Here is a 52,078-nt window from a genome sequence, read left to right as displayed (position 1 = left end):
ACCGAAAACGTGTTGGACACGCTGCACATACCGATACCTACTTAGAAAGGAGCGAGGCAGCCTGGTGTCTTTATCATTTGATAGAACCATCACGTGTCAGTGACATTATCATTTGATTTTGCGCGAACTCCACCCTCATTCTATGCTTCACGTTTTCAGCCTTGCGTTTCTAGATCAAATGAAGCGCTGCAATCACCGGGGCGAACAACGAAGAAACCAGGGACATCACGGTGATCAGCGTGTTCATCGAAGGGCCGGCCGTGTCCTTGAAAGGATCGCCTACGGTGTCGCCGACGACGCTGGCTCGGTGTGCATCAGAGCCAGGACCACCGAACTCGCCTGATTCGATGAACTTTTTAGCATTGTCCCACAAGCCGCCGGCATTCGCCATGAGCAGGGCGAAAATCACACCAGTGAAGATGCTTCCACCTAAAAAGCCTCCCAGTGCCTCAGGGCCAAGGACAAAGCCCACTATCAGGGGCAGGACCACCGCTAGAAAAGCAGGCAAGACCAGAGAGCTCAGGGCCCCTTGTGCCGCCAGGCTGACACAGGATGTATAGTCCGGTTTTTCTGTGCCCATCAGGATGCCAGGTCTTTGGCGGAACTGGCGACGAATTTCCTCGATCATCTTGAAGGCATTGTTAGTCACCGCAAGCATGGTCAGTGCACTGAAGAGCGGCGGTGTCATTGCTCCCAGCAGGGTTCCAGCAACAACCACTGGGTCGCGCAGGCTCAGGTACAACTGTACTCCTCTTATGCCCACTACCTGAGCATAGGCAGCAAAGAGGGCCAAAACGGTAAGCGCGGCTGCGCTGATGGAGAAGCCTTTGGTAATCGCTTTGGCCGTGTTTCCCGCCGCATCGAGCACATCGGCAGTTTCGATCACATCGTGCGACATGCCGGACATCTGGGCAATGCCGCGCGCATTGTCCACGATAGGACCGTAGGCATCTGCGGAGACGATCATCCCGCTAATGGTTAACATGCCCACGGCGCTAATGCCCACGCCATAGATGCCATCTAACCCTGCACGGGCAGTCAGAAAATAGGCGACGAGAGTGGCAATGGCAATGCCTACGATGGGGGGTACAATGCTGATCAATCCGTAACTGAAGCCAGTGATGATATTGATCGCCGCTCCAGAGTCGGAAACCCGCGCCGTCTCCAATACCGGACGCCGATCAGGGGAGGTATAGTAATCAGTGGTGAAGCCAATCACCACACCTGCAATAAGCCCAGCTAATGTGGCCCACAACACGCCCAAATTATAATTGCCTATAACAGTTACCAACGCTGCTAGCAGGGCAAAGATCAGGGCGGTGAAAATGGTACCACGATTGAGTGCCTGGCCCGGCCTGCCGTCCTTGCCCACGCGGACAAACTGCAAGCCAACGAGCGATGCGATGATGCCTAACGTGCACAGGACGAGAGGAAATACCGTATAGCGTACCTGAAGCGCCGGACGGTCTGCAAAGAGCGCTGCGCCAAGCAGCATCACTGCTACGGTGCTAGCCACATAGCTATCGAAAATGTCCGCTCCCATGCCGGCCACGTCACCCACGTTATCACCAACGTTGTCCGCGATCACGGCTGGATTACGTGGGTCATCCTCTGGGATGCCTACTTCGACCTTGCCCACTAAATCGGCGGCGATATCCGCTGTTTTGGTGTAGATGCCGCCCCCTGCTTTGGCCAGCAGTGCCAATGTGGATGCGCCAAAGCTGAAGCCAAGGATCACCTCCGGATCACCGCTCAGCAGATAGGTAACGCTCATGCCGACGAGCCCTAGCCCTACGGTGGCTAATCCCATCACCGCGCCACCGTTGAAAGACACCCGAAAGGCACGGCTGAGGCTTTCTCCAGCAGCGGCTGCCGTGCGCACGTTCGCGGACACCGCCACGCGCATCCCCATGTACCCAGCGACTGCGGAGCAAAGCGCACCGGTGACAAAAGCCAAGGCCATGCTTGTGCCACGCAGTGGTTCGAACTGGATTGTCTTTAGCCCCAGGTGCTCAATGTCAAAGCTGAAGACAAGGGCAATGACAATACCCAGGCCAATTGCTAGTAAACCAAGCGCCAGGTACAAACGGCGCAGATAAGAAGTGGATCCTTCGCGGATCCAGGAGGCGATCTCCTGTGCCCGTGCCGGCCCGGGATCTTGTTGTTCCACCCAACGGTACAGCCAAATTGCTGTGCCGACAGAGACTGCTCCTGCCAGCGCGGCGGTGAATACCCATAATTGCATCACATCCACTCCTCCATACGTACACACTAAAGACTCGAAGCGCTGAAACGCTAAGAATCCTTCGTGTCTTTGTGGCACAAACACAGCCCCAAGCGTCAAAGCAGCATACTCCATGTCGCTCCGACTCGCTGCCCCGACGATGAGGCTGGATTAGTTGTCCGTTATCACTCACTGTTTGCGGATCAGCCTTGACTTCGGGCAGTAGCCTTCCATGGGTTGCAAACCAGCAGAAGCTGATGCTACTTCTACATTTGCATGGAACGCCACCAGAGATAGTGCTTTTGGCGCAATTCATCTGGCGAGGGCATGGGGAAGTAGATGAGTTGTTGCTCATTCCCCACGAACACCCCGTCCTTGATCATGCGATATGGAAAGCGAACGGGTTGAATGCGGTTGACCATCTTGGCGCGAACGGTCTTGGTCTTGAGTTCTATCAAGCATTGTCGCAGGTGCTCGATGTTGGAATAAGGCAAATCCTTTACCGCCCCATGCTCTGGGTCATAGGCCAAATCCCCTAGTTTCAGCTCGACGAAACACACTGCAGGGAGAGAGAGCAAGCTAATGGGTGTCTTGACAATGAGCTCGTAGAACTCGCGCGGGCCAAGAGCACTAGCCACAAGAGGATGCACTGGCGCGATCTCCTGATAGAGGTGCAGCCCGCTGTCCTCCTTCGGAAACTCCGTGGACGGCTCCAGAGCCAATGATCGTCCATCTTGTGTTACCAGATACAGTTTCTTCAGTGCATCCAAGGAGACATGCTCCAACACACGGTAAACGGAGATGTAAATGGAGCGTTTGGGGCTGCCATCTTCGTGCGGCACGCAACGACGCAATCCTTCGTCAATGCGGAAGTAGGGATGGCGAAAGGCGGGGTCAACCTCGAAGAAGATGGCTTGTTCGCGCGCTCTTTTCTGCGTGCCACAGGCATAATACGCTCCAAACTCCTCCGGTGGCAACATCGAAACAATGAGTGCCTCTGGTATCAAGGACAGGTATAGATAACACACAGCAACCTCTCCCTCCTTTGGGTTCGAGTTGGCGGCCAGTCCTGCTCTGCTCCTGGAACAAATTATACCATGGCTTATGTCCAGAACAAATCTGCCTAACACAGCGTTCACCCTGCGAGCTGTCGCAAAGAAGGCACTTTAAGGAAAACAAACACAGCGAAGGCTAGAGTGATGCCCGCCCCAATGGCCACACTCGCAACTACGCCAAAAGCCTGGGCAAGGGTTCCCGCCAGTAGGCTGGAGAAAGGCATTGTGCCAAAAAAAGAAAGCGTGAAAACTGCCATCACTCGCCCACGCAGCGAATCAGGGACGAGGGATTGAATCAGGGTGTTGATGGTGGCACTCTGGATGACAAAAGTCAGGCCAACTAATGCCAGACAAACCAAAGAGAAGGTGAAAGAGCGGGTAACTGCGAACAGCAGGATAAGCACAGGAAAAAGCAGACTGCCTGCTGTCAGCAGCCAGCCCTTGTGGTGGAACGAGCCTAGCGAAGCAACCAGTAGAGAAGCGACTAGCGCTCCCATACCCGTGGCCGCATTCAGCATGCCTAGGCCAGTTTCGCCCACACGAAGCACGTCAACGGCATAGACTGGCAGCAGGACAGAGTAAGCCAGGCCAAAAAGCGAGGCGACACCAATCAAAGCAATCATCGCCATTACCTCGATGTTGTTGCGGATATAGCCCAAACCGGCTTTGATCTGCATAAGGAGCGGCTCAGAGTGCCTTGCTTGTTCAACGTGAGGCAGGCGCATCAACCAGAGGGCCACAATCACGGCAAAGAAGGTAACCCCATTGAGAGCAAAACACCATGCCGCGCCCAAGCTAGCCAGGATGATACCACCTACCGCCGGCCCGACAATGCGCGCCATATTGAATATAGTGGAATTCAGCGCAATAGCATTCAACAAGTCGCGCCGATCATCTACCATGTCTACGCTCATTGCTTGGCGGGCAGGTGCATCGAAGGAGTTCGCCATACCCAGCACCATAGCCAGCAATGCGATGTGCCAAACATGCAGCGCTCCCGTTGCTGTCAGTGCAGCAAGCACAAAGGCTTGCATAGTCATGACGGTCTGGGTGGCCAGGAGCAGAGTACGTCGGGAAACACGGTCCGCTAGAGCGCCAGCAGGCAACATGAGGAACAGGGTAGGGAGGTTGCCGAAGAAGGAGATCGTGCCTAAGGTCAACTTGGACTCGGTTAGTTCATAGACCAGCCACCCCTGCGCCACCCATTGCATCCAGGTGCCCATGAGCGAGATGGTCTGGCCAAAGAACCACAGGCGGTAATTGCGATGTCTCAGCGCGGCAAAAGTAGCAGGCATTTGCCAGCGCCGGTTTGAAGTGGAATAAATTGTCCGTTGCGGCATCCGCGTTTTTTCTTGACAGCAAGACAGAAAGCGTCTATTCTAGCTACCCTACCACAATATAGAGCAGAATCGTCTCGTTGTCAATCGGAACGCGGTGGGGTTGGGACATTAGGGAAGAGAGCGGCTAAAAGAGCCACCCTACTGAAGAGTTGCTCCCATGGTCATCCCAAGCCTCCCTCCAATTACACCGATGCTGCATTCTGGTGTATCATACTTCTGCAAAAGGAGACGCACTCGCTACAAGGAGGGATTACTATGTTGCAGGAATTCAAAAAGTTCGCCATGCGCGGTAGTGTCATTGATTTGGCTGTTGGCTTTATCATGGGTGCTGCGTTCAACAAGATCGTCACTTCGCTGGTCAATGACGTCTTGATGCCACCCATTGGACTGCTGTTGGGCAAAGTAGACTTTTCCAACCTCTACATTAACTTGTCCGGACAGCACTATGACTCTCTGGCCGAAGCCCAAGCGGCCGGTGCTGCAACACTGAACTATGGCTTGTTCATCAACACAATCATCGAATTCGCAGTCGTGGCTTTCGCGCTTTTCCTGCTGGTGCGACAAATCAATCGGATGCAGCGCGCTGCTGAACCCACTACGCCAACGACGAAAGAGTGTCCCTATTGTTTCAGCAGCATTCCCATCAAGGCGACGCGCTGCCCGAATTGCACGTCTCAGTTGGAAGGATCTGCGTAGAACCTAACACAAACATGGTACGTAGAACGCAATGCGTAAAACGTAGTTGGTGTCTACGAGCCCTTCCCCATCCGGTATAGCTTGGAACCGCAAACCGGGCAGGTGCCCCTGACCGCGTGTCGGCCATTCTTCAAAACAACCTGTTCTGGATTCTTGATTTCCTGCTGCTTCTTGCACTTGAAACAATACGCTTTCATTTCAGTCCTCCCTCAAATTTTGAGGCAACAATCTGCCCGGTTGCCCAGATGCATTATACCGCAATGTAAAGTAAACCAAAAACAGAGCACACAACATGAAACTCATAAAAACGAAAGCCACCCAATTTGCCTACCGCCGCAGGCTCTCTATAATCCCAATTATGGCTTCCTCGGTTGCTACGGTGCTACAAGAACTGCGCTTAAACCCGCGCTTTGCAACACAGATCACTGCCTGGCAGCGTTTGCCGGCTCGGCCTGGGCGGTTTAGCCCTGTGCCCGATGGCCTGGAACCCCAGTTGCAGGAGGCTTTGCGCCGACAGGGCATTCAGCAGCTTTATGCGCATCAGAGCCAGGCCATTGCTGCTGCCTTGCGCGGAGAGGATGTGGCCGTCGTCACAGGCGCGGCTTCGGGCAAGACGCTGTGTTATAACGTGCCCGTGCTCAATGCCTTGCTGCGCGACCCTCAGGCACGGGCGCTGTACCTCTTCCCTACGAAAGCTCTGGCCCAGGATCAACTTGCCGCCTGGCAAGGGATGAGCCAGGATTTACTTCCGCCAACAACAGCCGCTACATACGATGGCGACACGCTGGCCTCTGTTCGGGCACGCCTCCGCGAGAACACCCGCGTGCTCATCACTAATCCTGATATGTTGCATGTGGGTATCCTGCCCCATCACACCCGCTGGGCAACCTTTTTTGCCGGCCTGAAGTACGTCGTCATAGATGAGATGCACGCCTACCGCGGCGTATTTGGCAGCCATGTGGCGAATCTCCTGCGTCGCCTGCGCCGCATCTGCCGCTTCTATGGTGCGCACCCCACCTTTATCTGCTGCTCGGCGACCATTGCCAATCCTCAGGAGCTGGCCACTCTGCTTGTGGGACGGCAGGTGTTGCTGGTAGATGACGATGGCTCGCCGCGCGGTGAACGCCATGTGATCCTCTATAACCCGCCGTTGGTGGATCAGGCGCAGGGAATACGCCGCAACCTGCTCCTCGAAACCGCTACCGTGGCTGACTTTTTCCTGAGCAAGGGATTGCCGACCATCGTCTTCAGCCAGGGGCGGCTGTCCACGGAACTGCTGCTCACCTACCTACGCCAGGCGGCGGAGAAGCGCGAGCAGCCTCCCGGCAGCATCCGTGGCTATCGCGGCGGCTATCTGCCGCGCGAGCGGCGCGCCATCGAACGCGGTTTGCGCGAGGGGAAGGTGCGTGGCGTGGTGAGCACCAATGCCCTAGAGCTAGGGATAGATATTGGCGAGTTAAGCATTTGCGTGCTGGCGGGCTATCCAGGCACCATTGCCAGTACCTGGCAGCAGGCAGGTCGGGCAGGACGGCGGCAGGATGTCTCGGCTGCTGTGCTCGTTGGTGGGCCGTCTGCGCTGGACCAGTACCTCCTGTCGCACCCATCCTTTTTCTTCGGGCGCACGCCTGAGGAGGCACGGTTATCGCCAGACAATCCCTTCCTGCTGCGCTCGCATCTCAAGTGTGCTGCTTTCGAGCTGCCCATTGCCGACGACGAACAGTGGGCTGGAGACGTAGATGTCCCTTCGCTCCTGAAAGAGCTGGCCGAAAGCGAAGGGGTGCTGCGCTACTCACGTCAACGCTGGTACTGGATGAGCAACTACTATCCGTCCCAAGAAGTGTCTTTGCGTACCGCCACGCAAGATCATTTTTCCATCGTCGAGAAGGGCAGCGGACAAGTCATCGGACAAGTGGACAGTCTCAGTGCACCCATGCTGATTCACCCCGGCGCCGTGTACCTCCATGAAGGGCAATCCTACCTGGTCGAAGAGCTGGACTGGGAGGAACGCCTCGCGCACGTGCGCGCTGCCAAGACTGATTACTTCACCACGGCAGACCTGTCCATGCAGGTGGAGGTACTGCGCGTGCTGGAGTCATCGTCAGAGCAGGCTACCTCGCGCGTGCATGGAGAAGTGCGCGTGCGCACCAAGGCCGCTCATTTCCAGCAAATCGCCTGGTACAACCACAAAAAACTAGCTACCCTGCCCCTTGACTTGCCGGAGCAAGAACTGCTAACGACCGCCTACTGGTTGAGCCTGGGCGAGGAGGTGGTGACGGCAATGCGCGATCTGGGTGATTGGACCATTGCGCCCATCGTGTCATATGGGCCCAACTGGGCAGCGCAACGCCGACGCGCACGGGAGAGGGACAGGTACCGTTGCGTTCACTGTGGAGCACCAGAACCACCCGACCGCGAACACGATGTGCATCACATTCGTCCCTTCCGCACCTTCGATTACCGCCCCGGGCAGAACGAGAACTATCTCGCTGCCAACGACCTGTCCAACCTGGTGACCCTATGCTCAGAGTGCCACCGCCGCCTGGAAACGGCACGCGCCATGCAAGGCACGCTGGACGGTTTGGCCAACCTGTTGCGCGCCCTGGCACCGCTTTATCTCATGTGCGAGCCGCGCGACTTGGGCGTAACGGCTGATCTGGATTTCCCCTTCACACGTGCGCCGACGGTGGTGATATACGATGCGGTACCCGGTGGCGTAGGCTTCAGCGCTGCGCTGTACCGCTTGCAAGATGATCTGCTGCGAGCTTGCCACGAATGGGTGCGTCAATGCCCCTGCGAGGAAGGCTGCCCGGCCTGCGTAGGCGCGCCGGTGGAGATAGGTATGGGGGCTAAGGAGCGGGTGAAACAGTTGCTGGAATGGGTACTTGAGTAGTCTTTTAACCGCAGAGGTGCACCCCTAATATCTGATGGATCTGGGAGACTCGTCAGGTCTAGAGGGCGGCTTTTTAGTCGCCTACCTAGTCAACTACAAGGGCCAGAGGCACGTTCTCACGCCATGCCATCAACGAATAGCTGTGCCAAAAACGAATGAACGAATCTCAGTCCATTCGTTCCCCCATTTGTTGACGACCGTTACCCCAACTGCTCTCAGCGGACCACAGTCTGCCGTCACTTTTGGCGCAGACTGTGGTCCACGCCAAGCGTCAGAATGAACTTCCTTCGTGCCTTTGTGTCTTTTTGGTGAACTATCAAAACTGATGCATCGTGCGGTTGATGATGTCGTCCTGAGTTGCCTTGTCCAGGGTAACGAAGAGTGCACTGTAGCCAGCGACACGTACCACGAGGTCACGATATTGTTCAGGATGCTTCTGCGCCGCCAGCAGCGTCTCCGTGGATACCGTGTTGAACTGCACATGCCAGCCTTTCAGCATCTGAAAGCCGCGCAGCAACTGCACCAGGCGCTGTAGCCCCTCCTCGGTACGCAAGCTCTCTGGCGACAGCCTCAGGTTCAGCAACTGTGCAATCATCTTGATCGTGGGAAGCTTGGCAACGGATTGCATCACCGCAGTTGGACCCTTTGTATCCGTGCCATGCACGGGCGAGACGCCCTCTGCAATCGGCTCACCGGCTCTCCGCCCATCCGGCGTGGCGCATACCGGCTGTCCCAGTGGAACATTGGCGGAGATGTTGGAGGTAGAGCCAACGTAAGTGCAGCCAATGGGTCCGCGCCCATAGCGTGTGGTGCGATAGGCTTTGATGTCTTCTAGATAATCGCTCAAGACCTTAACTGCCAGTTCATCCACTTCATCCAGATCATTGCCGTATTTCGGCGCGGACAGCAGCCGCTGCCGAACCCGCTCTCCCTCCACGCCAGCAAAGTTGGTTGCTAACGCTTTCATGATCTGCTGGGCGCTGAGCACTTTGTCCTCGAAAACGAGTTTCTTCAGCGCCATCAGCGCATTGGCCACATTCGCCAGGCCCGATTGCAGCCCACTGACCACGTCGTACACAGAACCGCCTTCCTTGATCGTCAAGCCGCGGGCGATGCAATCGTCCACCAATGCCGAGCAAAAGGCATCGGGCACCAACTCTTCCAGCGCGAGGTCGGCGGTGGTGTCCATCACGACATGGGCGTGAGTATAGAAGCGGAGCTGGTCGAGAAAAGCGTCATAGAGCTCATCAAAGGAGCGGAAAGTGAGCAAATTCCCACGCCCGGGGTGCAGGCAAACGCCTGTGTTGGGATCACGCCCATCGTTGTATGCCAGCTCCAGTACCTTCAGCAAGTTCAAGAAGCTCATGCCGGTGTTGCGATAGCCCCATTTGCCTGGGACAGCGGCTTCCACGCAGCCCACGATAGCATAGTCATAGGCGTCTTCTGGACGCACTCCCTTTTCCAACAAGGCCGGGATGATAATCTCGTCGTTCTTCATGGCAGGCATGCCAAAGCCAAGGCGGATGGTGCATGCACACTCCATAAGGAAACGCTCAGGCGTGCGCGCGTGATAGCGTGCGGAGACGTTGGGCTGTGTCAGACGGGTCTCCTGGATGGTGCGCAACACGGCATACGACAGCTCGTTCGTGGCATCCCGCCCATCGGGCGTTTGCCCACCAATGGTGACATTTTGGTAGGTGGGGTAGCCAATGCCAAAGCGCGTATGTGCCCAGGGACGGATCTTGTTCACCGAGAACAACTTGAGCCACAGACATTGCAGGACTTCCAACACCTCTTCTTCGGTGAGACGGCCTGCGGCGACATCTGCTTTGTAAAATGGGTAAGTGTATTGGTCGAGTCGGCCCATGGAAAAGGAATGGCCATTGCTCTCGATCTGCGTGATGAGATGCACAAACCAGGCGGACTGTATCGCCTCGTACCAGGTGCGTGGTGGATGAGCAGGAACCCAGCGGCAGGTTTGGGCGATGCGCTCTAGTTCCGCTCGACGTTGCGGGTTCAATTCATGCACCGCCTGGCGCTCCGCCTCTTCGGCATAGCGGGCAGCAAAGCGTATCGCTGCATCAATGGTGATGAGCACCGCTTCCAGGAAGAGACGCTTCTTTTGTTCAGCAGCGAGATAAGGATTCAACCGTTGCAGAGCGGCTTCCGCCTCTTGGCGCACGCCCAGCAAGCCCTTCTCCATTAGCTTGCGGTAGTTGACGATGATATGCCCATCGCCAGATGTAATATTGCCGCGCCCAGAGATGACGCCGATCTCCTGGGCTTGGCGCACCCAGTTAGGCAGGGTCGCCATGGCACGGTCGAAGAGGGTGCGCCCACGCCAGTAGGGCAGAATATCTTCCAACAGCTCGCGCCTGACCTCAGGATGAACGAGAAACAGGTCTGCCGCACGCGTAGCAAATTCGTCTATCTCGGTCTCGATCCAATCTACCGAATACTCCGGGAAGATGGGAGCGGCACGCGGTTTGCTGGCCTGGTTGCCGACGATGAGCTCTCCTTCGCCTATGTAGATGCTCATGTTATCCAACACGTGTGCCAGAGCCTTGGTCCGCCGCAACACTGGCGGGTCTGCCTCATGGGCACGGCAAGCTTCGGTAATATAGCGTGCCCGTTCCACGCATACTTCGGGCATAGTAGCCAGCAATGCTTCGCGCATGCGCTGGATGCGTTCCGTAGTGCCCGCCCGAGGACGAGCCATAACCAAATCTGCTCTTGCTTCGACTTCTGTCGCCATTGGAATCCCTCCCTTAACCACCCACTTTGACGATCAAGCCATGGCTGCGGATGATCTCCGCCAACGTCTCTGCCTCCCCTTCCTTCATGGGCGGTACTCCCGTCATCGAATAATTGCGTCCCAGTGCACCATACTTGGCTCTGCCCAGCGTATGATAGGGCAGGAGATGGATTTCTGCAATGCCGAGGCGGGAAGCAAAGTCAGCAAGCTGGTGCAAGTGTGTTTCATCCGTATTGAACCCCGGGATCAGTGGAAAACGCAAGATCACATTGGCTCCTGCTTCTACCAGCCGCTGTACATTCTCTAGAATGAGCTCGTTGCCTGACCCTGTGGCCTGAAGATGCCGTTTCGTATCCATGTGCTTGATGTCGTACAGCACCAGGTTCAGATAGGGCAGCAGCATTTCCAGCACCTCCCAGGAAGCCTGGCCGCAGGTCTCCAGCGCGGTATGCAAGTGCTCCGCCTTGGCGAGGCGCAGCAGCGCCAGGGCAAACTCCGGTTGGCTTGTGGGTTCGCCGCCCGTCAAGGTCAAGCCGCCCACCGCTTGGCCATAGAAGGCGGCATCGCGCAGGACCTCTTGGAGCACCTCGCCCGCGGTAACCACCCGCCCGATGAGCCGCAATGCTCCTGCAGCACAGACCGGCATACACTGGCCGCAATAGTCACAGCGCCACTCATCGCGGACTATTTTCCCCTCTTTCAACTGCAACGCTTCCTGGGGGCATACGTCCAGGCAATCGCCGCAACCAAAGCAATTGGCTGGGAACACAGCCACTTCTGGCGTGGGCCGCTGCGATTCTGGATTGCAGCACCAATCGCAGCGCAGGGAACAGCCTTTGAAAAAGACGTTGGTACGCAAGCCAGGCCCATCGTGGAGGGAGAAACGCTGCAAATCGAAGATGATGCCCGACGTCTGCTCAAGCGTGGCACGCAAGGCGGGATCTAACACTTCTGACACACAACTCATGTCGCTCAAACCTTGTGAACCACGCCTTCTACTTCGGCACCAGGGTTAGCAAGCCCTCCATGTTCGCCACGATGTCTTCCTTTTCGTACAGCATCGGGTGATGCCGCACGTCCTGCCAGGATGTGATCATGTCTCCGTAGTGTTTATGTAGAGGCTGGCCTGACTGGCCAGTGGTGTGCTGCGAGCGAGAGTTGTGCCATTCCCCAACATCAATGATCTGGCGGTACGAGGCGACCACGCGCACGGTAAAATCACCACGCTTGTAGCCTGCATTGTCGACCGTCTCTCCGCTGCCACAAGCTGGCACCGGGCCACGATTGAAAAGAAGATGGAGGGGCTTGACACTGCCCAGAGGGTGCTCAAAGAGAGCAACATGCACCTTGCCCCACGCCCATTGAGCTTCTTTGTTGCCTATGAGATCGCCAAACCTCCTGCCCCAGAACTCCATGGTCTCCGCCATGCTACGGCGCAGGACGTCATCGCGGGTTTCCACTTCAGGCGTGGATACGTCATCAAACCAGGAACTGCTCGCATTGGGGAATAGGTTCAGCAAAGCCGATGGGAAGCCAATGAACTCGCTCTCCTTGATGCCTGCTTCTTTCAATTCATCGCCAAAGCTGTTGACCAGAAGCCGCCACAACAGTACCTCCATGATACCTGCACTACCACTATCGCTCTCCAGACGTCCTTCCCATTCCTTCAAGAACTTGAATGCCCGCTCCTGCCGCCAATCCGCCGGCCCCAATTGCAACACATAAGGCAGCAATTTGCTCCCCGGGATGGAGTAAGTATCTGCCTGAATATCCCGGAAATCATCCAGTGTCAGCTTGTCTTTGGCTTGCAGAAGATCAATGATGCGTTGGGCACGGAATGGTTCAGCCCATTCGTCTGAAATGAAATAGGGGTAGTCATCTGGAACCACTTTGTGGTTAGCAGTAACGATATAATGGGTAGGCGGATTGAAAACGAAAGGCAATTCCTCAAAGGGTATATAGCTAGTCCATTCATACTCGTCCGTCCAGCCAGGAACTGGCAGCAGCCCCTTGCCCTTGCCTCGGATGGGAATATTGCCCGGCATCTGGTAGCCGATATTGCCTTCGATATCTGCATAGACAAAGTTCTGTGAAGGAGCTTGCCAGTAGCGCAATGCCTCACGAAATTCTTCCCAGTTGCGGGCGCGGTCTAGGAGGTAGACACTGTGCAAAAGTTGCCCACCTTCGAGCGCCGTCCAGCGCAGTGACAATACGTCTTTTGCCTCAGGCACGACTGGTGTCATGATCGGGCCATGACGCGTGAGGCGCACAGTCAGCTTCTCCGGCTCCGCGCGGCCCTTGACCCTGATTTCCTCTTCGATAACGGTCATATCTTCCCAAGCACCCATGTATTCGTATTGATTGGCGTTGTCAGGATTGACTTTCTCTACATAGAGGTCTTGTACATCGGGGCCGACATTGGTCACACCCCAGGCAATATAGCGGTTGTGACCGATGATTACGCCCGGTACGCCCGGAAAAGACGCACCCACGACATCCAAGCCATCACCTACCAGGTGGATTTCATACCAGATAGAGGGCATTTGAATGCCCAAATGGGGGTCATTGGCCAGCATGGGCCGACCGGTCACCGTCTTGGTGCCATCCACGACCCAATTATTGCTACCTAGATAGGGCCCGTGCATGCCGATCAATGCCTTGACCTGCTGATAGCCTTCGAGAAGCTCTTCATCGCAATAGGCATAGCTCTTCGCCTCTGGCGGGATGATAAAGGGACCCTCATCTGGGTAGGGAGGCACCAATTCACGCACCTTCTCTTCTCCCAGAGCTGAAAGGATCTTGGCCCGCAGCAATTCAGATTCCCAGTTGCCACCCAGATTCATGCACATCACTTTGCCCCAGGCCAGAGTGTCTGCGGGCGTCCATGGTTCTGGCTGGAAACCCAACAGGGCGAATTCCAGAGGGAGCCGGTCGAGGTGAGTCGTGATGAAAGCGTTTACGCCATCCGCGTAGGCCTGCAATATGGCGATTACTTCGGGGGGCAAAACCTGCAAATCCGCCTGTGCGGCACGGTACAGACCGATGGTGCGCAGGAAGCGATCGGATTTCAGCGTGGCCTCGCCGAGCACTTCGGAGAGACGCCCAGCTCCAATACGGCGGTTGAACTCCATCTGCCACAGGCGATCCTGCGCATGTACGTATCCTTGGGCGAAAAAGAGGTCATGCGCATTTTGGGCAAAGATGTGCGGCACCCCCCACTTATCACGGTACACTTCCACGCGGTCTTGCAAACCAGCAACCTGCAATGTGCCATGGGTCTGCGGAAAACTGCGGCGGACGAACAGGTAAGCCACGCTACTCACGAGCAAGACAAGCACCAATACCACTATTAGAACGCTCAGCAGGATCTTGCGCAGCAATCGCATCGTGCCCCTCCTTTATGTTGATGATTTCTACTTACCTTCCTCGTGCTTCTGGCAATCGGGACAAATGCCAAAGATAGCGATATGCTTCATAGCTGGTTCAAAACCATATTGCTTGCACACATTCTCGAACAGGGGGTCAAGGGACGAATCGGGAAGATCGAGCACCCGCTTGCAGTGGATACAAACGAGGTGATGGTGAGGATGATCCGCTATGTACTCGTAGACATGGCCCTCACCACCCAAATCCGTCTCAGCAACTAATCCGACCTGTTTCAACCATTGCAGGTTGCGGTATACCGTGGGAATAGTAAGGGTCGGGTATTGGGGTTTGAGGCGCTCCAGCACCTCATTTACCGTCATGTGGCCTGGACCGGTTTTGATGACCTCCAAAACTGCCAGGCGTTGCGGTGTCAGGCGATACCCTTTATGGCGCAGGCGGCGCGCCATTTCCCAGTGGTGGCTCACGATAGCGTCTCCGAGAATATCAGGTTGGTGATGCACCTGGAGCGCTGAGGCGCTCACGACAAGCCTCGTTGCAAGCAACGCCCCTGGGGCGACTCGAACGCCCGCACACGGCTCCGGAGGCCGCTGCTCTATCCTCTGAGCTACAGGGGCTGCAGCCCATTATAGTGTAGAAGCAGTCAGAACGCAAAATGCCGGATTGGCGTTGCGTTTTAACCAAGGGAAGGGCAACTGGAAAAGCCTCGGTTGGGCAATCACAAGCATTGTCCCTACAGATGCCAATGGGATGTAGGGGCGAATCTTGTACTCGCCCCCAATTGCAACCTTGCGTAGGTCTCATCGTCATTCTGAGGAGCGCAGCGACGAAGAATCTCTGCCTAATTGGGGCAGGGAAAGGGCAGCTGGAAAAGCCACCTTACGTAATCTCTCTTCCGCCCCTACATCGCTATCGCTGTTTCCATTTCCTTGGTATACTGACCGTAGCGCGCCGCACCATTGCACATGGCACGGTGGTAGAAGAGTTTTTGCGCCAGAGGGACGTTGGCAGCATCGCCCTTCCACGCTTTCAGCGGAGGATCCTGCAATGCTCGACCGTACGAGAAGCTCAACTCCCAAGGCGTATCGAACATGGCGTTCATGGCATTGAGATGCTCCGTGGCCTGCTCTGGGCTTTGCCCACCGGATAGGAAGACAATGCCCGGCACTGCCGCCGGTACCGTGCGCCGCAGGCAACGCACCGTTGCTTCTGCCACTTGTTCCACACTCGCTTGCTGGGGGCAATCCTTGCCCGAGAGGACCATGTTGGGTTTGAGCAGCGTGCCTTCCAACACGACGCGGTGCTCGTGCAAAGCGGAAAATACCGCCCACAGCGTAGCGGCAGTCGCTTCCTCGCAGCGCTCGATGGTGTGATCACCGTCCATTAGCACTTCCGGCTCGACAATAGGCACCAACCCCTGCTCCTGGCACAGTGCAGCATAGCGCGCCAGTGCATGCGCGTTCGCGGCAATACAGGCCATGGTGGGAATCCCAGGCCCAATGGTGATGACCGCACGCCACTTGGCGAACTTGGCGCCCATCCCACGGTATTCGATGAGCCGCTCGCGCAGTCCATCTAGGCCTTCGGTGATCTTTTCGCCTGGGAAACCCGCCATGTCTTTGGCACCCGTATCCACTTTGATGCCAGGAATGATGCCTTTTTGGGCTAATACCTGTGGAAACGGTGTGCCATCATCAGCCGACTGACGGATGGTTTCGTCGAACAGGATCACGCCACTGAGGTAGGCTTCAACGCCTGGCGTAGTGAACAGCATGTTGCGGTACGCACGACGGGTTTCTGGTGTGGAGGGGAGGTTCACACGCTGAAAGCGCTTGGTGATGGTGCCGGTGCTCTCATCAGCGGCCAGGATTCCTTTGCCCTTCGCCACAATGGCACGCGCCACTGCTTCCAATTCTTGGTATGCCATCTCTGCACCCCTTTCTCAGTATTCTTACCACAAAGGCACAAAGACACAAACGTTCTCATTTCCCCTGTGCCTTGGTGTCTTCGTGGCTCGCATTTACCGCAGAGAACGATGAGAAGAATTATGGTGTCCTCTGCAGTCTCAGCGTGCTCGGCGGTGACAGCCATATTTTACCACAAAGCCAAGAAAACGCAAGTTTTTCATATTCCTTGGTGTCTTTTGATACAGCCTCTGCGCTACCGCCTATTGCCAAAGCGGCTGGCTGTTGTCCAGCCAAAGTTATTGGAAACGCTCTGCGCGGACAACAGTCCGCACCAATGCTTACTTCCCTTTCTCTTCGGCTTGGATGTATTTCTCCGGGTCCTTGTCGAAGGCAACTTTGCAGCCCTTGGCACAGAAGTAGTAGGTCTTGCCCTTGTATTCCGATGTCGCGATTGCCTTCTCGGGATCGATCATCATCCCACAGACTAAGTCTTTGACTTTTTCCATGTTTTAATCCTCCTGTTTGAGTGATAAGTGACGAGTGATGAGTGATACGTATTGCGTGTCGCGTGATGTGCGGCAGGTTACCCCTTGTGCGATAGGCGCGTGGCAACGCCACCCAGAACGGCCAACAAGATAAGCGCCACGCCCAGCGTCAGGGCGATCAGGTAATTGCGCGCTATGATCGGCTCTATTTGGGGCAGGACGCCAGCCATCATATGGCCGAGCACTCCCGTCAGGCCACTTGCACCTCCAGGCAGGAGCAAGTTCTGCGCCTCTGTCGCGAGCGCCCCTAGCAAAAGGGAGAACACAGCACCCGGCAAGCTCGCCATAAACAGTACCACCCCTGGGCTGCCCAACCGCCCGAAACGGTAACTGAAGAAAATGAGCGGGATGAGCAGGAGCAGACAAATGCCTACCAATAGCAAAAGCGCACGACGTAGATTCTGATGGGTTTTTAACGTGAATAACTCCAGGATGCCAATTCCTCCAGCGAAGTTCTTCCGTATTTCAGGATCGCTTACCTGAGCGGTTAACCCAGTCACACCTTTGCGGTAAAGCGGCGTTGCCACCTGGCGAAAAGCATAAAGGCGTATCTGGCGTGGCGAAAGACCTGCTATGTCTTTTTCACGGATGACGATGGGCAAGCCCGGAATCGGCTGGAGCATTCCATCGGGGCTGGCGCGCAGCGCCTGGCGCATCTGAGCAATCTCGCTCTCGTCATCCAGGCCGCTGCGGCTGAACATGTTGGCAATCATGGTGGCCATGATGTCCGTAGCGGGACGCTCGGCAGTGATCTGGACGAGGTTGAACACTAGCAAGGCCAGGCTCAAGACGAAAACAAGGAGCAATCCTGTCACCCACTTGGCATCTACGTGCCAGTAGGGGCGCGTTTTACGCACATTTTCCTCTTTCATAGGTCCCTTCCTAGATAGAATTTTTACGGTGCGCTACAAGCCCAGCTCAGAGCGCACGCGGATGAAATTGAGCAAGTTATCGCGGGCGACCATGCCAAGCAGTTCATCCTCATCCAGGACAAGAAACTGATTGACGTCTTCCGTGGTCATGCGCTCCAGAATGACATCCAATTCGTCATCGGGATGGACAGTCTTGAGTTGAACACGTGGAATCATGACATCCTGCACGCGAGTGTGCCCCCAGGCTTGGCGAGGCACCTGGCTGATGCGGTGCAACGTCAGCAGACCGTAGAGCTGTCCCCCTTCCTGAACAGGGAAGCAGCGCCGTCCGCTGGGGAGAATGATCTCATCCACCAGCGTGTCCAGGGTCAAATGGGGAGGTATGAACTGGCACTCCGTGGTCATCACTTCGCGCGCTTTATGCCCAGCCAACATCTCGCGCAATGCCACGCGCTGATAGGAAGAAGTAGCCGCATGGTCCAGGAACCAGCCAATGAAGGCAATCCACAATCCGTTCACCCAATTGCCGCTGAAGAGTTGCACCACACCCACGAGGATAAAGCCATACGCCACCAAGCGCCCCAGGTTCGTGGCAATGCGCGTGGCCTGGCGTAGATTGCCGGTCACGGCCCAGACCAGGGCGCGGAAAATGCGTCCGCCATCCAATGGGAAGCCGGGGATGAGGTTGAACAACGCCAGCGAGAGATTGATTACAGCCAGCCAACTCGCCAACGCGTGGAGGTAGGGGCTGAAGGCACGACTCACCAGCCACACGAAGCCAGAGACCGCAGCAATCGCGAGGCTAGTCAATGGGCCAACCAGCGCCATCCAGAATTCTCCTCCGGCCGTTTGCGGCTCATCCGTGATGCGCGCAGCACCACCGAAGATGAACAAGGTAATATCTTTCACCGGCACCCCAGATGCCTCAGAGACTAGACTATGTGCCAGTTCATGGGCGAGAACCGAAGCGAAGAAAAGCACTGACGTCAGTGCTCCTATTACCCAATAGGCAGTCCTCGACCAGCCGGGATACGTGCCCGGGAAATACTGTCCAGCCAGCGACCAGGTTACCAGCACAAAAACAATGAACCAGGAATAGTCCACCCTGATTTCGATACCCAGGATACGACCGATGCGAACAGAACCACCAAACATCTTGTTATCCTCCTTGTGTAACTATCGTGGTGCATGATCACGTGACAAGTGAAGTTTTCACCACCTATACCGTTTCTGCTTTAATGTTTACTCGCCGCAAGAGGTTGGCGTTGCTGACTACAGTAACTGACGAAGTGGCCATCGCTATCTCGGCCAGCACGGGATGCATCCAACCCATCATCGCCAACGGGATCATGACCACGTTGTAGAAGAATGCCCAAAACAGGTTCTGCCTGATCTTGCGAAAGGTGGCTCGGCTGAGCTTCACAGCGCTCACAACGCCTGACAATTCACCCCGCACCAGTGTGACATCGCTGGCTTCGATGGCAATGTCGGTACCGGTGCCAATGGCGATGCCGACGTTGGCTTGCTTCAGCGCCGGCGCATCGTTGATGCCATCGCCGACCATCGCCACCAAGCCAAAGCGCTCCTGCAGCTTGCGAATCTCTGCCACCTTGCCGTCGGGCAGCACCTCGGCAAGCACGTGATCAATGCCCACCTGGCGCGCAATGGCCTCTGCCGTGCGGCGATTATCGCCGGTGATCATGGCAATCTGCACTCCCATCTGATGCAACTCGCGGATAGCCGCCACTGCGTCATCCTTAAGTGTATCGGCTACCGCAATAACGCCCATTGCCTCTAGCCGCTCATCACGGCTGACAGCCACGTACATGACGGTCTTGCCAGCTGCCTCTAGTTCCTCAGCTTTGGACAGCAATGCCGTAATGTCTGCCCCTTCCTCCTCCATCATGAGCCGCGATCCCACAAGCACACGCAGACCATCTACTCTGGCCATCACGCCTTTGCCACGCAACGCCTCGAATTCCTGTGGCGCACTAAAGGGCATTCCCTCGGCGTGAGCCCGTTCCACCACGGCGCGACCAAGGGGATGCTCACTGCCATATTCGGCGCTAGCCGCCAGGCGTAGCAACTCGCGGTTGTCGCCAACGACATCAGTAACTTCTGGTTTGCCCTTGGTGATGGTACCAGTTTTATCAAAAACGATAACCCTGACGTCTTTGAGCGTCTGGATTGCTTCGCCAGAGCGGATAAGGATGCCATTTTCGGCGCCTATGCCACTGCCCACCATCAAGGCAGTTGGTGTGGCTAAGCCTAAAGCACATGGGCAGGCAATGACTAGGACTGAAACGGTGGAGATAATGGCTAACGTGATCACGCCAAGGTCCGGGTTTACCCATGGCAAAAAGGCACCACGCACCAACAACGCGCGCATCACGCCTGGCACAATCATCCAAGCCAGCAACGTAGCAAGGGCGATGCTCATCACTACTGGCACGAAAATAGAGGTCACGCGGTCTGCAAAAGCCTGGATAGGGACTTTGGAGCCTTGTGCTTCGTCTACTAGGCGAATCACCTGTGCCAGGAAGGTATCCTTGCCCACGCGTGTCGCGCGTACCTTCAGCAAGCCCTCCTGGTTCACGGTCGCTCCGATGACTTCATCTCCAGGACGTTTGTTGACCGGCATGGACTCGCCCGTGGCCATGGATTCGTCCACAGCGCTTTCGCCTTCTACTACCACGCCATCGGTGGGTATCTTCTCTCCAGGGCGTACAACCATGATGTCGCCGACGACTACCTTTTCAATGGGCACTTCCACTTCTGCATCGTCTACCAGGACTCGTGCCGTCTTTGCTCCCAGCTCCAGCAACTTGCGGATAGCCTGCGAGGCGCGACCCTTGGCTGTCTCCTCTACATAGCGGCCAGTGAGATGGAAAGCCATGATCATTGCCGAGACCCCCGCATAGTTGGCGACTGGGATGAAGAAGGATGCCGGTCCGGTAAGGAGCGCTACGCCGGTGCCAAGGGTGATCAATGTGTCCATGTTGGCATAGCCATGCAACACGGCGCGGATGCCACTGCGGTAGGTACGCCGACCCACCCAAAACAGTACAGGCAACGCTAGCACTATCATTCCTAGATTAAAAAGCAAGTGGTTGGGCCACATAATCCCCCAGAACATCTCAGGCAACATCCATAGCAGCACGGGGATGGTGAACGCCCAGGCTACCAACATGCGGAAACGCGCTGCAGCCATTTTCTCTGCGACTTCATCCCGCTCTTCTTTCTGCTCCCCTTCCGTTGGCATCTCCAGCACTTCATAGCCCGCATCGGCTACTGCGCGGCGGAAATCCTCCATGCCGACCAAGCCCGGGATATACTCCACAGTCGCTCGTTCGGTAGCTAGGTTAACGTTTGCCTCCAGCACGCCATCGAGGCTGCGCAGCGCCTCTTCCACATGTGCTACACACGAAGCGCAAGTCATCCCGCCGATGGGCAAGATGACCTTTTCTGTCCCGACGTCGTAGCCAGCGTTGCGCACGGCCCTTACTATGTCTTCAGTTTTCGTCCGTTCAGGAGCAAAAGCTACTCTGGCCCGTTCGGTGGCCAGGTTCACGTTGGCTTCGCTTACTCCCTCTACTTCTTTCAAAGCCTCCTCGACATGCGCTGCGCAGGATGCGCAGGTCATGCCGCGGATGGGCAAAGTTGCTTGTTTGGGCACGATCGATCCTCCTTATATAAACAGCGTCACCGTTGATTCCCTTGCTTCCTGGATAAAACCTCCTACTCCGCCGCATTCGTCAATCCACTCCTGACGCAGGTCTTCGGGCTTGATGCCCATGATCTCCATGGTCATATCGCAGGCAATGACTTTGCCGCCTAGCTCTTTGAAATCGGCCATCAACTTTTCCAACGAAACCACGTTGGCTTTTTTCATGCGCTGCTTGATCATCCATTTTCCCAAGCCAAGGAGGTTCATCTTCGATAGCGGCCCTTTTTCCAGGCCGGCAGGAGGGAAGGCAAATGCCTTATCCTTGCGCAGGCGCTGCAAACCCCAGAAGGTGAAAAAGATGCTCGCTTCCATGCCCATGGCTAGAGCGCCATTAGCAATGATCAGTGCGCTATAGGCTTTATCCATGTCCCCACTGTGCAGGACAATGGTCAGTTTCTCATTGGTCTTCTTTTCTTCGTCCATTTTGCCTCCGTTCCCAGTAACTCGTTACATGCATGTAGAGCATGCCCTATCTCACCCGCGCACAGATTCTTCGCTGCCCCTTTGCAGTGCTCAGGGCAAAGCTCAGAATGACAATGGAGAAAAGTTCTTTGCTACGCTCAGAATAACAGCAGAAAGTTATGTAAGCATAGGGACCTCAGCAGCACCTATTGCTGCTAGCGCAGCAGGATGGTTGGTTAGATTCACAACATGATGACTGAGTAGATTCGCAACACGATGATTGGGCAGGTTCGCAGCACAAGGCTGCCCCCAGCCACTGCTTTCTCTTGCCCTTCAAGGCAGCATAGATCATTGCTGCAGCACAGCCTACGCCACTGTCCACCTTGATTGCGCCTGTTGGACAGTTGAGCTGACAGGCGCCGCATTCCATACAATCATCAGCGCGGAGCAACACGGCAACGCCGCTATCCAACCCAAATACGCCGTGCGGACAAACCTCGCTGCACAAGCCACAACCAATGCACAATTGCACATCATACTCCAAAGTATTCCATGCGGATGCGCGCATTATGCCCCTCCTAGTACCTGGAATAACTTGACTCCTAGGCTCAATGCAATACCCATGCCAAACATCCAAGCCATGAACGGGATATAGGTGAATATCTCACGCCTCACCCCACTCCGTGAAGTGATGGGAGTCGAGCCGGTGAAATTCAAAGCTAAGAAAGCGGTTACAGGCGGCAAGGCGAGCAAATAAGCTAAAGCAGCGCTCAGCCTGAGCCATGGCGATGTCGCTGTATGGCCATGGAATACGGCCAGCGCAAAGGGCAATGCCATTATCCCGCCTAGGATGAATCCCTTGCTGCTGAAATCGCTCGTTGGCAGCCAGGGCAGTAGGATCGGAAACAATACGACGCCGGCCAGAACTGCTGCCACAGCACTAGCCGCTGCCAGCCATCCGCTGAGGCCATACAACACAGCCACTACAATAAGCGTCGGCACAAACAAATGAACTACCTCCACCGGAATCAGCACCAAGCGGTCAACAAGCGTGAAGCGCACACGGCGCATTTCCTCTGTTGCCTGATGGTCCTTCAGGTACTGCGGCAGGTCTGCCGCCCTTACCGGGCCGTATTCGACTCTGAAGCCCGAACGCCTTCTTACCCCATGCGCCGAAACCCCCGCGGCACCTAACTGTGGCAAGATCAGAATGCGGTGTTTTACCACCCCCGACAAACGCACTGCCTCGATCCTCCGCACCAACTCATCTGTCCCGAAAGTGCCCTTACCTGCGGCACACCAGACATTGATGCCTTCTGTATCCAGTACCAGAATGTAGCCATCTGTGCCAGCCAATGCTGAACGCAAGGCATCGAAACTGAGCGTATAGTTGGCGGTAACAAAGACCGGCGAGTCCGGTGTAGGATGGCCAAGAGCATACAGCCCTGGCTCTACACGATGCCTACTGCGTTTCACGCCACAACGAGCCAAGAAGTGGTCCCAACGGTTCGCCCACGTGATCTCGCTGGTAACTGATCGTACAGGGATATCCGGGCTATTCTCTGGCATAGATTGACTCCAGGTATTCCAACAGCTTATGGAACTCCTCGTGCTTGCCAGGGCCAATGCGCTCGTGCTCGACTTGGGCAAATTGCTCTAACAGCTCTCTCTGTTTCTCTGCCGAGAGGTGCATGTCCGCCATACGGTAGAGGATATTGTCCTCCTTATTGATGTGTTGCCTGAGCAGGACAATGTAGCCCCGCGCATTGGTGACAAAATCAGACGCTGCTTTGCTCTCTCCCGCCTTATAGCGGGAAACAGCTCCGCTCATGCCTTTCACGTACTCACGCCCATGGGTATGCTCGATCAGCATGACGCCGATCGGCCCACCCTCTCTAGGGATGCCTGCCATTTCCATGGCTGGAAAGAGCAAATCTTCTTCCTTGCCATGGTGGCATTGGTCAGCAAAGACGCGAATGAACTCTAAGATGCGCTCCAAATGCTCCGCTTCTACCGCTTTTCCTGCCTCGAGCTTCTGACAGACTTCTTCTAAGATGTTCAGCGTTCTCTCGATGGCGCGATGCTCTTCCATCAACTGTTCAGTAGCTCTCATCGTCTCCTACCTAATGTCTAGCCCTGATTAGAACATGAACTGCACATACTGCATGATGAGCATTTCGTTCAGCGGGCCAAGATGTCGAGAACGAATCACGCCCTCGCGGTCAATGAAGAAACTTACCGGTATACCCTGCACACGGTATGCCCGCGTAACGTTTCCGTCCTCATCCAATAATATATGCATGGTCAACTTTCGTGCTTCTGCGAAAGCCTGTACCACTCCTTGTTTTTCTCCAATACTCACCGATAAGATGACCACATCCTGATTCCGATACTGTTCATGTGCCTTCTGCAGAGCGGCCCGCTCCGCGCGGCAATGCGGTCACCAAGTGGCCCAGAAATTCAGCAGGACTAGCTTTCCGCGCAGGTCGCTCAGCCTCACTTCTGCGCCGCCTAGCTCGCGAAGAGTGAAATCGGGAGCCCGTGCACCCTCGCGCGGCGCCACAGGCGGGTTCGAAGCCAAAGGCGTAGGCGTAGCTGCCCCCCCGCAGCCGGCCAGGACAAGAATCAGCACGGGGCCTATAATCAACAAACGCCAAGCTATCTGCATCGTTTTAGCCCTCAAAGTAGCTTTGCTGTAATGCTTTCAGTATTTCCTTCATCTTCCTTTTTCCCAGCATTCTGAATGATTATTAGCTCCCCATGATAAGTGTCATCGTTAGGCGGTTGCTCTTTGCAGAAAATAGCCCTGTGTTTTTCTCAGTATTTGGGTAGCAGTTACCATTACAGGCACTTCGATCAACGACCCCACAACCATAGCCAATGAAGCTCCAGAACCCAAGCCAAACACAACCATCGCCGTACCGATAGCAACTTCGAACTGTGTACTGGACCCTATCAGAGCAACCATCACTGCATCTTCGTAGCGATAGCGCAGCAGCCTAGCAACCAGATATGTGCTGCCAATCATAAGTACAAAATGCAGGAAGATAGGCACGACGATCTGTACAACAATTAAAGGATACTCCAGGTGCATCTGCCCCTCCGATGAAAACATGAGCACTAACATTCCCAAGAGGGCTGCTTCAGACAATTTGTTCGCCACGGGCAGAAACTGAACAGTAAACCACGATTCACCTTTTAATCATCAGGCGTCGTGACCCTTGTCCAACGGCTAAAGGCAAGCCAACGAACAAAAGCACGCTGAGGGTCACTAAAGAGAATGGCACAGGCACGCCTCCTACCCCTAGATAAAATGTGGCAAGAGGAGCGTATAACAGCAGGGTGGATACTGCATTGATGGCAGTAATCTCAATGCCCTGAACCACGTTACCCTGTGCAAAGGCTATCCAGAATAGCACCATCCCTGTGCAGGGCGCAAGGCCTAACAAGATTGTCCCGGCCCTAAAGTCAGGATTGTGCAAAAAGAGCCGCGCCAAAAGCACCATTAAAGGTGGTGCGACGATCCAGTTGGCGATCAGAGTCAGCAGTGTCGGGCCAACATTGCGCACAGCATGAGTTAGCTCCTCTAACCTAACCTTAGTCATCGTTGGATACATCAGGAAGAACATCAGCACAGCAATAGGAACGGATACCTCTCTAATACGCAGCGAATTGAGGCTGACCACTGCTTCGGGGAAAAGCTTTCCCAAAGCCAGCCCAACAACTCCACAAAGAACGATCCAGACATAAATGTACTTTTCAAAACGGCCAAGTGCTACCTGAGTTCCTCTATTCATCGGTGATTCCTCATTGTTAAATTAAACGCATAGAACTAGTCCTATGCTGATACCTGCTCTAAGAGCGATTACCTTCTCCGCCATCAACGTCGAATGCGGATGGTCCAATCGGTGTCCGAGCCCTGAACGCTCAGCAATTCTGCCTGCAGCGCCTTAACAGCCATGGGGATCTCTTTTTTCGATGCCGGGTGCGTGCCCAGCACTTCGATGATGTCACCTGGTGCAGCTTTTCGCAAAGCTTTGCGCACTTCCACCAAAGGCACCGGGCATGTCTGCCCACGGCAATCCACCACGATGTTGGCCACAGGATACTCGGGGCTTTGTGTGTCAACTCCAGTCTCGGTCATGTTCATCCTTTCACTACTAGCCGACGAATTCCACTTCGACCTGTTTGACATCCCACAGGTGCTGGATCTTTTCCAAAATCTCTTCACGGATGTTGGCAGCGAACTGATGGTCCGATGGCAAGTCTATAGCAATACGGACTACTCCGTCTTGGACTTGGATGTCCTTGACCACCTTTGTACGCACCAAATCCAACCCAACCACGGGGTTCATCACATGCTTCAGGCGTTTTTGCACCACCTCGATAGTAGTTGGCTGCCGTTCTTTGACCAGGCCGTGCTTTTCCTCATAATTCTCGATGGCTGCCAGCAATCCATCCACGGCCAGGATAGAGCAATGGGTTTTGATGGGTGGCAAGCCGCCCAAAGCCTCTGAAGCCTGTTGCCACGTAATCTGCTTGGCTTCATCCAACGTTTTGCCCTTGGCCAATTCTGTGATGATGGAGCCCGTCGCGATGTTCGAAGCGCAGCCATAGGATTCAAACTTGATGTCCTCGATGCGCTTAGTCTCTGGGTTCACTTTCAGGTAGACTGCCACCATATCACCGCAGGCGGGACTGCCCTCGATCGCCTTGGCATCCGGGTCTTCTATTCGCCCCACATTCTTGGGGTTACGAAAATGTTCCATTACTTTCTCACTATATGGTAAAGGCATAGTACCTCCTTACTTACGCCTTACGTTTTGCATGTTACGTAAAGTATCAGGCGAAGAGTGGGGAGCAGGTTGGACGCTTCCCGCTCTCAGCATTCTACTCCTTGCCACGCTCACCCAATTGATGGTCAAGCATGAGCAGGGCCTGACCTTTTTCTCCAGCCATCTTGAGCGTTTCAACGATCTGCGAGGCGTTCTTCTCCTCCTCGACTTGCTCATTGATGAACCACTGCAACATAACCTGAGCAGGATAGTCCTTCTCAGCGATGGCTAGCTCATAGAGTTTGTTGATCAGAGCGGTCACTTTCTGCTCGTGTTCCAACGTGTTTTCGAACACAGCAAGCGGCGATTTGAACTCCACTGGTGGTTGGTCAATAGTTTGAAGCACTACGCGGCCACCACGGTCAACAATGAAATCGAAGAACTTGAGCGCATGTGCCTGCTCTTCTGCAGCCTGCAAGCGCATCCAATGCGCAAAACCAGGCAGATTGTTCGCCTCGAAATAGGCCGACATTGAAAGGTACAAATATCCAGAATACAGCTCGTTCTTTATCTGCTCGTTCATCGCTTCCTGCAATTTTTTGTTTAACATCTTCTCCTCCTCACAGTTTTTTACGTTTTACATTTCACTTTTCACGCTTTTTCCGTTTTTACGTATTGCGTCATTCTTTGCCCAGTGGGCTGATTTCCCGCAGTGCGGTGATCACCTCGGTAATTGCCTCGGCCACGGCTCCAACATCCTCAGGCTTGTTGAAGCGGCCAAAAGTGAAGCGCACCGAGCCGTGTGCCCTTTCGTGATTGCCGCCAATGCCCAGGATGACATGGCTGGCCTCCAGCGAACGGCTGAAGCAGGCTGAACCCGTGCTCACGGCAAAACCGCGCATGTCCAAATGCAGCAAGATGGACTCACCCTCGACAAAGCGGAAAGAGATATTCGCATTCTGCGGCAGGCGCAGCGTCGGGTGGCCATTGAGCCGGGAGTAAGGCACCTGCAATAGCCGCTGCATCAGATCATCGCGCATTGCCTGCAGCCGCACCGTTTCCTCCGGCGTGACCAACTCTACTGCCTTGGCAAAGCCTACGGCACCAGGGATGTTCTCCTCCCCGGGGCGTAAGTTGAACTCCTGAAAACCGCCATCCATCCACTTTGCCAGCGGTGTCCCTTGGCGTACGTAAAGTCCGCCGATGCCCTTAGGGCCATGGATGAGATGCGCCGTTACCGTGATCAGGTCCACTGGAACCTCCCTCACATCCAGCGGCACGCGGGGAAAGCTGTGTGTCGCATCGGTGTGAAACAACACTCCACGGTCGTGACAAATCTGTGCAATAGCTCGCACATCTTGCAGCGTGCCAATCTCCTGATTAGCAGCCTGGATGGAAACCAGGATCGTTTGCGGGGTAATGGCTGCCCGCAATTGGTCTAAATCCACCCGCCCAAACTCGTCCACCTCCAGATACGTTACGCGAAAGCCCTGCTTTTCTAGAGCTCGCGCGCTGTGCAAGACGGGAAAATCCTCAATGCGCGTGGTGATAATGTGCTTGCCCTTTTTCTCGCCCAGAGCCATCGCCACGCCCTTCAAAGCCATGTTGCTCGATTCAGTGCTGCCCGACGTGAAGATGAATTCTTCAGGTGCTGCACCAAGTGCCGCTGCGATCCTCGCACGAGCCTCATCCAGGGCGTCTTTTGCCTCTATGCCTGGCGAATAGCCAAATTGCGAAGTCGCCACGGCATACTTCTCAAAGAAATAGGGCTTCATCGCCTCTAGAACATGCTCATCCAACCGTGTAGTGGCGGCATTATCAAGATAGACGAAATCATCCATCCTCTGTCTCCTTCGCTATAACATCTTGTTTTTGTGTTAGACAGCATTGTTCATCCACGAATGCCACTCTCACCTGCTCAATCCCATTGAGCATCATCACCCGACGCTGGATTTGATCCGAAAAATACTCTATGAAAGGGCATTCGGACTCTGGGAGTGCCAAACGCACCTCCACTTGGTTTTCACGCACTGCTACATCGTGCACAAACCCCAGGTCAACCAGACTAAGCCCTACCTCAGGATCAATCACCTCACGCAATGCGGCTTGGACCCGTTTCATCAGCTCCGCTTCTTCCAGTGTCAGTCGTGGCTTTCTGGCTATCACTTCTGGAGCAAGCTGTGCCAGCTTCTTCTCCATCTCGCGCACCCGTTCCTCGAGGCGGCTCTGCCGCTCGAATGCTTCACTGATCGCTTTCACCACTGGGTCAGGCAGTCTCCCATGCTCCAAATCCACCCCGGTCCGTGTAGGCTCTAGCTGGCCTACCAACCGCGCTGGCACGCCCACTACTGTGGCGCCGGCCGGCACAGAACGTACAACCACCGAGCCTGCGCCGATGCGGGCATTGTCTCCTATGGTAATGGGTCCCAACACAACAGCCCCTGCGCCAATGACGACATTGTTGCCAATCGTTGGATGGCGCTTTCCTTTCTGCAGACTTGTGCCACCCAAAACCACTCCCTGGTACATCAGCACGTCATCGCCAATCTCCGTCGTCTCTCCAATGACCACACCCATACCATGGTCAATGAAGAAGCGTCTTCCGATGCGCGCTCCAGGATGGATCTCGATGCCCGTTAGCCAGCGATTGATGTGCGAAACCAAACGACCCAGAAAGAGAAACCCGTGTCTCCAGAAGAAGTGTGCCACGCGATGTAGCCACACTGCATGCAAACCCGGGTAACAGAACAGAACTTCCCACACCGTCTTGGCGGCGGGGTCCTTATCAAAGACAACTTGGATATCTTCACGAATACGTGCTAGCACAGGTGCTACAGGTTGTGTATCCCGCATCGCATGTTTCATTTTACATTTTCCGTTTTGCTAAGTAGTCCTCAATCGCAGCACGTAGCGCCCGTGGGCCTACGATCGAATCCAACTTGCGTTCTGGCATTTCTCCCAGTGCTTGAGCCACCTTGTCTTCTGTAATCTGCAGTGCTTCCTCTATCGTCTGCCCTGTTGCCATGACCGTGGTCGCGCTGCTGGCGGCAATGGCCACTGGGCAGCCACGTGTACGGTGCTTTACCTCGATGAGGCGGTCGCCCTCCACGCGGATCCAGAAATGCGCTACGTCTTCAGGGCACTTGTCGCCACCATGCCCGATGCCGAAACCATCGGCATTCTCAATGGAGCCGACGTTCTGCGGGTGTTGAAAATGCTTCAAGATTTCTGTGCTGTACATGCTCTACTCCCCGGCAAAGAGTGGTGTGCTCAAATATCGCTCCCCTGTATCCGGCACGATGAAGACGATCCATTTTCCTTCGTTCTCCGGCCTGGCCGCCACTTGCAGTGCCACATGGGCAGCCGCACCGGCGGAGATGCCTGCTAGAATGCCCTCCTCTCGGGCCAGGCGGCGTGCCATGGTCATCGCCTCCTCATCCGTGACCCGAATGATCTCATCTAATAAGTCCGTGCGCAGCACATCAGGCACGAAGCCTGCCCCGATGCCTTGGATTCTATGTGGGCCAGGCTTGCCTCCAGAGAGCACCGGTGACGCAGCAGGCTCGACAGCAATAGCCCGGAACCCGGGCTTGCGTGGCTTGATAACCTCGGCAATGCCGGTGATGGTGCCTCCTGTGCCAACCCCAGCGACTACAATATCCACCAGGCCATCGGTATCGCGCCAGATTTCCTCCGCTGTGGTGAGGCGGTGGATTTCTGGGTTCGCTGGATTTTTGAACTGCTGCGGGATGAAGTAGCGCGAGTCTGCCGCAGCCAGTTCCTCTGCTTTACGTATCGCTCCTCGCATGCCCTCGGCGCCTGGTGTCAAAATGAGCTCAGCCCCCAATGCCTTCAGCAATGCCCGGCGTTCCAGGCTCATTGTCTCGGGCATGACCAGCACCAGACGATAACCTCTGGAAGCGCACACAAAAGCCAGAGCGATGCCCGTGTTGCCGCTAGTTGGCTCCAGAATGACTGTATCTTCTTTGATGAGCCCTGCTTTCTCCGCCGCTACGATCATGCTCACCCCAATGCGGTCTTTGACACTGGACAAGGGATTGAAGAACTCCAGTTTCGCCAGCACCGTGGCGCCTAGCCCGCGCGTGATGCGGTTCAGGCGCACTAGAGGCGTATTGCCAATCATCTGTGTAATGTCACCATAGATGCGCATGTAGCACCTACTCGGGTTAGATGTTCTCTGCTCTTAAGCCATGCCAGCCGTCAGGCTATCGTCTAGCACGATCTCGTACATGCATTGTATGGCACCAGTAGGACAGACCTCCTCACAGAAACAGCCACATTCTATCCCTTCTGCACACAGGGGGCAGGAAACCTCCGTACAGTGAAAAATCGGCCCCTGTTCTCCCAGCTCAATAGCAGGGCAAGCACATGCCTCCACGCAAAGACCACAACGCGTGCACAACGCTTCATTTACCTGTGGCACTGACCTCATCATTTGCTACCTCCCGCAACACATGGCAATTATAGCATAAAACATACCACGTGTCTGTGAGAAAAGTCTCATCTGCCAAAAAAAGACCCCAAAGGTTTGGGTAAACCTTTGGGGTCTGATCCTGCCGTCCTAGGCTAAGGCGAGTACCTCTTCACCAGGGGTAGATAGAGCTGATAAAGCCTTGCTGGCGGTATCTGCGTCTCTGTCGGCAATGGTATCCATGTTGCCGTTGGTGTCGGTGACAGCGTTCTCGTTGCCGTGGTGGTAGGCGTCGGCGTCCACGTTTCCGTTGGCGTGGACACCCCCGTAGGAGTTGGTGTAGGCGTCCATGTCGCTGTGGCAGTGGGCACCTCCGTAGGCGTAGGACTTACCGTGAACGTTGGCGAGGGTGTCCATGTTACTGTCGGCGTTGGCGTCCACGTCATCGTTGGCGTGGGCGTCTCTGTCGCTGTCGGCGGAGGTGTATCCGTTTCCGTCGGCGTCGGCATTGGAGTAGCCGTGCTCGTCGCCGTAGGCGTAGGCGTCACCGTGGGTGTTGGAGTCGGAGTAGCGGTAGCCGTCGGCGTAGGCACACAGTAAGGCACACAGAATACTTCAGAAAATGGGATGGGAATGCCTATTTCATCGGCATCAACCCAAGCCAGGTTGAGCAGGCACCTCCCTCCAGCCCAAGAATAGGTCTGCACCTTGATCCACATCGCCACAGCATTCCCCGGCCCTAGAAAAGGTATGAACCAGGTTACGGTGCGAACCCCATCGAATGTCCCTCCTGGATACTGAGGTGCATTCGGATACCCAAATCCTGTCTGCACCGAGTAAGGTGCGACCTCCTCCGGCAACGTGTCGGTCACTACAATGTTGTGGAAGGTCGTCTCGCTGGTATTGGTCACGTAGATGAAATACCAGAAAGTCCAGGTTGGGCAGACATTGCCGTGGGGACGCGTCTTGATGGGATCGAGTTCGCTGTCCAGGCCAAAATCCAGGTCGTAATCGGTCGGCTGATCCACACTCAGGAAGGTGCTCTGAGAACTGGGCGTCGTGAAGAAGTAGCCCGGAACCGGCGAAGCAGTTACCGTGTAGGTGTCGCTAATGAGCAGATTGGAAAAGAGGTAATTGCCGTTGGCATCCGTAGTGGTGGTGACCACCAGACCGGAGCTGCTGGTCAGCGTCAAGACCACGCCAGGCAAGCCCCATTCACCCGCGTCTTGTACGCCATCACCATCCTGGTCAAACCAGACATAGTCACCTACAGCACCCAATCCACGCACACCATAGTCATGGGTCAAATCTGTCGGCGCGCCAGTCGTCAGCACCGTCGAAAAAGAGCCTGGTGTAGTGAGCCAGGTCCCCGGCGGCAAGCTGCTCACGTCAATGGTGGTGGTGTAATACGTGTTGATAGGTAGGTTGGAGAAAGTATACGTCCCTGTTGCGCCAGTGGTCGTGGTATACACCTGGCCATATTGGTTCGTGAGGGTAATGACCACTCCAGCCAATCCAGGTTCACCAGGTCCTTGTATGCCATCGCCATCGTAATCCAACCAGACTGTATCACCGATGATACCTGGCGCATAGATACCCGCATCCCACGTCCAGTCGTTCTCGCCAAGAGCAAGATTAGTCGTGGCGGTCTGGCCGGTCGCGGGATTCGTATCGCTATCCACAGTATCGTCAACGCCCTGATCTTGCAGTGTGAAGACATAGCCATTGGGCAAAGTGAAGACCAAGTAATAATCATCTGGCGGCAAGTACTCGAACAGGTAGAGGCCATTGGCATCCGTTGTAGTTACGGCAACGACTGCACCGAGGCTGGTGTACAGGGTTACGGTCACGCCGGGAACGCCTGGTTCGCCGACATCCTGGATGCCGTCCCGATCATCGTCATACCAGACAAAATTGCCCAGAGAGCCGCCCGTGTAGGAGACAGCGCTGCTCTCCTCACGGTAGCGCGGATTGGTCGGCGCATTGTCGCCATCGCGTTCGCCCGGCACGACACCTGGCAACGTGCTGCCCCATATGGAGGCGGTGTTGGTAATGCGCACGCCAGTTCCGATGCTCGCATTCACCGTAGCGGTAAAGCGATAGGTATAGCTTAAGCCTGGCGCCATCGAAGCCAGCGTCCATGTAATGGTGGTTGGGCCAGTGCCAACTACGCTATCTGGTGCAGGCGTGCCAGGCAAGACGCCGCCATAGGTCAAACCGACGGGCAAGATATCCACGATGACCACGTCATAAGCGGTGCTGCTATAAGCCCCAGCCGAGTTGGTGAACGCTAGCGTATACGTGACCACATTGCCAGGAGCAAGCGTGCCAATTGGCTCAACCGATTTGGCGATGCCCACATCCGGCTCGAATACAGTAACGTTGACCGTATTCGAGTCGCGCGGACCAAAGGTCTGCCCGAGTTCGTTCTGCCAGGCAAACGTGGACACGTCAGGAATGACCGTGCCAGCGGTATTGGTGACCAAGTTGCGCACTGTGGCGGTAAAGACCAAATAGGCTTGTGCATTGAGCGCAATCGAGTTCCAGGAGGCAGTCACGGTGTTACCGTTGACCGCGGCAACACCACCCACACCACCCAAAGCTGCAGCGGTGGTGGGCGCCAAGCGACTGTCCACGACATCGGTTACAACCACGTTATACATCGTGGCGGTAATGGCGGGGCTGGGCACGGTGATGGTATAGACTATGTGCTGTCCAATGGTGGCCGTGATGGGCTGCACCGCCTTGAGTATGTCCACGTCCGATATAGTATAGTGCACCACGTCGTCCGTGCCATCCACGAAGATGCGCTGCGTAGGCGTCAGCCCGACCTGCGGGCCAGTACCCGGCTGTGAGTCATAGTAGGGCACGCCGGCAACGTTGGTGAGCACCATGCCTGCGCTCACGGCTGGCGACACTACCGTGGAAACGGTAATGGTGAGGGACTTGGGCCCTGTTGGCGTGACGATGGTTCCGTTCAGTATGTCCACACTCCAGGTGATGACGCCTGTGGCACCTGGCGTGGGCGCGATCACGACCGATGGCGGCCCTGCACCAGGCGAGGAGGACAGGCCATAGCCTTGATAGACCACACCGCTGGGCAAAACATCCGTGATGACGATGTCATAGGCGGGTGTCTGGGTGCTGTTCACCACCAGCAGGTTATACGTGATGAGCGTACCTGCCCCCACGATGCTCCCTTCGGGCGGTTCCGTGGTTTTGGTAATGGTGAGCGTGGGACGCCCGAAGTACGAGGACACCGAAGCGGTCCGCGAGATGGACCCGGTCACGGTGAATGCGTCGCTGTCCGTCAGATCCCAGTTAAGCGCCTCGCTGTTGGAGCGTGCGGTTCCGCCTGCGGCTACGCTGACCTCTGCCCCGGCCTGGTTGCGCCCGGTGAACTGCGCCGTGAAAGTAACGACAACCGTCTGTGTCACCGAGGTCGTGTTGGTGTAGGTGTTCATCCACCATTCGATGGCCTCTTGCGCTGTGGTAAACTTGTAGGTGCCCACATTGGGGTTGTTGCCGGCAGCGTTGTTGCCCTGGATGACGCTGTAGGGCACATTGGTGTAGTGGCTGGGGATGGTGTCCAACGAGCCGGGCAGGGAGCCGCCAATCTCGAAGGTGCCAGGCACATAGTGCAGCCCAGCAGCCATGTTGTCCCATTGCCAGGGCCAGTAGGCGACCAGGCCAGGTGGAACATAATTCGTGATGGTATATGTAACCAAGTCTCCGATGCGCAACTTGGTGGTCAAAGCGCCACTAGCGCTGGTGGGCGTTACGGCCTTGGTCGTGCTCAGGGAACGCGCTCCCACGTCTAGTTGTGTTGTCGTCGTATAGGTGCGCTCCTGATAGGGCGGCGGATTGCCCTCCAGCGAGGTATAGGTTACCGTCACATTGTTGGTGAGCGTCATGCCTGCCGGTGCACCGATGAGGCGCGCTGTGTATGTGAGCACAGTGGCAGGAGCAGGCGGAGTTACGCCTATGCTGGCGATGGTCCACGTGATGCGCGTCGTGCTGTTCACGGTGCTGCTGATGCCACCTTGGCCAATGCTCTGCGGCACCAAGCTGGCGGGCATGGTGTCCGTCACCACGACGTCATAAGCGGTGGAGGTGCCAGTATTGGTCAGCCGAATGGTGTAGGTGAGCAGAGCGTTGCCATCCAGATTGGTCAGAACGCCCGTCGAACTACTGGCTTGCTTGCTGAGCTGGATGGAAGGCTCCACAATATTCACCGCCGCTGTATCAGTGTAGCGATAGGTTTGTCCAGCGTCTACATAGGTCATGACCAGCGTATTCGTGCGCTGCACCCCACTCAAGTTGGATGGGATGTTCAGGATCGTTGCCGTGATAACGCCATCCAGTTGCACCCAGCCGGGCAGATTGCCCAAGTGCCAGACGACATTGCCGCTCTGCAACCAACCTGGCGTAATGGTTGGCGTAGTAGAGATGGCAGTGGTCGGTCCACCCACGTTGCCATCGCCATCGTAGGTATAGGTGAGTACCGAAGAGACATAGCCCAGCCCTGTCGGCAGCGTGTCCGTCAGGGTCACGTTCTGATAGAGCGAATCCTCGCCCTCCAAAAGAGCAGTGAAGGTAAAGACTGCCAGGCTGCCAATGGTGCCTGTCTGCACGGAGGGTCCTTTGTCAAAGCCTTTCTGCAGCGTTACATAGGAAGTGTACCCGGTTGTGGCATAGATGCAGCCAATGGCACAGGAACCAGAAGCCTCCAGTCCATCTGTGTACTCTCCAGTAGGGAGCACTGTAACTGTCACTACCGCGCTCCAGGCGCTGTTCGCTGCCAGGGTGAAGGCTGGTGTCCAGGTGATGACATTGCCGGCAATGACTGGCGTATTGCTGCCGCCAGGATAACTACCATTGCTCGCCTGAACCCCAGTGAATCCGTTGGCCAGCGTGTCCGTCACCAAGATGTTAGGAGCATAGGTGTTGCTTGTGTTGGTCACACGAACGGTCCAGGTAATGATCTGGCCGGCATAAGCCACCTTCGTCAAGGGGATCTTGCGGACCGTCAAAGCAGGATTGACTACAGATATATTGGTGCTGCCACTCGCGGTATAAGGACCGGTCGTGGTGCAGGAAGAAGAATCATCATAGATCAAACTGACGGTATTGAGCCCACCGGGCGGTATGGTGCAGTTACCAACAGCACTGGAATTGACTACGCTGAAGGTGAGCGTCGTCACACCGGTAGGCAGCGGCGTGCTACCCCACGACCAAACGGGCACAGTGGTTCCATACGAAGGATAAGTGGCTGGGGTTGTGCTGGCGTACAGCGTGGTGCTGTACACATACCCCGTTGGCAACGTATTGGTGAGCGTCACAGTATAAGCGGGAGGGCCGTTGTTGGTCAGGGTAATGGTGATGACTCCATCGCACTGATGCAAGGTGGACGGAGCGATGCTGGTAGTGATCGAAGGTGTATCGAAGTTTGGCCTCGTGCGCAGATTTGCCTGCGCGGTTGTCTGCTGGCGGCAGCCGGTCTCCGGGCAGCCCCATGTCGCCGTCATCACATTGCGCGTATCGCTTTCCGTGCACTCGCCGTTATCTACGGTAGTGGTAATCCACGCCGTCCAACTACCATTGGACAGCGAGCCAATATACCAAGTAATGACCTGCCCACTCTGATAATCGGGGGAGGGACTGACTGCGCTCAAGGTCACATTGGACGGCAAGACATCGGTAACGACGGTCTGCAAGGCTGGGGTCTGGCTGCCATTGCTCAGCGTCAAGCGCCACGCCACAGTATCGCCTGGCTCCGCATAGACGGTATTCGCCCAGACTGAACCGGTCGTTACGTTGCGTCCTTGTTTCTGCGCCGTCATCTGCGGCGCATCGGCTCCCGTCGCGAAATAACTGGCCGCCGTAGCGTGTGGAGTATCGCAGATATCGCGGTAACCGGCGCGGATGGTCAGGTTCCCGCCCTGGAAATCGCAATCCACATAGACATCGAAGCGCACCCAGACGGTCTGTTTCGGGTACAAGCGAGCCAGAGCCGGGATCTCATTGTATGTCCAGACCAAAGGTCCCAGCGGCGCGCCGGACGGCTCACCGCCATTCACCCAACCGGTCAGCGGCGGCGTCGTGCCCGTGCTTGTTACGTACTGCGTGCTATTGGGCACATAGCGCAACCCACTGGGCAGGGTTTCCGTCACCGCCGCGGAATACACGCTGAGCAAGCCCGCATTGCGCACAGTAGCCGTGATAGTGCGCGTGACACAAGTGGGCATTGGAGTGCTGACCATGCTCGTGTTGACCAGGATCGTACGGGGCAACTCGACCCGAGAGTATATGGGCCCACCTGATCGGCAGACTTGGTCCAGACAGCCCTGTACGCCAGCAAAAGCGTTGGTCAGGTTGTTACAACCGATGATCTCTGCCGTGAGGGTAATAATGTACTTCTCACCAGGCAGGAAGGTCAGATTGGTCCAAGTGATGCGCTGGCTGGACGTGATGGGGGTCACTCCCGCGGCGGAGCCAAAGCTCGAAGTAATTGCGGAACGCAGGTAGCGCAGGTCACTGCCCAACACATCCGTTAGCATGACGCTGTACGCCGGGCCAGACCCGGAGTTGATGGCGCTCAAAGTCCAGGTGACGACATCGTCCGAAGCGTAGATGATTTCTGGGAATTTGTACATAATCGGATATGGTTCGAGCACGAGCGGAGTCTGGCTGGCGCTGGCAGAACATCTATCGTTATAAATGTTGTCATCCGCGCACAGGTTGTCGTAGTACGCAGTAGCTTGCACTGGGCCGCTGGCATTACAGCGCCGCTGGACGCGCAATTGCACCGTCGCCGTGGTCGCGGTTGTAAAGGCATCGGCATAGTGCCAAGTGTAACTGATTCCATTCGTGGTGGTAAAGATCGGCGTCGCACCACCAAAGCCGAGTACGTTAATCACGGCATAGTCCGCAGTCGGGAAGCGCAGGCGCACATCGTAGGCTGGCACGCTGCCGCGAGACAAAGTGATGAGCGGAGTATAGACGCCACAGGATGAAACGGTGGATGGAACGCCGCTGATGCTCACACTGAGCGTGGGTTCGACGACCTCGACCCAGACTCCTTCCTCCGAGATGCCATCGTCGCAAGGCGCGCACCAGAAATTGCCCGTAACTCCCAGGTTCAGATACGACCAGTCATAGAACGTACCACCCAAACAGGTAAAGTTATCCTGCACCGTAGCCTGATACACGATGACCAGGGTTGCGCCAGGGACGGTAATGCCACAGGTGGGCGCAATATTGCGGATGACCAGCGGCGCCGTGCTGCTCACGGTAAAGTTGGCCGGGCAGGATTGCACCCCATTGCTGACCCAGACGGAAGCACTGCCATTTACATAGGTGAGATTGCTGAGCGTGTCCGTGAAAACAATGCCTTGCCAGGAAGGAACCACGGTATAGGACGGCGCAAAGACATAGGTGTTGGTAAAGGTGCGAGTCGTGCATGCCTCTGCACTCTGCGGCGAAACTGCTTTGGCGTGGGAAGACAACAACTCCTCACATTGTACAGGGGTGCTCGCGCTATCTGAGGCACTCACAGTGCAATTCTGGCAATCTTTGCCCGAAGCGGTCAGTGTGTTATTGACCGATTGCCCACAGCAGGCGCAAAGAGCAGGGCAAGCTCCGGTCGGGGAGAAAACAAGCGTGCGCGTCCAGGGGCTCTGCGTCATGACCCAGGTGATGGTAATGCGGGTGGAATCCGTAACCACAGTACCCCCGCCGGCATTGACCAGCACATAGTCACAACCGGATTGAAATACATCCGTAATGTATACCTCGCTGGTGATATTGGATGAAATCACGCTAAGCGTATAGGTAATTTGCTCGGTCGCATACACTTCGTGCGGCCCGCTCTTGCTCACGCTGAGCGAAGGAACTGCGCCGGCCATTGTCCACGCCCCTGATCGGATTGGATGGTAGTGAGCGTTGCTGCAGTCATCGTAATAGATAGGCTGATAAAGCAGTGACGCTCCTTGCCCACCCATGCCACAAGGGGTTGCTGGCAAAGCCAGAGTGAACGTGAGCGGGTAACTGCTGTTGCCGGCAATGTCTGGGAGATGAAATGCGCCACTGCTATACGACGCACCAGGAGAAACAGCAGCCACTACCAGCGGTGCAAAGTCCACAGCGATGACTGGGGAATACGCTGTGCCATCACCTAGGTTGTTAACAGGCATGTTGTACGTGCCACTGCCCGTACAATAGTCAATGGTAATGGAAGGGGGAGTGAAATCCAGATGCGGTTCGCGCGTTTGCAAGTCTATGCTAGCCTTGGCACCCAACTGCTGACAAGTGCTGGTACCACATCCCCAGGTAGCCGTTACCACATTGTCCAGCCCAGAACAGGCGACAACCATGGCGCTGACAGTGAACGATCGCGACTCGCCCACTGGGATGCTGGCATAGGAAGCCGTCAGCGTGCCGGCAACATAGGCTAACCCGGAACTGAGCGTGTCCGTAACGCGCACGTTAGATACGCGTCCGTAACCGGTATTGTCCACGTAAACGGTCCAGGTAACCACTTCACCGACCCTAGCCGAAATGACGGAGGGCTCTTTGCGCACCGTGATGGCACCTGGAAGTACGGTAAAATCCTTGCGCCGCACATAATAGTCGCCTTGGTCATCCGTAACAGTAGCCTCGTTCTGGCCAGAGGGGGCGGTGCAAGAAGCGACGAAGACAAAAGCATGGCTGGCAGACTGTCCAGGTGGGAGTGTACCCAGATTGACGCTTTGGCTGGTGGGGGTGAACCCGGAGGGCATGGTGTCCGTAATGCGGACATTGGTGGCAGTAATAGCAGCCGTGTTCGTGATGAACACCGTGAAAGTTACCGTATCGCAGATCTCGATCTGATCCGGACCAACGAGGGTAACTTGCAAGTCCGGTGACTGTGCCCTGACCTCGCCTTGCTCAGCGCGTGCAACTAGTGATTGCTCCGCTCCTGTCGCGGATAGCACGGCAGCACCCTCGCTCGCCGGAAAAGGTAGAGAGCGAGCTATTCCCGCTTCAGGTGCAGGCTGCGAGAAAGCCACGCCCGCAAGGGTGAGAAAGAGGAGAAAAACACCCATGATAAAGCCCAGCAACAATAAGCCCAGTCGTCTCCAGCTACAACTAGACATAGTAACCCCCTATTCTTTTATACTTCATTTGGGCATGGCCCGCGTCTGAAGCCGCGGTGAAACAGAGTTATTCGGTGATTATAGCACCATTATTATAACTGAAACGCCCAATCGGGCAAATCAGAGCACACGCCCTATTGACGGACAGAACCGCTTATACTATACACCATGAAGATGAATAAAAGATGAAAAATTTGCCTATATATGTAACTATTCGGTTACAACAAGGTATCAAATTAGTATTGATACTCGCTATGATACAGCTATGCTCTGGATAAACTCCCACCTCAGCCCAGGAACAAGAATGTGTTGGCCTAACCTTCTCCACTGGCTTCGCGTTCCAGCCCTGCGCGGTCTGTGATGACGATTCGTCCGCGCTGGCGGCGGATGAGTCCTTCTACCGCAAAGTCGCGCAAGGTGCGTCCTACCATCTCGCGCACCGTCCCAATGTGCGTGGCGATTTCTTCCTGCGTCCATCGGCGCGATGATGTTTCCTCGCCTGCATACTGAAGCAGGAAACGCGCCAGACGGCTGCGCACCGTGTGCAGAGCCAACGATTCAACCAGATCGCTTAAACGGCGTACTTCGCCAGCTAAATGCTGCAGGACGGAATGAGCAAGCTCGCTATACTCTTTCAAGATCTGACGGCAATCGGCGCAAGAGATGTAATACAAGGTAGCAGCGGTAACGGCATCCACGGTTACCGGGCTGGGCTTGCCATCGAGGGCGGCAACCAGGTTCACGCATTCGCCAGGGCCCAGATACGCCAGCACCTGCTCGCGGCCATTGGGCGACATGCGTCGCGTGCGCACCAGCCCTTGCACGACAAAATGAGTCGCTTGGCACGGCTCACCTTCCCAGATGATCACTTGCCCAGGGGAAATCGTCATTTCGTGGACATAAGATACAATGCGTCGCAATGCAGCCTCATCTAAACCAGCGAAAAGGGGCAACTTGGTTAACGTTTGCACACTGACAGCCATCGCCTCACCCGGTCAATGGACCTTCATTTCTGAATGGTAGACTGGCTCCTGTAACAGGCGACAAAATGAGCAGATGTGCCCATCTAGAACGGGGGGCTCTTTACTTACCTAGTAAGCGAATAATCACATTCAGCACTATGGTCAGCAGCAAACTGAGCAGGAGACAAGTAACGATAGGTGCATAGCAACTAAAATTGCCACGCCGAAATGTGATGTCGCCAGGCAAGCGACCCAGAAACGGCACACGCCCCATAAGGACAAGCACTAGCCCCAGCAGGACAATCATCCCGCCGAACAGCAGCAGCATTTTGCCAAAATCAGTCAAGTCCATCATCGTTCGTTAATCCACTAGTCTGCTAGTTCATTAGTCATTAGTGACTGATCATTGGTTAGTATAGCGGGTATCGCGTTGAGGGTCAAATTTCGAGAAGCGAAATGGGGCACAATCCAATGCCGGAGCATGAATCACCGTTTGACCTCTGTTGCCAGATAAATTATACTATGTTTAGGCCAAAAAGTGCAAAACGGCACACGCAATACGCAACACGGAGGCATTATGCGCGTCCAAAACCTGCACCGTTGGGACCTTTCCCCTGCAGAGGCCATCGCTGTGCAGCAGAACTTGCGCACCAAAGTCGTGACCGGCAATGAAGTTGGGCCAGTGCATACCGTCGCCGGAGTGGACATCAGCACCACTGGCGAGCGCGCGCACGCCGCTATCGTGGTGCTGACCTTTCCTGACCTTCAGCCGCTGGAAGCTGCGGAAGCTGATCTGCCTCTTACTTTCCCCTATATTCCAGGACTTCTTGCCTTCCGTGAGGCACCGGCCATCCTGACTGCTATCGAGCGCTTGCAGAACGAGCCGGACCTTTTCCTAGTGGACGGACAAGGGTTGGCCCACCCGCGACGCATGGGCATTGCCTGCCACATAGGAGTAGTCATTGACAAACCCAGCATTGGCTGTGCCAAGTCGCTGCTGTGTGGACATCATGGGATGGTAGGCCCGAAAGTGGGTGACTACAGCGAGATCAAGGATCAGGATCAAGTAATCGGCGTAGCACTGCGCACGAAAGAGGGAGTCAGCCCCGTCTATATTTCTATAGGACACAAGGTAGACTTGCCTACGGCGATAGAATATGTCCTGCGCTGCGGCGGGGGCTACCGCATACCGGAGCCGATCCGCTGGGCGCACCGAGTGGCAGGCGGAGAGCACTTGCCAAAGCCTCAGCCACGCGCTGAGCAAGGCATGCTCTTCTGACCGGCTGACCACGAAGGTACAAAGACTCGAGTTTATCTCGATCTGACTTCACGGAGCATAAGATGGCTTATGAACAAGAGATCCAACAAGCAGCCGAAGTCCTGGCAGCCAGCCACCATGCGGTGGCTCTGACCGGAGCGGGGCACAGCACGCCCTCCGGTATTCCTGATTTCCGCAGCCCTGGTTCCGGATTGTGGGAGCAGCTAGATCCAATGGAAGTGGCCTCCATTTATGCTTTCCAGCGCAATCCGCAAGCCTTCTACGATTGGATCCGCCCATTGGCTAAGCAGATTATGGAGGCGCAGCCGAACCCAGCTCATTTTGCCCTGGCTAAGTTGGAGCAAATGGGCGTGCTCTACGCCGTCATCACGCAGAACATTGATGAATTGCATCATCGCGCTGGCTCCAAGCGCGTCTTAGAATTGCATGGCAGTGTGCGCACGGCGACTTGCACGCGCTGCCGCAAGCAGATGACCACAGCAGAGATGTGGTCTACTTTTGTCGCCAGTGGCGAACTGCCGCACTGCCCTTCCTGCGGTGGTTTTCTAAAGCCTGATGTGGTGCTCTTTGGCGAATTGTTGCCTCTCGATGTATTGTCTGAAGCACAGCAGGAGGCGGAGCAGTGCGATGTCATGCTCGTTGCTGGGTCTTCACTGGAAGTTTACCCAGCGGCAGAATTGCCCAGCCGCGCCGTAGAGCATGGTGCCAAACTGATCGTGGTCAATTATCAGCCTACATATATGGATGCACGGGCGGCAGTGGTCATCCACGAGGATGTCGCGGTAGTTCTGCCGCAGATTACAGCCAGGGTCAAATCCCTCAGAGGAGGAGATTGAAACTGGGCAAAATCCATTCTGAAAGAAAAGCAATCATGGTGGATGAGCAAAGAAAATACGCTAAAGCAGCAATTGCTATTCCAGGAATTGCTTCTGCAACGAGCGAAGTCGTGACGAGAAAGGCCGGAACCGAGAATCCCGCTGCAAAGGATGCCTCCAAGAGGATCGCCCTTGTCCTGCTTGCGATGCTCCTTTGCTGGCTTTTGCTAGCAAGGGCACAAACCGTCCATGCCGAGACAGGAGGCTTCCGTGGGCAGGTAACCGATGTGCTCAGCAAGCGACCTATTCAGGGCGCGGTGGTGAAGGTCGGTGGGGTGCAAACCACCACTGACGAAGATGGACGCTATCTGTTGCGCCTGGCTCCTGGCACCTATGAAATCCACGTGCAGGCCGCCGGATACATCGGCATGTCCATGAGTTACCAGACGGTGCGCAGCAATGCATTCACCAACGTTGATTTCGCTATGGTCCTATCTGCACCTACGGCGACGCAGCGTGTGGCGCTGGATGCCATCCTCCGCCAGCCAGTTGAAACCAAGCTCACTGCTGAGGAATTGGCAGCAATACGGATCAGCGGCTTTCTCCCCTCTGGCGTGACTTCGCTGCCATCCACCATCCGCGTGCTGATGCCTGATAGCACTGTCGTGGTGATGCCTCTAGATGAATACGTCAAGGGTGTGCTCCCCAAGGAGATGCCACCCCATTGGCCGATGGAGGCTTTAAAGGCACAAGCAGTGGCTGCACGCTGCTATGCCGCCGCTGGTCCGCGCCACGCGGACGTGGGTGCGGATGTGTGCACTACTACACACTGCCAAGTATGGAGCCCTGTGCGTTATGAAACCACAGACCGCGCTGTGGATAGCACGCGCAACGTAGCCCTCACTTTCGGTGGCAATATCATCCGCTCCTTTTTCTTTGCACGTTGTAGCGGACAAACGCGCAATGCGATAGATGTATGGGGCGTCAACGTGCCCTATTGTCGCAGCGTGGCTTGTTCCTGCGGCTCCACCACTGCCCTTGGACACGGAGTGGGCATGTGCCAGGAGGGGGCACGCACCATGGCACAAAACGGGCATAGCTATACGGACATCTTATTACACTACTATTCCAATATCCAAGTGGCAGCACTCCCACCCCATATTTTGAAAGATGGTCGCGTCTGGCCAGAGCAAGCAGATACTGCGACCATGTTCCATTACGAAGTGCAGTACATCGGCACTGACCAGCCCATTGCAGCATATGTCTATATTGACGGACAAGCATACGCCATGAGTCCGGTCACGCGAACCGCCTCTGGCGGTGCTACATACCGCTACAGCACGTTGTTGCCCGTCGGCGAGCACCAATATGCCTTCCATTTTGAGGATGGCTACAATTCGCCCGTGGACTTTCCTGCCTCGGGTACGCTCAGCGGGCCTGTCGTACGCATGGCAACAGGTCCTACACCCACTGCCATGCCGCGGCTGACGAGCACGAAAGTGGTACAATGGATTCAGACTACGCAATCCGATTTTGCCGCTGGCACTTTCCAGAATATTGTGCTGACCAGAGAGGGCGACGGGGAGGTGGCACTTGCACCCGACCGCACCTTGGGCGTTTACACCTCGACGGTCAAGTTGGCACCTATTGAATTCGTGGCTGTTGGCTCGTTCTGGCATACCACAATGCCAACAGGAACGGCGATCACCGTTGCCCTGCGCAGCAGTGCAGATGGCAGCACGTGGTCGAACTGGACGGTAGTACCACCCATGGATGCCGAACGGGAGGAATCGCGTCTATCCTACGGAGAATTGCTCTACCTACGCGGCATGTACGTGCAATACCGCTTGACTCTAGCCAGCACTCAGGTGGGAACAGGGCCGGTACTTTCCGCGCTCACGTTGGTCTTGATTGATTCACGACCTGGCAACACAGCCGAACAAGCGCAGGCACTGGCTGCTGCCATTGCTCCTGCCGCTGGGCCGATTATCATCCCGCGTTCCGCATGGGGAGCAGACGAGCGGCTGATGACCTGGCCACCGGAATACCGCACGGTGCGTAAGTTCGTCATCCATCACACAGCCACGTCCAACAGTGATCTCGACCCCGCTGCCACCGTGCGTGCCATCTACTATTACCACGCCGTAACGCGTGGGTGGGGCGACATTGGTTACAACTATCTTATTGATACGCAGGGACGCATCTACGAAGGAAGGTACGGTGGGGAAGGCGTGGTTGGTGGACATGCCAAGCAGTACGCCTGGGGTTCCATTGGCGTATCGCTCATTGGCAACTACGACGAAGTGGCTGTGCCTGCAGCAATGGAGCGCTCGCTCATCGAGTTGATCGCCTGGAAGGGCAACCTGCACTTTGTCCATCCGACTGATCATGGCTTTTTCATTGACCGTGATCTACCCAATATCTTCGCTCACCGCGATGTGGCCGAAACCACTTGTCCAGGTCGCTACGCCTATGCACGCATGGCGTCAATCCGCACAGGCGTGCTGGCGCGGATGAATGAATTGCCTCCGAACGTGCGCATTGATGCACCACTTGCCGAGTCCCGCATCAGTGGCGTGGTCAATTGTTTGACTACGGTCAGCCCTGCAGTATCGCAGGTCACATTCTGCGTAGATGGCACAGCAAGCGCTAGCGACAACACTGCACCCTTTTCCTGGAAATGGAATACCTCCACAGTGGCGGACGGGTTGCATCGCCTGCAGGTAGAAGCGCGCACTGCCCTAAATCTGCGTGCGGAGCAGGCCGTGACCGTGACTGTGGACAATACGCCGCCCACCGGTACTTTGAGCGCGCCCTCCTTCCACAATGCGCCCACGATCACCCTCTCGACCTGGGCCGATGGCGCTGCCTGGATGCTGTTCAGCAATGGATGGCAATGGGAAGGAGAGGAACTAGCCCATCAGACTGGAAGCAGAGTCAGCGACGCTGCAGCAGGAAACGGCTGGGCGTGGATGGGACGTGCCGGATATGACCAATCTGGCTGGTGGTACGGCCCCTACTTCCGGGAGTTGCCCACTGGGCGCAGCTATCGTGTTTACTTCCGGCTCAGGGCCAATGGCTACAGCCCCCTGACGCACGTCGCCACATTAGATGTAACCGACGACTTTGGCGCCAATACCTACGTCAGCCAGATCTTGCTGGGAGAAGATCTGCTGGGCAATCACTACCAGGAGCCCTACCTCGATTTCAGTTACTATCGCCGCGACAACTATGGACTCGAATTCCGCGTTTTCTACCCTGGACAGTGCGACCTATATCTGGATCGCATATCCGCCTTCCGGACACCCCTTCCTTATGCCCAAAGCGTGGAATGGATATTGCCCACAGGCGATGGGCCGAAGGTAGTCCAAGCGCGCTATCTGGATGCGGCAGGGAACGCCTCGGAGGTCATCTCCACCACTGTGATTTTGGATACCAGAGCACCGCAATGGCTGGGATGGGATGGGATTTATGCCCAGGTTCGTGATGAACTATCCGGATTGCATGTTAACAGCGCTCAATTTGCCACTTCCGGCGACGGCGTGAATTGGGGGCCATGGCAGGCGGCACAACTCACAGCGACCGAAGGCACGACCGCCACTGTATCTGTTAGCACCCTGACAGATGGAGGGACAGTAGTGCGTTTTCGCATCGCTGACCGTGCCGGCAATGTGGCCGTGAGCCCAGCTTACACGCTCCCCACGCCCGCGCCAACCAAGACATCTACGCCCACTCCTATCCCTTCGGCGACGCCAAGCCCGACTGCTACCAGTACATCCACGCCCGTTCCCACCTTGACTAGCACGCCGATGGACACGCCCACACCCACGTCAACGCCTACAGCCGTGCCAAGCCCAACCGCCAGCCCCATGCCAACTTCGCCCTCCGAGCCTGGCGCGATACGTGGGCGGGTGCTCCTGCAAGGACGCATCGCATATGGAGGCGTGAGCGTGAGCATCAGCGGCGGTGCTGCTGTGACCTCAGCGGCAGACGGCAGCTATCTCCTGGCGGAATTACCTGCCGGGGCCTATACCGTGATTTTGCGCATGCCTGGCTACCTGGAAACCCAGCGCAGCAACATCGTAGTCCAGCCCGGAGCAGTGACGGAGCTGCCCAATGCCCTGCTGCATGGCGGGGACGCCAACGGCGATTGCACCGTCAACCTGTCCGACCTAGTGATTGTCAGCGTGAACTTTCGCAGCAGCCCTCCAAAAGACCCCCGCGCTGACATCAATGGCGATGGGATTGTGGACCTCTTCGACTTGCTGCTAGTGTCCATAAACCTGGGGAAGCACTGCCCAGGGCCATGGTGAGCAAGAGTAGCAGCAAACGTAGAGCAGCTTTTTAGCTGTTTCTTCCTTGTTCAAATTTGTTGCTTCATCTCCTCTGACCTATAATTGGGCAGAAGCAGGTTATAGTGACGCACAAGATACGCAACCTCGAAAAGCATATCTTCACGGTGATGGGAATCCTCTTGCTTTGTCTGTTGATGGCATTGGTGGATTTGACCGCGACAGATGCTCAGAAGGCAGAATCTGTGGCGCAACCAACGCCAAAACACCATCTTTATCTCCCGGTATTCCTTCACGATGCGCCCGCTTTCCATCTCTTTGTGCCGCTATACCTTTCTTCCACACCTATATCTATGCCTGCCCCTATGCTGATGCAAAGCGCCCGCAGTCCATCCTACACAAGTCAGGGTAGAGCACAAGGAAAGCCTTCCGATCACTTTGTGCGACGCGTTGGCGAAGAACTGCAACTGAATGGCCAGCCGTATGCATTCATCGGAACGAACGTCTCCTATCTGGCCGGGCCATTTTTCCCTGAAGAGAAGGTGGAAGAAATCATCGCCCACCTGGCTGAGAGCGGGGTGCAGGTCATCCGCGTCTGGGTTGAACCCTGGTGTGACTTGGACCGCGTGGAGCGCATGTTGGATTTGGGGCAAGCCTACCATATCCGCTTTGTACTCACTTTGCAAGACTTTTTTGATCAGAAAAGTGGTTGGTGGTTCAAAGGGCTCGTTGAGACAGTAGACCTGCCGCATATCCGCAACATCGTCCCGCGCTTTGCTCATCGGCCAGAGGTGCTCATGTGGGAATTGATGAACGAACCCACTTGCCCAGCGGAAGACGCTAACCAAAGCTGCTGGAATGCATTCGTGCGCTGGGCACAAGCCACCTCGCAAGAGATCAAACAGCTAGACCCGAACCATCTCGTCTCAGTGGGCACGCAGCACGCAGGGTTTGACAGTGCATCGGCAGAGGCTTTTCGCCGCGTGCACGCTTTGGATACGATCGACATCATCAGTGTGCACTGCGGGGTGAATCACCAGCCAGAGACGGAGTTGGCTATTGCCCACGAACTAGGCAAACCCATCTACTTCGGCGAGATAACAATGCGCGGGTTGGATGAAGGGTGTAACCCCTTATCCAACGACATACTGCAACAACGTGCTGAAACCATCGCGCAGAGCATCGTGAGGAGTCGGGAGGCTGGCGTGGATGGATACCTACTCTGGCAATACGCCTATGGCGGCGTGGACATGGGCAGCCACATCCAGTATTTTTGCGGGGTGTACGACTACTTTGCCAATGACCCGGTGTGGCAGGTCATGCGGTCCCTATCATCTTCTCCAACTCAATAACCATGCGCTCCAGTATCTCCAGCACTTGCCGTGCTTCCTCTTCCGTGATGGTCAGCGGAGGCAAGAATTGGCTCACCGATTGATCGTGGTTGGCATAGATGGTCAACAAGCCATGGCGGAACCCAGCGAGAGTCATCAACGGCCCACACATCTCGTTCGCCCATTTCAAGCCCATCATCATGCCGCGCTGACGGACTTCCACCAGCGTCTCTGGATGCCTCTGTTTCAGGGCCATCAAGCCCTCGCCGAAGAACGCTGCCATCTGGCGCACATGCTCCAGGAAGCCCGGCTCTTGCAGGATGTTAAGCACTTCCAGGGCAGCATAGCAGCCTATCTCTGCACCGCCTGTGGTCGAAATATGGATGAAGGGGTTCTTGCATAGGAAGGAATCAAGAGGATCGCGGTAGATGGTAGCAGACATAGGATAGATGCCACCTGAAAGTCCCTTGGCAGTGACGAGAATGTCCGGCACCACACCATAGGTGTCAATGCCCCACACCGCACCACAGCGGCCCAGGCCAGTCTGCACTTCGTCTATGATCATCACCGCTCCATAGCGGTCGCACAGTTCGCGCACGCCGGCGAAGAAATCCTCCGGTGGGATCACCATGCCCAGCGTCGCTGGGATGGTCTCGAAGATGACCGCAGCCGTTTCCGCATCTATAGCAGCTGCGAGAGCTTCCAGATCCCCAAAGGGCACTTGGATAAAACCTGGCGCTAACGGCTCGAAGGGCTTGCGGTATTGTTCATCGCCTGCAGCCAATGCCAATCCGGTATGCCCGTGAAAGCCGCCTTGGGCCGAGATCACCTTTGGCCGGCCAGTATAGCCACGCGCCAGCTTGATCGCTAGATCTATCGCTTCACCTCCCCCTACGCCAAAGACCACCCGCTTGAGGTCGCCAGGACACATTGCCGCCAGATGCTCTGCCAGCAAGGCACGATGCTCGCTAATAAAGTGGTGATTGCCGATGTCCAATTCTTGCAATGCCTGCTGCAGAGCAGCGATGATCCTAGGGTTGCGATGTCCCAGGTTGAAAACACCGCCATTGCAGTGGCAATCAATCAGCTTCTTTTGCCCGTCAACATCCCAAACGTAAACGCCTTCGCGTTTGCCAAAGACAAAATCAATGCCTACCCTGGAGAAGAACTCCACCTTGCCACTGGAAACGTGGCGGGCAAATCTGCTGATGATGGCTTCCTTAATATCTTGAGCAACGAGCGACATGATGACCTCCTTCCAAGTGCAATGCTAGCGCTGAAGCGCTTACTATGAGCCTCATCTCACCGCTGGATCTTCTCCGGCAGGATATAGGGATATTCCTGGCGCAGGATACGAGTGCGCAGGAAGCGATCCACTTTGCGCGCAGCGAGATAAAACGACCAGATGAAGGCGTCCTCGCGATAGTACGCGCGCACCTCCTTCTCTGAAATAGGCGCAATACCTAAATGCGCCGCATCCCGCGTGAAGACCTCATTCACCACTTCCACCGCACCAGGGATCAAATCCGGGCGTTGCTCCTTGTAGAAATTGGCCACCAAGTCCACGGCGACGCGGTGAAAGTCATAGTAGCGATCCACCACATCTTGTAAGAACAACAAGCGCAGCGCCCAAGCCAAGAAGAAAGGAGCACTGCGCAAGAACAGCTCTGGATTCAGTTGTTCCACCCCCTGGACGCGAAAGAGAGGCGTGCTGGTATCCATGTAATAGAGGCGGGTCTGCTCTTCCAGATGAGGATGCTCGGGGTCAAAACCGTCAATCGCCCAGTTCGAGATTTGCCCATCAATGCCCACCTGCCAACGGTCCTGGCGTCGGTTGAACTCCCATACCTTGCATAATTCCTGGAGAACGCGACGAACCAGGAGCAATGTCTCCTGGCGTGGCAATACATGGATAGCACGGTTGCCGATGGATGGATAAGGCAACTGCTTCTGCACGATGTAGAAAATGGGACGTCCTGAGTCAGTGATGAAAGCAGCGTAGCCATGAGGCGGAAGGGTCAGTCCCATCTCCTCGAGCAGGCGGTTATACTCCTCATACGCAGCCTGATACTTGGCCATTTCTCCCTCTGTATAAAAGATGGGCAACCGCTTGAACGCTAGGCCGCGCATCCCTTCTACCTGAATCTCAAAGACCGTGCTGATTTCGCCGTACCCCAGGACGCGTGCTGGCACTCGGCTGCATTCCGGATAGCGTGGATCCAGACCCCGCTCGAACTCGCGCAACATGTCCAGATCTATTTCCAGTTTTGTCATTCTGCCTCCTTCTGCCTTAGCGTCGCGGATAAAATGCCCTGATGCGCACCCCCGTTTCCTCTTCCCCCCACCGTGCGATCTCTTCCAGCCTCTGCGGCGGAACGAGCACCAGTTGGGCATGGGGAACGGGGCGGTCAATGGAATAGATATGCGCTTCCTTCGGCCGGATGCGTGCAAGGAGTTGGAAATAGGCGTACAACTCTCTTCCCTCAACGTTGGAGGGCGAGCCGTCAATCAACGTGGTTTGGATGTTGATGTGTTCCAAAGAGACAAGATGCTCCACGATCTGCGCAAAGTCGACTCCTTTGGCTGGTCGGTTAATGACACGGAATGTCTCCTCTGTCCCGGCGTCCAATTTAAAGAGGGGAAAGTCTATCTTAGGGATGCTGGTGCGTACTTCGGGACGCACCAAGCCCGTGGCGTTGGACAGCAAGGCAATTTTTACCCCAGGACGGTATATATTGCGAATGTGGATCACCTCGTCCACCAGTTCGGCGAACTGGGGATAAAGGGTGGGTTCACCGTTGCCGGAGAAGGTGAGGTAATCGAAATCGAGCGCGGAGCGAGCCGCGATCGCGATGCGCTCCACAACCTGATCGAAGAGAGGCAGATCCTGCCGCGCTTGGCTCGCGTCCAAGGTATGCACCTTGGTCCAGCCATAATGACAATAAACGCAGTTGAAGGAGCACAGTTTGTACGCTCCGGGCATGAGGTTGATCCCCAGAGACCTGCCCAATCTCCGGGAGTTCACAGGGCCATAGAGAATATCCACTTGCAAAGGCAGAAGCATGGTCCCCCCTGGACTGCCAGTTGTCACTTATATTGTAGCCAAAAGGCTGGGCTTTGTCCAAATGCTATGTGTAAGTGGCCAATAGATCGTTACCAGCCTCTTTGTCACAAGCGAGCAGCAGGTCGGTACTAATTGGGTCGAGCAGGATAGGTGGTAGCAAGGCGATATGCTCATCCCCAGTATACCCCAAATGG

40 protein-coding genes and 1 tRNA gene are annotated in these 52,078 nt (G+C 55.8%); 6 read left to right on the top strand and 35 right to left on the bottom strand.

Going from position 1 to position 52,078, the window contains the following annotated elements:
• Positions 1-169 precede the first annotated feature (169 nt).
• The 3 genes from H5T67_09675 to H5T67_09665 all read right to left on the bottom strand — a co-directional run bounded on the left by H5T67_09675 (position 170) and on the right by H5T67_09665 (position 4,574).
• Complete coding sequence (locus H5T67_09675; GenBank protein MBC7245581.1) at positions 170-2,245, bottom strand: sodium-translocating pyrophosphatase; 2,076 nt, start codon at positions 2,243-2,245, stop codon at positions 170-172.
• A 245-nt stretch (positions 2,246-2,490) separates the two neighbouring features.
• Positions 2,491-3,204, bottom strand: coding sequence for a hypothetical protein (locus tag H5T67_09670; protein MBC7245580.1), 714 nt, complete (start codon positions 3,202-3,204; stop codon positions 2,491-2,493).
• A 155-nt stretch (positions 3,205-3,359) separates the two neighbouring features.
• Complete coding sequence (locus H5T67_09665; protein ID MBC7245579.1) at positions 3,360-4,574, bottom strand: MFS transporter; 1,215 nt, start codon at positions 4,572-4,574, stop codon at positions 3,360-3,362.
• Positions 4,575-4,874: 300 nt separating this feature from the next.
• Between H5T67_09665 and mscL the strand changes: the two genes are divergently transcribed.
• Together mscL and H5T67_09655 are read left to right on the top strand one after the other, a co-directional pair.
• Positions 4,875-5,315 (top strand): large-conductance mechanosensitive channel protein MscL, encoded by a 441-nt coding sequence (gene mscL, locus H5T67_09660; protein MBC7245578.1) that lies wholly within the window; start codon positions 4,875-4,877, stop codon positions 5,313-5,315.
• A gap of 292 nt (positions 5,316-5,607) precedes the next feature.
• Positions 5,608-8,205 (top strand): DEAD/DEAH box helicase, encoded by a 2,598-nt coding sequence (locus tag H5T67_09655; protein ID MBC7245577.1) that lies wholly within the window; start codon positions 5,608-5,610, stop codon positions 8,203-8,205.
• A gap of 316 nt (positions 8,206-8,521) precedes the next feature.
• On the opposite strand, the gene H5T67_09650 is transcribed toward H5T67_09655, so the two are convergent.
• The 29 genes from H5T67_09650 to H5T67_09510 all read right to left on the bottom strand — a co-directional run bounded on the left by H5T67_09650 (position 8,522) and on the right by H5T67_09510 (position 41,458).
• Positions 8,522-10,924, bottom strand: a complete 2,403-nt coding sequence (locus H5T67_09650; protein ID MBC7245576.1) for a glycyl radical protein — start codon at positions 10,922-10,924, stop codon at positions 8,522-8,524.
• Positions 10,925-10,973: 49 nt separating this feature from the next.
• The gene (locus tag H5T67_09645) at positions 10,974-11,918 is read right to left on the bottom strand and encodes a glycyl-radical enzyme activating protein (GenBank protein ID MBC7245575.1); all 945 of its coding nucleotides are present in this window, start codon (positions 11,916-11,918) and stop codon (positions 10,974-10,976) included.
• Positions 11,919-11,955: 37 nt separating this feature from the next.
• A complete protein-coding gene (locus H5T67_09640; GenBank protein MBC7245574.1) occupies positions 11,956-14,346 on the bottom strand; it encodes a penicillin acylase family protein in 2,391 nt (796 codons plus the stop codon).
• Between the two features lie 27 nt (positions 14,347-14,373).
• Positions 14,374-14,868, bottom strand: coding sequence for a transcriptional repressor (locus H5T67_09635; protein MBC7245573.1), 495 nt, complete (start codon positions 14,866-14,868; stop codon positions 14,374-14,376).
• A gap of 21 nt (positions 14,869-14,889) precedes the next feature.
• Positions 14,890-14,961: transfer RNA gene (locus H5T67_09630), tRNA-Arg, on the bottom strand.
• 284 nt (positions 14,962-15,245) lie between these two features.
• Positions 15,246-16,271 carry a fructose-bisphosphate aldolase class I gene (locus H5T67_09625; protein MBC7245572.1) on the bottom strand — a complete coding sequence of 342 codons (1,026 nt, stop codon included), beginning with the start codon at positions 16,269-16,271 and terminating at the stop codon, positions 15,246-15,248.
• 318 nt (positions 16,272-16,589) lie between these two features.
• Positions 16,590-16,757: a YHS domain-containing protein gene (locus H5T67_09620; GenBank protein MBC7245571.1), complete on the bottom strand. Its 168-nt coding sequence runs from the start codon at positions 16,755-16,757 to the stop codon at positions 16,590-16,592.
• A 77-nt stretch (positions 16,758-16,834) separates the two neighbouring features.
• Complete coding sequence (locus tag H5T67_09615; GenBank protein ID MBC7245570.1) at positions 16,835-17,668, bottom strand: hypothetical protein; 834 nt, start codon at positions 17,666-17,668, stop codon at positions 16,835-16,837.
• A 33-nt stretch (positions 17,669-17,701) separates the two neighbouring features.
• Entirely contained in the window at positions 17,702-18,823 is a 1,122-nt protein-coding gene (locus tag H5T67_09610; protein MBC7245569.1) for a site-2 protease family protein, read from the bottom strand.
• A 64-nt stretch (positions 18,824-18,887) separates the two neighbouring features.
• Positions 18,888-21,347 carry a copper-translocating P-type ATPase gene (locus tag H5T67_09605; protein ID MBC7245568.1) on the bottom strand — a complete coding sequence of 820 codons (2,460 nt, stop codon included), beginning with the start codon at positions 21,345-21,347 and terminating at the stop codon, positions 18,888-18,890.
• A gap of 9 nt (positions 21,348-21,356) precedes the next feature.
• Positions 21,357-21,818: a DsrE/DsrF/DrsH-like family protein gene (locus tag H5T67_09600; protein MBC7245567.1), complete on the bottom strand. Its 462-nt coding sequence runs from the start codon at positions 21,816-21,818 to the stop codon at positions 21,357-21,359.
• Positions 21,819-21,993: 175 nt separating this feature from the next.
• Entirely contained in the window at positions 21,994-22,365 is a 372-nt protein-coding gene (locus H5T67_09595; GenBank protein MBC7245566.1) for a 4Fe-4S binding protein, read from the bottom strand.
• A complete protein-coding gene (locus H5T67_09590) occupies positions 22,365-23,366 on the bottom strand; it encodes a carbon monoxide dehydrogenase (protein MBC7245565.1) in 1,002 nt (333 codons plus the stop codon). The genes H5T67_09595 and H5T67_09590 overlap by 1 nt, the downstream gene beginning before the upstream one ends.
• A complete protein-coding gene (locus H5T67_09585) occupies positions 23,353-23,910 on the bottom strand; it encodes a hemerythrin domain-containing protein (GenBank protein ID MBC7245564.1) in 558 nt (185 codons plus the stop codon). Before H5T67_09585 ends, H5T67_09590 begins: the two co-directional genes overlap by 14 nt.
• A gap of 27 nt (positions 23,911-23,937) precedes the next feature.
• Positions 23,938-24,210: a TlpA family protein disulfide reductase gene (locus H5T67_09580; GenBank protein MBC7245563.1), complete on the bottom strand. Its 273-nt coding sequence runs from the start codon at positions 24,208-24,210 to the stop codon at positions 23,938-23,940.
• A gap of 27 nt (positions 24,211-24,237) precedes the next feature.
• Positions 24,238-24,465 (bottom strand): redoxin domain-containing protein, encoded by a 228-nt coding sequence (locus tag H5T67_09575; GenBank protein ID MBC7245562.1) that lies wholly within the window; start codon positions 24,463-24,465, stop codon positions 24,238-24,240.
• 108 nt (positions 24,466-24,573) lie between these two features.
• Positions 24,574-24,891 (bottom strand): hypothetical protein, encoded by a 318-nt coding sequence (locus tag H5T67_09570; GenBank protein MBC7245561.1) that lies wholly within the window; start codon positions 24,889-24,891, stop codon positions 24,574-24,576.
• A 97-nt stretch (positions 24,892-24,988) separates the two neighbouring features.
• Positions 24,989-25,594, bottom strand: a complete 606-nt coding sequence (locus H5T67_09565; GenBank protein ID MBC7245560.1) for an arsenic resistance protein — start codon at positions 25,592-25,594, stop codon at positions 24,989-24,991.
• 83 nt (positions 25,595-25,677) lie between these two features.
• On the bottom strand, positions 25,678-25,899 hold the full coding sequence (locus H5T67_09560) for a sulfurtransferase TusA family protein (GenBank protein ID MBC7245559.1): 222 nt from the start codon (positions 25,897-25,899) through the stop codon (positions 25,678-25,680).
• Between the two features lie 58 nt (positions 25,900-25,957).
• The gene (locus tag H5T67_09555; GenBank protein MBC7245558.1) at positions 25,958-26,593 is read right to left on the bottom strand and encodes an iron-sulfur cluster assembly scaffold protein; all 636 of its coding nucleotides are present in this window, start codon (positions 26,591-26,593) and stop codon (positions 25,958-25,960) included.
• A 94-nt stretch (positions 26,594-26,687) separates the two neighbouring features.
• Complete coding sequence (locus H5T67_09550; GenBank protein MBC7245557.1) at positions 26,688-27,182, bottom strand: ferritin; 495 nt, start codon at positions 27,180-27,182, stop codon at positions 26,688-26,690.
• A gap of 70 nt (positions 27,183-27,252) precedes the next feature.
• On the bottom strand, positions 27,253-28,413 hold the full coding sequence (locus tag H5T67_09545; protein MBC7245556.1) for a cysteine desulfurase: 1,161 nt from the start codon (positions 28,411-28,413) through the stop codon (positions 27,253-27,255).
• Entirely contained in the window at positions 28,406-29,425 is a 1,020-nt protein-coding gene (cysE, locus tag H5T67_09540) for a serine O-acetyltransferase (GenBank protein ID MBC7245555.1), read from the bottom strand. The genes H5T67_09545 and cysE overlap by 8 nt, the downstream gene beginning before the upstream one ends.
• A gap of 13 nt (positions 29,426-29,438) precedes the next feature.
• Positions 29,439-29,813, bottom strand: coding sequence for an iron-sulfur cluster assembly scaffold protein (locus H5T67_09535; GenBank protein ID MBC7245554.1), 375 nt, complete (start codon positions 29,811-29,813; stop codon positions 29,439-29,441).
• A gap of 3 nt (positions 29,814-29,816) precedes the next feature.
• Positions 29,817-30,743 (bottom strand): cysteine synthase A, encoded by a 927-nt coding sequence (gene cysK / locus H5T67_09530; protein MBC7245553.1) that lies wholly within the window; start codon positions 30,741-30,743, stop codon positions 29,817-29,819.
• 33 nt (positions 30,744-30,776) lie between these two features.
• Positions 30,777-31,028: a hypothetical protein gene (locus H5T67_09525; GenBank protein ID MBC7245552.1), complete on the bottom strand. Its 252-nt coding sequence runs from the start codon at positions 31,026-31,028 to the stop codon at positions 30,777-30,779.
• 131 nt (positions 31,029-31,159) lie between these two features.
• Positions 31,160-40,141 carry a DUF11 domain-containing protein gene (locus tag H5T67_09520; GenBank protein MBC7245551.1) on the bottom strand — a complete coding sequence of 2,994 codons (8,982 nt, stop codon included), beginning with the start codon at positions 40,139-40,141 and terminating at the stop codon, positions 31,160-31,162.
• Positions 40,142-40,455: 314 nt separating this feature from the next.
• Positions 40,456-41,124, bottom strand: coding sequence for a Crp/Fnr family transcriptional regulator (locus H5T67_09515; protein MBC7245550.1), 669 nt, complete (start codon positions 41,122-41,124; stop codon positions 40,456-40,458).
• Between the two features lie 100 nt (positions 41,125-41,224).
• Entirely contained in the window at positions 41,225-41,458 is a 234-nt protein-coding gene (locus tag H5T67_09510) for a DUF2905 domain-containing protein (protein MBC7245549.1), read from the bottom strand.
• Positions 41,459-41,680: 222 nt separating this feature from the next.
• Between H5T67_09510 and nfi the strand changes: the two genes are divergently transcribed.
• From nfi to H5T67_09490, 4 genes are all read left to right on the top strand, one after another.
• Positions 41,681-42,382, top strand: a complete 702-nt coding sequence (nfi, locus tag H5T67_09505) for a deoxyribonuclease V (GenBank protein ID MBC7245548.1) — start codon at positions 41,681-41,683, stop codon at positions 42,380-42,382.
• 62 nt (positions 42,383-42,444) lie between these two features.
• Positions 42,445-43,218, top strand: a complete 774-nt coding sequence (locus tag H5T67_09500) for an NAD-dependent deacylase (GenBank protein MBC7245547.1) — start codon at positions 42,445-42,447, stop codon at positions 43,216-43,218.
• On the top strand, positions 43,215-47,510 hold the full coding sequence (locus H5T67_09495) for a SpoIID/LytB domain-containing protein (GenBank protein MBC7245546.1): 4,296 nt from the start codon (positions 43,215-43,217) through the stop codon (positions 47,508-47,510). Before H5T67_09500 ends, H5T67_09495 begins: the two co-directional genes overlap by 4 nt.
• 104 nt (positions 47,511-47,614) lie before the next feature.
• Positions 47,615-48,841, top strand: coding sequence for a cellulase family glycosylhydrolase (locus H5T67_09490; GenBank protein MBC7245545.1), 1,227 nt, complete (start codon positions 47,615-47,617; stop codon positions 48,839-48,841).
• Here H5T67_09490 and H5T67_09485 read toward each other — a convergent pair.
• From H5T67_09485 to H5T67_09475, 3 genes are read right to left on the bottom strand one after another with little or no spacing between them, the layout of a single operon-like run.
• Positions 48,807-50,066 (bottom strand): aspartate aminotransferase family protein, encoded by a 1,260-nt coding sequence (locus H5T67_09485; GenBank protein ID MBC7245544.1) that lies wholly within the window; start codon positions 50,064-50,066, stop codon positions 48,807-48,809. The genes H5T67_09490 and H5T67_09485 overlap by 35 nt on opposite strands.
• 56 nt (positions 50,067-50,122) lie before the next feature.
• Entirely contained in the window at positions 50,123-51,094 is a 972-nt protein-coding gene (locus H5T67_09480) for a hypothetical protein (GenBank protein ID MBC7245543.1), read from the bottom strand.
• Between the two features lie 16 nt (positions 51,095-51,110).
• Positions 51,111-51,884 (bottom strand): radical SAM protein, encoded by a 774-nt coding sequence (locus H5T67_09475; protein ID MBC7245542.1) that lies wholly within the window; start codon positions 51,882-51,884, stop codon positions 51,111-51,113.
• Positions 51,885-52,078: the final 194 nt, after the last annotated feature.

This window comes from Chloroflexota bacterium (genome assembly GCA_014360905.1).
Taxonomy (GTDB): Bacteria; Chloroflexota; Anaerolineae; order UBA2200; family UBA2200; genus JACIWX01.
Note: the sequence above shows the minus strand (reverse complement) of the source record. Positions and strands in the feature narration are given on the sequence as shown.

Excerpts from the sequence above, each read along its gene's own strand:
- H5T67_09675 (MBC7245581.1), bottom strand. The coding sequence starts at position 2,245 with ATGCAATTATGGGTATTCACCGCCGCGCTGGCAGGAGCAGTCTCTGTC.
- H5T67_09670 (MBC7245580.1), bottom strand. The coding sequence starts at position 3,204 with ATGTTGCCACCGGAGGAGTTTGGAGCGTATTATGCCTGTGGCACGCAG.
- H5T67_09665 (MBC7245579.1), bottom strand. The coding sequence starts at position 4,574 with ATGCCTGCTACTTTTGCCGCGCTGAGACATCGCAATTACCGCCTGTGG.
- mscL (MBC7245578.1), top strand. The coding sequence starts at position 4,875 with ATGTTGCAGGAATTCAAAAAGTTCGCCATGCGCGGTAGTGTCATTGAT.
- H5T67_09655 (MBC7245577.1), top strand. The coding sequence starts at position 5,608 with ATGAAACTCATAAAAACGAAAGCCACCCAATTTGCCTACCGCCGCAGG.
- H5T67_09650 (MBC7245576.1), bottom strand. The coding sequence starts at position 10,924 with ATGGCTCGTCCTCGGGCGGGCACTACGGAACGCATCCAGCGCATGCGC.
- H5T67_09640 (MBC7245574.1), bottom strand. The coding sequence starts at position 14,346 with ATGCGATTGCTGCGCAAGATCCTGCTGAGCGTTCTAATAGTGGTATTG.
- H5T67_09625 (MBC7245572.1), bottom strand. The coding sequence starts at position 16,271 with ATGGCATACCAAGAATTGGAAGCAGTGGCGCGTGCCATTGTGGCGAAG.
- H5T67_09620 (MBC7245571.1), bottom strand. The coding sequence starts at position 16,757 with ATGGAAAAAGTCAAAGACTTAGTCTGTGGGATGATGATCGATCCCGAG.
- H5T67_09615 (MBC7245570.1), bottom strand. The coding sequence starts at position 17,668 with ATGAAAGAGGAAAATGTGCGTAAAACGCGCCCCTACTGGCACGTAGAT.
- H5T67_09610 (MBC7245569.1), bottom strand. The coding sequence starts at position 18,823 with ATGTTTGGTGGTTCTGTTCGCATCGGTCGTATCCTGGGTATCGAAATC.
- H5T67_09600 (MBC7245567.1), bottom strand. The coding sequence starts at position 21,818 with ATGGACGAAGAAAAGAAGACCAATGAGAAACTGACCATTGTCCTGCAC.
- H5T67_09595 (MBC7245566.1), bottom strand. The coding sequence starts at position 22,365 with ATGCGCGCATCCGCATGGAATACTTTGGAGTATGATGTGCAATTGTGC.
- H5T67_09590 (MBC7245565.1), bottom strand. The coding sequence starts at position 23,366 with ATGCCAGAGAATAGCCCGGATATCCCTGTACGATCAGTTACCAGCGAG.
- H5T67_09585 (MBC7245564.1), bottom strand. The coding sequence starts at position 23,910 with ATGAGAGCTACTGAACAGTTGATGGAAGAGCATCGCGCCATCGAGAGA.
- H5T67_09575 (MBC7245562.1), bottom strand. The coding sequence starts at position 24,465 with ATGCAGATAGCTTGGCGTTTGTTGATTATAGGCCCCGTGCTGATTCTT.
- H5T67_09570 (MBC7245561.1), bottom strand. The coding sequence starts at position 24,891 with ATGCACCTGGAGTATCCTTTAATTGTTGTACAGATCGTCGTGCCTATC.
- H5T67_09565 (MBC7245560.1), bottom strand. The coding sequence starts at position 25,594 with ATGAATAGAGGAACTCAGGTAGCACTTGGCCGTTTTGAAAAGTACATT.
- H5T67_09555 (MBC7245558.1), bottom strand. The coding sequence starts at position 26,593 with ATGCCTTTACCATATAGTGAGAAAGTAATGGAACATTTTCGTAACCCC.
- H5T67_09550 (MBC7245557.1), bottom strand. The coding sequence starts at position 27,182 with ATGTTAAACAAAAAATTGCAGGAAGCGATGAACGAGCAGATAAAGAAC.
- H5T67_09545 (MBC7245556.1), bottom strand. The coding sequence starts at position 28,413 with ATGGATGATTTCGTCTATCTTGATAATGCCGCCACTACACGGTTGGAT.
- cysE (MBC7245555.1), bottom strand. The coding sequence starts at position 29,425 with ATGCGGGATACACAACCTGTAGCACCTGTGCTAGCACGTATTCGTGAA.
- H5T67_09535 (MBC7245554.1), bottom strand. The coding sequence starts at position 29,813 with ATGTACAGCACAGAAATCTTGAAGCATTTTCAACACCCGCAGAACGTC.
- cysK (MBC7245553.1), bottom strand. The coding sequence starts at position 30,743 with ATGCGCATCTATGGTGACATTACACAGATGATTGGCAATACGCCTCTA.
- H5T67_09525 (MBC7245552.1), bottom strand. The coding sequence starts at position 31,028 with ATGATGAGGTCAGTGCCACAGGTAAATGAAGCGTTGTGCACGCGTTGT.
- H5T67_09520 (MBC7245551.1), bottom strand. The coding sequence starts at position 40,141 with ATGTCTAGTTGTAGCTGGAGACGACTGGGCTTATTGTTGCTGGGCTTT.
- H5T67_09515 (MBC7245550.1), bottom strand. The coding sequence starts at position 41,124 with ATGGCTGTCAGTGTGCAAACGTTAACCAAGTTGCCCCTTTTCGCTGGT.
- H5T67_09510 (MBC7245549.1), bottom strand. The coding sequence starts at position 41,458 with ATGATGGACTTGACTGATTTTGGCAAAATGCTGCTGCTGTTCGGCGGG.
- nfi (MBC7245548.1), top strand. The coding sequence starts at position 41,681 with ATGCGCGTCCAAAACCTGCACCGTTGGGACCTTTCCCCTGCAGAGGCC.
- H5T67_09500 (MBC7245547.1), top strand. The coding sequence starts at position 42,445 with ATGGCTTATGAACAAGAGATCCAACAAGCAGCCGAAGTCCTGGCAGCC.
- H5T67_09485 (MBC7245544.1), bottom strand. The coding sequence starts at position 50,066 with ATGTCGCTCGTTGCTCAAGATATTAAGGAAGCCATCATCAGCAGATTT.
- H5T67_09480 (MBC7245543.1), bottom strand. The coding sequence starts at position 51,094 with ATGACAAAACTGGAAATAGATCTGGACATGTTGCGCGAGTTCGAGCGG.
- H5T67_09475 (MBC7245542.1), bottom strand. The coding sequence starts at position 51,884 with ATGCTTCTGCCTTTGCAAGTGGATATTCTCTATGGCCCTGTGAACTCC.